The sequence below is a fragment of the Serratia grimesii genome (assembly GCF_900186025.1).
Lineage (GTDB): Bacteria > Pseudomonadota > Gammaproteobacteria > Enterobacterales > Enterobacteriaceae > Serratia > Serratia grimesii.
The window spans coordinates 4,906,892-4,964,562 of record NZ_LT883155.1; the positions used below are offsets into that span (position 1 = coordinate 4,906,892).

The 57,671-nt window shown below is 54.4% G+C and carries 46 protein-coding genes and 1 pseudogene (2 of these 47 running past the window's edge); 22 read left to right on the plus strand and 25 right to left on the minus strand.

What is annotated here, in order from left to right; all coding sequences use genetic code 11:
* Positions 1-68: the 3' portion of an inorganic phosphate transporter PitA gene (gene pitA / locus SGBXF1_RS22920; protein WP_037426237.1), read on the plus strand. 1,435 nt of this gene lie to the left of the window's left edge; the window shows 68 of its 1,503 coding nt (coding positions 1,436-1,503); its start codon lies off the left edge, out of view; the stop codon is at positions 66-68.
* Positions 69-141: 73 nt separating this feature from the next.
* Here pitA and uspB read toward each other — a convergent pair whose 3' ends face one another.
* Positions 142-477: a universal stress protein UspB gene (gene uspB / locus SGBXF1_RS22925; protein ID WP_061808549.1), complete on the minus strand. Its 336-nt coding sequence runs from the start codon at positions 475-477 to the stop codon at positions 142-144.
* A gap of 619 nt (positions 478-1,096) precedes the next feature.
* Here uspB and uspA point away from each other — a divergent pair.
* The 8 genes from uspA to SGBXF1_RS22965 all read left to right on the plus strand — a co-directional run bounded on the left by uspA (position 1,097) and on the right by SGBXF1_RS22965 (position 10,464).
* On the plus strand, positions 1,097-1,543 hold the full coding sequence (uspA, locus tag SGBXF1_RS22930; protein ID WP_061808550.1) for a universal stress protein UspA: 447 nt from the start codon (positions 1,097-1,099) through the stop codon (positions 1,541-1,543).
* Between the two features lie 322 nt (positions 1,544-1,865).
* Entirely contained in the window at positions 1,866-3,209 is a 1,344-nt protein-coding gene (gdhA, locus tag SGBXF1_RS22935) for an NADP-specific glutamate dehydrogenase (RefSeq protein WP_186427594.1), read from the plus strand.
* A gap of 339 nt (positions 3,210-3,548) precedes the next feature.
* Positions 3,549-4,535, plus strand: a complete 987-nt coding sequence (locus SGBXF1_RS22940; RefSeq protein WP_061808552.1) for an autoinducer 2 ABC transporter substrate-binding protein — start codon at positions 3,549-3,551, stop codon at positions 4,533-4,535.
* Positions 4,536-4,774: 239 nt separating this feature from the next.
* Positions 4,775-6,274, plus strand: a complete 1,500-nt coding sequence (locus tag SGBXF1_RS22945; RefSeq protein WP_061808553.1) for a sugar ABC transporter ATP-binding protein — start codon at positions 4,775-4,777, stop codon at positions 6,272-6,274.
* Entirely contained in the window at positions 6,267-7,256 is a 990-nt protein-coding gene (locus SGBXF1_RS22950; RefSeq protein ID WP_012147369.1) for an ABC transporter permease, read from the plus strand. The genes SGBXF1_RS22945 and SGBXF1_RS22950 overlap by 8 nt, the downstream gene beginning before the upstream one ends.
* Before the next feature lies 1 nt (position 7,257).
* Complete coding sequence (locus tag SGBXF1_RS22955) at positions 7,258-8,211, plus strand: ABC transporter permease (RefSeq protein ID WP_186427595.1); 954 nt, start codon at positions 7,258-7,260, stop codon at positions 8,209-8,211.
* A 10-nt stretch (positions 8,212-8,221) separates the two neighbouring features.
* Positions 8,222-9,859: an FGGY-family carbohydrate kinase gene (locus tag SGBXF1_RS22960; RefSeq protein ID WP_186427596.1), complete on the plus strand. Its 1,638-nt coding sequence runs from the start codon at positions 8,222-8,224 to the stop codon at positions 9,857-9,859.
* Positions 9,859-10,464: a KpsF/GutQ family sugar-phosphate isomerase gene (locus SGBXF1_RS22965; protein ID WP_186427597.1), complete on the plus strand. Its 606-nt coding sequence runs from the start codon at positions 9,859-9,861 to the stop codon at positions 10,462-10,464. Before SGBXF1_RS22960 ends, SGBXF1_RS22965 begins: the two co-directional genes overlap by 1 nt.
* 48 nt (positions 10,465-10,512) lie before the next feature.
* Here SGBXF1_RS22965 and SGBXF1_RS22970 read toward each other — a convergent pair whose 3' ends face one another.
* The 6 genes from SGBXF1_RS22970 to SGBXF1_RS22995 all read right to left on the minus strand — a co-directional run bounded on the left by SGBXF1_RS22970 (position 10,513) and on the right by SGBXF1_RS22995 (position 17,921).
* Positions 10,513-12,411 (minus strand): bifunctional metallophosphatase/5'-nucleotidase, encoded by a 1,899-nt coding sequence (locus tag SGBXF1_RS22970; RefSeq protein ID WP_186427598.1) that lies wholly within the window; start codon positions 12,409-12,411, stop codon positions 10,513-10,515.
* Between the two features lie 200 nt (positions 12,412-12,611).
* Positions 12,612-13,364: a 16S rRNA (guanine(1516)-N(2))-methyltransferase RsmJ gene (gene rsmJ, locus SGBXF1_RS22975; protein WP_186427599.1), complete on the minus strand. Its 753-nt coding sequence runs from the start codon at positions 13,362-13,364 to the stop codon at positions 12,612-12,614.
* Positions 13,365-13,372: 8 nt separating this feature from the next.
* Positions 13,373-15,415, minus strand: coding sequence for an oligopeptidase A (gene prlC, locus SGBXF1_RS22980; RefSeq protein ID WP_061808559.1), 2,043 nt, complete (start codon positions 15,413-15,415; stop codon positions 13,373-13,375).
* Between the two features lie 122 nt (positions 15,416-15,537).
* Positions 15,538-15,927, minus strand: coding sequence for a TonB family protein (locus SGBXF1_RS22985; protein WP_061808560.1), 390 nt, complete (start codon positions 15,925-15,927; stop codon positions 15,538-15,540).
* Between the two features lie 4 nt (positions 15,928-15,931).
* On the minus strand, positions 15,932-16,393 hold the full coding sequence (locus tag SGBXF1_RS22990) for an HIT family protein (RefSeq protein ID WP_186427600.1): 462 nt from the start codon (positions 16,391-16,393) through the stop codon (positions 15,932-15,934).
* 91 nt (positions 16,394-16,484) lie between these two features.
* A complete protein-coding gene (locus SGBXF1_RS22995) occupies positions 16,485-17,921 on the minus strand; it encodes an amidase (RefSeq protein ID WP_186427601.1) in 1,437 nt (478 codons plus the stop codon).
* A gap of 110 nt (positions 17,922-18,031) precedes the next feature.
* Here SGBXF1_RS22995 and SGBXF1_RS23000 point away from each other — a divergent pair, with 110 nt between their 5' ends.
* The gene (locus tag SGBXF1_RS23000; protein WP_037424675.1) at positions 18,032-18,931 is read left to right on the plus strand and encodes a LysR family transcriptional regulator; all 900 of its coding nucleotides are present in this window, start codon (positions 18,032-18,034) and stop codon (positions 18,929-18,931) included.
* Between the two features lie 12 nt (positions 18,932-18,943).
* Here SGBXF1_RS23000 and SGBXF1_RS23005 read toward each other — a convergent pair whose 3' ends face one another.
* Positions 18,944-19,348, minus strand: a complete 405-nt coding sequence (locus SGBXF1_RS23005; protein WP_130382345.1) for an ASCH domain-containing protein — start codon at positions 19,346-19,348, stop codon at positions 18,944-18,946.
* Positions 19,349-19,483: 135 nt separating this feature from the next.
* On the opposite strand from SGBXF1_RS23005, the gene SGBXF1_RS23010 reads away from it, so the two are divergent.
* From SGBXF1_RS23010 to SGBXF1_RS23025, 4 genes are all read left to right on the plus strand, one after another.
* The gene (locus SGBXF1_RS23010) at positions 19,484-20,326 is read left to right on the plus strand and encodes a 23S rRNA (adenine(2030)-N(6))-methyltransferase RlmJ (RefSeq protein ID WP_186427602.1); all 843 of its coding nucleotides are present in this window, start codon (positions 19,484-19,486) and stop codon (positions 20,324-20,326) included.
* A gap of 129 nt (positions 20,327-20,455) precedes the next feature.
* A complete protein-coding gene (gene gorA / locus SGBXF1_RS23015; RefSeq protein WP_130382349.1) occupies positions 20,456-21,808 on the plus strand; it encodes a glutathione-disulfide reductase in 1,353 nt (450 codons plus the stop codon).
* Between the two features lie 158 nt (positions 21,809-21,966).
* On the plus strand, positions 21,967-22,461 hold the full coding sequence (locus SGBXF1_RS23020) for a putative pterin-binding protein (protein ID WP_037424670.1): 495 nt from the start codon (positions 21,967-21,969) through the stop codon (positions 22,459-22,461).
* The gene (locus SGBXF1_RS23025) at positions 22,458-24,239 is read left to right on the plus strand and encodes an ATP-binding response regulator (protein ID WP_037424668.1); all 1,782 of its coding nucleotides are present in this window, start codon (positions 22,458-22,460) and stop codon (positions 24,237-24,239) included. The genes SGBXF1_RS23020 and SGBXF1_RS23025 overlap by 4 nt, the downstream gene beginning before the upstream one ends.
* On the opposite strand, the gene SGBXF1_RS23030 is transcribed toward SGBXF1_RS23025, so the two are convergent.
* The 4 genes from SGBXF1_RS23030 to SGBXF1_RS23045 form a co-directional block, all read right to left on the minus strand.
* A complete protein-coding gene (locus tag SGBXF1_RS23030; protein ID WP_186427603.1) occupies positions 24,229-25,080 on the minus strand; it encodes a helix-turn-helix domain-containing protein in 852 nt (283 codons plus the stop codon). The two genes, SGBXF1_RS23025 and SGBXF1_RS23030, sit on opposite strands and share 11 nt — an antisense overlap.
* A 471-nt stretch (positions 25,081-25,551) precedes the next feature.
* Entirely contained in the window at positions 25,552-28,653 is a 3,102-nt protein-coding gene (locus tag SGBXF1_RS23035) for an autotransporter outer membrane beta-barrel domain-containing protein (RefSeq protein WP_186427604.1), read from the minus strand.
* A 68-nt stretch (positions 28,654-28,721) separates the two neighbouring features.
* Positions 28,722-31,736 carry an autotransporter outer membrane beta-barrel domain-containing protein gene (locus SGBXF1_RS23040; protein ID WP_130383097.1) on the minus strand — a complete coding sequence of 1,005 codons (3,015 nt, stop codon included), beginning with the start codon at positions 31,734-31,736 and terminating at the stop codon, positions 28,722-28,724.
* Between the two features lie 495 nt (positions 31,737-32,231).
* On the minus strand, positions 32,232-32,846 hold the full coding sequence (locus tag SGBXF1_RS23045) for a TetR/AcrR family transcriptional regulator (protein ID WP_037424664.1): 615 nt from the start codon (positions 32,844-32,846) through the stop codon (positions 32,232-32,234).
* A 297-nt stretch (positions 32,847-33,143) separates the two neighbouring features.
* Here SGBXF1_RS23045 and SGBXF1_RS23050 point away from each other — a divergent pair, with 297 nt between their 5' ends.
* The gene (locus tag SGBXF1_RS23050) at positions 33,144-34,388 is read left to right on the plus strand and encodes a Tm-1-like ATP-binding domain-containing protein (protein WP_130382353.1); all 1,245 of its coding nucleotides are present in this window, start codon (positions 33,144-33,146) and stop codon (positions 34,386-34,388) included.
* Positions 34,389-34,462: 74 nt separating this feature from the next.
* Here the strand turns inward: SGBXF1_RS23050 and spy are convergent, their stop codons facing one another.
* Entirely contained in the window at positions 34,463-34,963 is a 501-nt protein-coding gene (spy, locus tag SGBXF1_RS23055) for an ATP-independent periplasmic protein-refolding chaperone Spy (RefSeq protein ID WP_061808675.1), read from the minus strand.
* Positions 34,964-35,527: 564 nt separating this feature from the next.
* Between spy and pdeR the strand changes: the two genes are divergently transcribed.
* The gene (pdeR, locus tag SGBXF1_RS23060) at positions 35,528-37,522 is read left to right on the plus strand and encodes a cyclic di-GMP phosphodiesterase (RefSeq protein WP_130382355.1); all 1,995 of its coding nucleotides are present in this window, start codon (positions 35,528-35,530) and stop codon (positions 37,520-37,522) included.
* Positions 37,523-37,538: 16 nt separating this feature from the next.
* Here the strand turns inward: pdeR and SGBXF1_RS23065 are convergent, their stop codons facing one another.
* A complete protein-coding gene (locus SGBXF1_RS23065) occupies positions 37,539-38,405 on the minus strand; it encodes a crotonase/enoyl-CoA hydratase family protein (protein WP_037424647.1) in 867 nt (288 codons plus the stop codon).
* A 464-nt stretch (positions 38,406-38,869) separates the two neighbouring features.
* Between SGBXF1_RS23065 and yhjD the strand changes: the two genes are divergently transcribed.
* The 3 genes and pseudogenes from yhjD to SGBXF1_RS23080 form a co-directional block, all read left to right on the plus strand.
* Positions 38,870-39,889 carry an inner membrane protein YhjD gene (yhjD, locus tag SGBXF1_RS23070; protein ID WP_186427605.1) on the plus strand — a complete coding sequence of 340 codons (1,020 nt, stop codon included), beginning with the start codon at positions 38,870-38,872 and terminating at the stop codon, positions 39,887-39,889.
* A 328-nt stretch (positions 39,890-40,217) separates the two neighbouring features.
* Positions 40,218-41,540: an MFS transporter gene (locus SGBXF1_RS23075; protein ID WP_037424645.1), complete on the plus strand. Its 1,323-nt coding sequence runs from the start codon at positions 40,218-40,220 to the stop codon at positions 41,538-41,540.
* 92 nt (positions 41,541-41,632) lie between these two features.
* Positions 41,633-42,412, plus strand: a pseudogene (locus SGBXF1_RS23080) (CDP-diacylglycerol diphosphatase); the annotation flags it as partial.
* A gap of 33 nt (positions 42,413-42,445) precedes the next feature.
* Here the strand turns inward: SGBXF1_RS23080 and SGBXF1_RS23085 are convergent.
* Entirely contained in the window at positions 42,446-44,479 is a 2,034-nt protein-coding gene (locus SGBXF1_RS23085; protein WP_186428551.1) for an AsmA family protein, read from the minus strand.
* A gap of 102 nt (positions 44,480-44,581) precedes the next feature.
* Complete coding sequence (pdeH, locus tag SGBXF1_RS23090) at positions 44,582-45,367, minus strand: cyclic-guanylate-specific phosphodiesterase (protein WP_037424641.1); 786 nt, start codon at positions 45,365-45,367, stop codon at positions 44,582-44,584.
* A gap of 144 nt (positions 45,368-45,511) precedes the next feature.
* Between pdeH and SGBXF1_RS23095 the strand changes: the two genes are divergently transcribed.
* Together SGBXF1_RS23095 and kdgK are read left to right on the plus strand one after the other, a co-directional pair.
* Positions 45,512-45,715: a 2-hydroxymuconate tautomerase family protein gene (locus tag SGBXF1_RS23095; RefSeq protein WP_061808671.1), complete on the plus strand. Its 204-nt coding sequence runs from the start codon at positions 45,512-45,514 to the stop codon at positions 45,713-45,715.
* Between the two features lie 166 nt (positions 45,716-45,881).
* On the plus strand, positions 45,882-46,814 hold the full coding sequence (gene kdgK / locus SGBXF1_RS23100; RefSeq protein ID WP_186427606.1) for a 2-dehydro-3-deoxygluconokinase: 933 nt from the start codon (positions 45,882-45,884) through the stop codon (positions 46,812-46,814).
* A 172-nt stretch (positions 46,815-46,986) separates the two neighbouring features.
* Here kdgK and ilvC read toward each other — a convergent pair whose 3' ends face one another.
* Positions 46,987-48,462, minus strand: a complete 1,476-nt coding sequence (ilvC, locus tag SGBXF1_RS23105; protein ID WP_037424638.1) for a ketol-acid reductoisomerase — start codon at positions 48,460-48,462, stop codon at positions 46,987-46,989.
* Between the two features lie 237 nt (positions 48,463-48,699).
* Here ilvC and ilvY point away from each other — a divergent pair, with 237 nt between their 5' ends.
* Positions 48,700-49,584 (plus strand): HTH-type transcriptional activator IlvY, encoded by an 885-nt coding sequence (gene ilvY, locus SGBXF1_RS23110; RefSeq protein ID WP_130382361.1) that lies wholly within the window; start codon positions 48,700-48,702, stop codon positions 49,582-49,584.
* Here the strand turns inward: ilvY and SGBXF1_RS23115 are convergent.
* From SGBXF1_RS23115 to SGBXF1_RS23150, 8 genes are all read right to left on the minus strand, one after another.
* Entirely contained in the window at positions 49,579-50,280 is a 702-nt protein-coding gene (locus SGBXF1_RS23115) for a DUF2461 domain-containing protein (RefSeq protein WP_037424637.1), read from the minus strand. The genes ilvY and SGBXF1_RS23115 overlap by 6 nt on opposite strands.
* 21 nt (positions 50,281-50,301) lie before the next feature.
* Positions 50,302-51,846, minus strand: a complete 1,545-nt coding sequence (gene ilvA, locus SGBXF1_RS23120) for a threonine ammonia-lyase, biosynthetic (protein WP_037424636.1) — start codon at positions 51,844-51,846, stop codon at positions 50,302-50,304.
* A gap of 5 nt (positions 51,847-51,851) precedes the next feature.
* Positions 51,852-53,702, minus strand: a complete 1,851-nt coding sequence (gene ilvD / locus SGBXF1_RS23125) for a dihydroxy-acid dehydratase (protein WP_037424635.1) — start codon at positions 53,700-53,702, stop codon at positions 51,852-51,854.
* Positions 53,703-53,902: 200 nt separating this feature from the next.
* The gene (gene ilvE, locus SGBXF1_RS23130) at positions 53,903-54,829 is read right to left on the minus strand and encodes a branched-chain-amino-acid transaminase (RefSeq protein ID WP_037424634.1); all 927 of its coding nucleotides are present in this window, start codon (positions 54,827-54,829) and stop codon (positions 53,903-53,905) included.
* Between the two features lie 22 nt (positions 54,830-54,851).
* Positions 54,852-55,109, minus strand: coding sequence for an acetolactate synthase 2 small subunit (gene ilvM / locus SGBXF1_RS23135; RefSeq protein ID WP_061808667.1), 258 nt, complete (start codon positions 55,107-55,109; stop codon positions 54,852-54,854).
* Positions 55,106-56,752 (minus strand): acetolactate synthase 2 catalytic subunit, encoded by a 1,647-nt coding sequence (ilvG, locus tag SGBXF1_RS23140; RefSeq protein WP_037424631.1) that lies wholly within the window; start codon positions 56,750-56,752, stop codon positions 55,106-55,108. The genes ilvM and ilvG overlap by 4 nt, the downstream gene beginning before the upstream one ends.
* A 142-nt stretch (positions 56,753-56,894) precedes the next feature.
* Positions 56,895-56,993 (minus strand): ilv operon leader peptide, encoded by a 99-nt coding sequence (ilvL, locus tag SGBXF1_RS23145; protein WP_015962288.1) that lies wholly within the window; start codon positions 56,991-56,993, stop codon positions 56,895-56,897.
* Positions 56,994-57,126: 133 nt separating this feature from the next.
* A protein-coding gene (locus SGBXF1_RS23150) for an MFS transporter (RefSeq protein WP_037424630.1) crosses the window boundary here: on the minus strand, positions 57,127-57,671 show its end. It continues 688 nt past the right edge of the window; the window shows 545 of its 1,233 coding nt (coding positions 689-1,233); its start codon lies off the right edge, out of view — the gene reads right to left on this strand; the stop codon is at positions 57,127-57,129.

Below are 57,671 nucleotides of genomic sequence, written 5' to 3' on the forward strand. Positions count from 1 at the left end.
TACTGACCTTGCCGATTTCGATTCTGCTTTCCGGTTCACTGTATTGGTTGGCGCTTAAGCTGATCTAAGCAGTTTACTCCATGAGAAAGGCGGCCCTGGTGGCCGCCTTTTCTTTGTCTGCTACGCGGAAAACAGACGGCCTCAATACCAGATCATCAGTGCGATAAGGCTGATAAACACCAGCCCACTCAGGGCGGACGTCAGCATAAACTGCCCACGCACCCGCTCACAGCGGCGGATAAATTCCGGATCATGATGCTCGACATAACGCTGCGAGAAGATATAGCGCACCAACCTTATCTGTTTGCTCGGCTGGCCATGAGCGGTAAAAAAGCCGCCACCGTCGACATATTGGTACAGCAGCGGGTCGCAGCCGCGCAAAACCACCAGCAGCGCACGCAGAGAAGAGTAATACCGCACCATGTTTAAAACACACACCACACACAGAGCCCAAAACAGCGCGACGGTACTGATCATGATTGCCTCCTCAAGGCGTTGTTATCCACGGCGCTCCGCCGGGTCCAACTGCCCTACCTCTATACACTCATTACTGCGGGAGCCTACCGCTCCGATCCCCTTGGCACCGCACAGGCCGCGCATAACCCACCGCCTCTGGAGACAACCTATCGCCATGCGGGTGCATATCGCGCAGGTTTAGCTCAGAGAAGAGATGATAAGGCCTATAGTCATTATTGTAGGTTAACGAAACACAAACTGGCCTGAGCAGTAGATAAAATTTACCGCAACCCACCATTTTGTCATCCGCCTATTGGTTATAACTGATAACCACCCTAGAGAGCACTGACGGTCTTTTCCTCTGCCCAAAGAGGTATTTGGGGCTATACTCTGTTCAAGAATGCTTATATTTCAATCGGTCAACCTTTACACAACCCTATGGGCGGTAGGATTTCCTGCCTGGTGGGTGTAAAACTGACTGAGCAGAGATAAAGAGATTTTTTGATGCGGTGCAGTGTGATCGCCCCAACATATCATTATGTTATCTGAATGATAAAATGCAGGTAAACCTGAAGCGCCAGGCTGGTACGCTGAATGCCTGCTAACCTTTTAATCGGCATTATATGGAAGGAGTATTCTCATGGCTTACAAACACATTCTGATCGCGGTAGACCTATCCCCAGAGAGTAAAATTCTGGTGGAAAAAGCCGTATCTATGGCGCGCCCGTACAACGCCAAAGTTTCCCTGATCCACGTAGATGTTAACTATTCCGACCTGTATACCGGCCTGATCGACGTTAATCTCGGCGACATGCAGAAACGTATCTCGGAAGAAACGCACCACGCGTTGACCGAATTGTCACAAAATGCCGGCTATCCGATTACTGAAACCCTGAGCGGCAGTGGCGATTTGGCACAGGTGCTGGTCGATGCCATCAAGAAATACGATATGGACCTGGTACTCTGTGGTCACCATCAGGATTTCTGGAGCAAGCTGATGTCCTCCGCACGCCAATTGATCAACACCGTACATATCGACATGTTGATCGTGCCGCTGCGTGACGAAGACGAAAAACCCAAATCCTAAGTAAGCACACACTAACTTAATTGCCCTACGCCCGCTTTTGCGGGCGTTTTTCGTTCCGCAGCTATCATTAATCGCTTGATAATCAACCGCCCTCCAATGATATAGTCGCTAAAGACACAACATCATTCCCCACGCTTTACCCAAACCAATATCTATAAAAATAGTGGGGGAAATTTCATAGTATTACCCTCTGAATTTCGGGCTGTAGCCAGATCGCCAGCTCGTGAATCTTCAGGCGCTTACCTAGGTAAGTAACCAGGGAGTCACGAGCACAGATCACAACGCTACAGCCTGAAAGACAACGGGTATAAAGGAGCTATCCATGGAAAATACCGTATCGGTAGAGTCATTCCTGTCTTCGTTACAGCAGCATAACCCCCATCAGCCGGAATATTTGCAGGCAGTCCGAGAGGTCTTCACTTCGCTGTGGCCATTTATCGAGCGCAACCCACGCTATCGCGAATATGCTCTACTGGAACGCTTAGTGGAACCAGAGCGCACCATCCAGTTTCGTGTCAGTTGGGTGGACGATCGCGGGCAAGTTCAGGTCAACCGGGCCTGGCGCGTGCAGTTCAACTCCGCCATCGGGCCATATAAAGGTGGTATGCGCTTCCACCCATCAGTGAATTTGTCGATTCTTAAATTCCTTGGCTTTGAGCAGACCTTCAAAAATGCGCTGACCACCTTGCCCATGGGCGGGGGTAAAGGCGGTTCTGACTTTGATCCAAAAGGAAAAAGCCAGGCAGAGATCATGCGTTTCTGCCAGTCGCTGATGACCGAGCTGTATCGCCATCTGGGGCCAGATACTGACGTACCTGCAGGTGACATCGGTGTCGGCGGCCGTGAGGTTGGCTTTATGAGCGGTATGATGAAAAAACTGTCCAACAACACTGCCTGCGTGTTTACCGGCAAAGGGCTGTCATTTGGCGGCAGTCTGATTCGCCCAGAGGCCACCGGCTATGGGCTGGTTTACTTCACCGATGCCATGCTGCAACGCCATGGGCTAGGTTTTGAAGGCATGCGAGTTGCCGTTTCCGGTTCAGGCAACGTGGCGCAGTACACTATTGAGAAGGCGCTGGAACTGGATGCACGGGTGATCACCGTTTCTGACTCTGGCGGTACGCTGGTCGATGAAGCCGGTTTCACTACCGAAAAGCTGGCCCATTTGGTGGAGATCAAGAATCAGCGTTATGGTCGTGTAGAAGACTATGCCCGCGAGCGCGGCCTGACCTACCTGGCCGGTCAGCAGCCCTGGAGTGTACCGGTGGATATCGCCCTGCCGTGCGCCACCCAAAATGAGTTGGATCTGGACGCCGCGCAGATGCTGATCCGCAACGGCGTGAAAGCCGTGGCTGAAGGCGCCAATATGCCGACCACCATTCAAGCCACTGATGCATTCCTGGACGCTGGCGTGTTGTTTGCCCCAGGCAAGGCTGCCAACGCCGGCGGCGTGGCGACGTCTGGCTTAGAGATGGCTCAGAATGCCGCACGTATTAGCTGGCGGGCAGAGAAAGTGGATGTACGTTTACAACATATCATGGCGGATATTCATCAAGCCTGCGTGGAATACGGCGGTGAAGGGAAGCAAACTCACTACGTACACGGTGCCAATATCGCGGGATTCGTCAAGGTAGCCGACGCTATGCTGGCACAAGGTGTGCTCTAACATCGCCGTAAAGTGATCCTGTTCACACAACAGTTAAATGCTTCAATGCCGACCATCAGGTCGGCATTTTTACCGCAAAAAATCCCTGCATTGATACTCACATTGTTTTTATTTTGTTAATTTAAATTAAATTAAATGTTAATTTAATGATTTTTTTACGTAGTAAAATTACCACCACGAAATTATTAAACATTTAATTAACATTAAAACCGCCATAATTTTACCTCAATGTGCATGGCTCACAATTTTCCACTTCGGGTTACGTCCCCTCTTCCTTTCCTTTGTAATCTGCTCAGGTGGAAAAACAACCACCCCTACAGATAAAAAAGGTACAGCGAAATGAAATTTAACCTCGCATTATTAAATGCATGTGTGGTTTCTGCGTGCATGTTATCGACAACACCTGCCTTAGCTGCTGAAAAGTTCGAAATTGCCGTGGTTGCCAAAGTGACCGGCATTCCCTGGTTCAACCGTATGGAAGTCGGCGTCAACGACGCGGCAAAAAAACTCGACGTGAATGCCTATCAGACCGGGCCTTCTACGCCAGATCCCGCCGCACAGGTCAAAGTGATTGAAGATCTGATCGCCAAAAACGTTAACGCCATCATCGTAGTACCTAACGACGCCAAGGTACTGGAGCCGGTACTGAAGAAAGCACGTGAGAAAGGCATCGTGGTCCTGACCCATGAATCACCGGATCAGCAGATTGGCCAGTGGGACATTGAAACCATCGACAGTGAGAAGTATGCGCAGGCCAACGTCGATGAACTGGCAAAAGACATGGGCGGCAAAGGCGGCTACGCCATTTATGTTGGCTCGCTGACCGTGCCATTGCATAACGCCTGGGCGGATTCCGCCATCAAATACCAGAAAGCCAAATATCCGGACATGTTCGAAGTGACGTCACGTCTGCCGGTGGCGGAAAGCATCGACAAATCCTACGCCACCACGCTGGATTTGATGAAAACCTACCCGCAGATGAAAGGCATTATCGGTTTCGGCTCCCTCGGCCCGATTGGTGCCGGTCAGGCAGTCGCCAAGAAACGCGCCAAGGACAAGATTGCCGTGGTCGGCATCGCCATGCCGGCGCAGGCCGCCCCTTACCTGATGCGCGGCGACATCAAGAAAGCGCTGCTGTGGGATCCGAAAGACGCCGGTTATGCGCTGGTGACGGTGGCCGATCAACTGTTGCAGGGTAAGGAAGTGACCAAAGACTTGTCGATTGAAGGTTTGGGTAAAGCCGACGTCGATATGGATAAGAAAGTGATTCGGTTTAATAAAATTCTTGAAGTCACCAAAGATAATGCCAAATCGCTGGGCTTCTAACCTTCAGTAATATTGCTCCACACCGGGAAAATCATTAAATAACGTCGGTGCGCAACCTATCGCGCCCCGAGTTTCAATCACTATTATAACAATACCCTATAGCTTCAAATTGCAGCTAGGCGGCCAGCTTGCTCATCCCCAGGCGCTTACAAAAGTTAAGTAACTGGGGTGAGCAAGTGCAGATAACAATGCTGGAACTTGAAAGATGACGGGTATAAGAACCTGCATAGGTTAATGCCATGACCTTATCCACCGCATTTATAAGCCTGGAAAATATCAGTAAAAAGTTTCCGGGCGTACTGGCACTGGACCAGATCAACCTGACGCTGAATATTGGCGAAGTGCACTGCCTGGCCGGGCAAAATGGCTGTGGCAAAAGCACCATAATTAAAATTATTTCCGGCGTTTATCAGCCGGAAAAAGGCGCCAATATTTCACTGGAAGGAAAACTCTTTCATTCCCTGACGCCGCAGCTGTCTGGTTATTATGGTATTCAGGTGATTTATCAAGATCTGTCGTTATTCCCCAATCTGACGGTGGCGGAAAATATTGCCATTCACCGCTACCTGCCCGGCGGCCATTTCTGGGTACGCAAACGGGTGATGCGTCAGACGGCGCTGGATGCTATGGCGCGTGTCGGCGTGCATATCGATCCCGACAAGAAAGTTGAAAAGCTGTCGATTGCCGATCGCCAATTGGTGGCGATTTGCCGTGCCATTGCCGCCGAAGCGCGGCTGGTGATCATGGATGAGCCTACTGCCTCACTGACGCGTCAGGAGGTCGACGGCCTGCTGCGGGTGGTCAACGAGCTGAAAGCGGCGGGCATCTGCGTGGTATTTGTCAGCCACCGGCTGGACGAAGTGATGGAAGTCGCCGACCGTATCAGCGTGATGCGCGACGGCAAGCTGGTCGGAACTTATCCTGCAAGCCAACTGGACAGCCATGAATTGGCGTTCCTGATGACTGGCCAACGCTTCCACTACAGCCAGTTACCCCCACGGCCCACAGCCGAGAGTGCGCCGCTGCTCGAAGTGCGTAACTTGAGCCGACACGGAAAATATCAGAATATCAATCTGTCACTGCACGGCGGCGAGATCGTCTCGATCGTCGGATTGCTTGGCGCGGGCCGTACTGAACTGTGCCTTAGCCTGTTCGGCATGACACGCCCGGACAGCGGTGAAATCAGGATCGACGGCCAGCCGGTGCGGTTGCATAACAACCGTGAAGCGGTGCGACAGGGCATTGGCTATGTGTCTGAGGATCGTCTGACGCAAGGCTTGATCATGGAGCAATCAATCTACGACAACACCATTGTCACGGTGTTTGATCAACTGCATACCCCGATCGGGCTGCTGGATCACGCCAAAGCGACAGAACTGGTTAACCGGCTGATCCGCGATCTGAACATTAAGGTTTCCGACAGCGCACTCCCGGTCAAAACCCTGTCCGGCGGTAACGCCCAGCGTATCGCAATTGCCAAGTGGGTCGCGACACAGCCGAAGATCCTGATCCTCGACTCCCCCACCGTTGGGGTAGATATCGCCAACAAAGAGGGGATCTACCAGATCGCCAAAGATCTGGCCGCGCTCGGCATGGCGGTGTTGATGATCTGCGACGAGATCCCAGAAGCCTATTACAACAGCCATCGGGTGATGGTGATGCGTAAAGGCGAGCTGATCGCCGAGTTTTCGCCGCACCAGAGTACCGAACAACAGATCGCCGAGGTGGTGAATGGATAAGTCATTACTGGCCCGCCTGGCCGGGCGGCACGAATTTTACCTTGGCCTGCTGGTGTTGCTGCTGGCCATCGGCCTAAGCGTTAGCACCAGCGAGTTTCTGACGCTGGGCAACCTGACCGATGTGGCCACCAGCTATGCCATTCTCGGCATTCTCGCCTGCGGCCTGTTCGTGGTGCTGATTGCCGGTGGCATCGACATTTCGTTCCCGGCGATCACCGCTATCGCCCAGTACGTGATGGCCAGTTGGGTGATCCAGCACGGCGGCGGTTTCCCGCTGGCGTTCGCTCTGGCGATAGGCGTCGGCCTGCTGCTCGGGCTGGTGAACGGTTTCCTGGTCTACTGGCTGAAAGTGCCGGCAATTATCATCACCATCGCCACGCTAAACCTGTTCTACGGCCTGCTGGTGTACGCCACCAACGGCACCTGGCTGTACGGTTTCCCCGACTGGTTTATGGACGGCATCAGCTGGTTCTCGTTCCAGGGTGCCGACGGCTATGACTACGGCCTGACGCTGCCGCTTTTGTGCCTGCTGGCGGTGATTATCGTCACCGGCGTATTGATGAACTTCACCCGCCTTGGCCGCCAGATTTTCGCCATGGGCGGCAACCGCGATGCGGCATCGCGTCTGGGGTTGAACCTGCTGCGACTGCACTTCTACGTTTACGGCTACATGGGCATTCTGGCGGGCATTGCCGCCGTGGTGCAGGCGCAGATCACCCAGTCGGTCGCACCCAACTCCTTACTGGGTTTTGAGTTGACGGTGCTGGCGGCGGTGGTGTTGGGCGGTACCAGCATGACCGGCGGTCGCGGCTCGCTGACCGGTACGCTACTGGGCGTGGTGCTGCTGGCGTTCCTGCAGAACGGTCTGACGCTGCTTAGCGTATCGGCCTATTGGCACCAAGTGTTCAGCGGCGCGATCATTTTGATCAGCATCAGCAGCACCGCCTGGAATGAAAAACGTAAGCTGGCCAAGGAGCTATGACATGACCCAGTTAACCCGTCTGATCCCGAATGATCGGATCATCCGTCTGCAAAGCGCGATCATTATCGTCGTGGGGCTGCTGTTCGCCGGGCTGCTAGGATCGCGTTTCTTCAGTCTGGGGAATTTCCAGTCGATCGCCTCACAGTTACCGATCCTCGGCATGCTGGCGCTCGGCATGGGTATTACCATGCTCACCGGCGGCATCAATCTGTCGATTATCGCCGGGGCCAACGCCTGCTCGCTGGTGATGGCGGCAATTATCGTCAGCCACCCGGATCAGCCGCTGTTTCTGGTGCTGGCACTGCTCGCCGGGCTGCTGGTCGCCGTCGCCATTGGGGCGCTTAATGGCGTGCTGGTTGCCTGGGTCGGCGTTTCACCGATCCTCGCCTCACTCGGCACCATGACGCTGATCACCGGGCTGAATATTCTGTTGTCCAACGGCGCGGTGATCTCCGGCTTCCCGGCGGCCATTCAGTATCTCGGTAATGGCAGCCTGCTCGGCATTCCGGTGGCGCTACTGCTATTCCTGCTGGTCGCCGTTGGCCTGTGGCTGTTGCTGGAGCACACCACGCTGGGGCGCAGCCTGTATTTAATCGGTTCCAACGAGCAGGCTACCCGTTTCAGCGGGGTGAACACCGCCCGGGTGCAAATCGCGGTGTATGTGCTGTCCGCGCTGCTCGGCTGGGGTGCGGCGTTGCTGATGATGGCCAAGTTCAACTCGGCCAAGGCCGGCTACGGCGAATCCTATTTGCTGGTGACCATTCTGGCCTCGGTGCTGGGTGGGATTAACCCGGACGGCGGGTTTGGCCGGGTACTTGGCCTGTTGCTGGCACTGATTGTGCTGCAAATGCTGGAGAGCGGCCTCAACCTGCTGGGCGTCAGCAGCTATCTGACCATGGCCCTGTGGGGCGCGGTGCTGATCTTGTTTATCGCGTTACAGAATCGAAAAGCCTAGGAGAAAAATAATGGCGAGCTATTTTATTGGCGTAGATGTCGGCACCGGAAGTGCGCGCGCTGGGGTATTCGATCTCAACGGCCATATGGTTGGGCAGGCCAGCCGGTCTATCGACCTGTATCGGCCGAAGGCCGACTTTGTTGAACAGTCCTCGGACAATATCTGGCAGGCAGTGTGCAACGCGGTGCGTGATGCGGTCAATCAGGCCGACATCAACCCGATTCAGGTTAAAGGGCTGGGTTTCGACGCCACCTGCTCGCTGGTGGTGCTGGACAAAGAGGGGAAGCCGCTGACCATCAGCCCTTCCGGCCGTACCGAACAGAACATTATCGTGTGGATGGATCACCGTGCTATCACCCAGGCCGAACGTATTAACGCCACCAAACACCGGGTGCTGGATTTCGTCGGCGGCATCATCTCGCCGGAAATGCAGACCCCCAAAATGCTGTGGCTGAAGCAGCATATGCCAACCACCTGGGCCAACGCCGGTTACCTGTTTGATCTGCCGGACTTCCTCACCTGGCGCGCCACTCAGGACGCCACCCGTTCGCTGTGTTCGACGGTGTGCAAATGGACTTATCTCGGCCATGAACAGCGCTGGGACAAAAGCTATTTCAAACAGATTGGACTGGAAGACGTACTGGAACACGACGCCGCCAAAATTGGCAGCGACGTCAAAATGATGGGTGAACCGCTGGGCCACGGCCTGACCCAGCGCGCCGCCAGTGAGATGGGGTTGATTGCCGGCACCGCGGTCAGCGTGTCGATCATTGATGCCCACGCAGGTACTCTCGGCACGCTGGGGGCTACCGGGGCTTCCGGTGAAGTGGCAGACTTTAATCGCCGCGTCGCACTGATCGGCGGCACCTCGACCGGTCATATGGCGATGTCGCGTACCGCACGCTTTATCCCCGGCGTATGGGGGCCGTATTACTCGGCCATTCTGCCGGAATACTGGCTGAACGAAGGCGGCCAGTCCGCCACCGGCGCGCTGATTGACCACATCATCCAGTCACATCCTTGTTATCAGGAGCTGCTGGCGCAGGCAAAAACCCAGGGGCAGACCATCTATGAGGTGCTGAACGCCATGCTGCGCCGTATGGCGGGCGAGCCGGAGGATATTGCCTACCTGACCAAAGACATTCATATGCTGCCGTATTTCCATGGCAACCGCTCGCCGCGTGCCAATCCGACGCTAACCGGCACCCTGACCGGGCTGAAGCTGTCACGCACCCCGGAAGACATGGCGTTGCACTATCTGGCCACCATCCAGGCTATAGCGCTTGGTACCCGCCATATTATCGAAACCATGAACCAAAGCGGTTACAGCATCGATACCATCATGGCCAGCGGCGGTGGCACCAAGAACCCGATTTTCGTGCAGGAACATGCCAATGCTACCGGCTGTGCCATGCTGTTGCCGGAGGAGAGCGAAGCGATGCTGTTGGGTGGCGCGATGATGGGCACCGTGGCGGCCGGGGTATTCGACAGCCTGCCGGAAGCGATGAGTGCCATGAGCCGTATCGGTAAAACCGTGACGCCGCAAACCAACAAGATCAAACGCTATTACGATCGTAAATACCGCGTGTTCCATGAGCTGTATAGCGACCATATGAAATACCGCCAACTGATGCAGGAGGACGCCTGATGCAGCAGGAATGGCAACGTGCAACGCAGGCCTGGGCAATCTACAGCCGGGAGCTGGCACAATTGGGCCAGCGCATCGACCCACAGACCTGGCAACGGCTTCTGACTCTACTGGCGGAGTGCCGGGGAAAAATTGTGGTCACCGGCGTCGGTACTTCCGGCATCGCGGCGCGCAAGATTGCCCATATGCTGGCCTGCGTGGAACGACCGGCGATTTACCTGAATGCCACCGACGCGGCGCATGGCGATTTGGGTTTTCTGCGCAATGATGATCTGATGATTTTGATTTCGCGCGGCGGCAATTCCGACGAGTTGACACGACTGTTGCCGACGCTGCAGGCCAAGGGTGTGCCGCTGATTGGCGTGACGGAGAATCCGGATTCGGCTATCGCCCAGGCAGCACAGCTGGTGATCCGCACCGGGGTAGAAAATGAGATAGATCCGCTGAATATGCTGGCAACTACTTCTATCGTGCTGGTTTTGGCGATTTTCGACGCGGCCTGTGCCTGCCTGATGGAACGCAGTGGCTACAACAAAGAAACGCTGCTGGCGGTTCATCCGGGTGGTGATGTCGGCAAGCGTTTACTGCAGGGGCATTCACGTTAGTCGGTGTAGTAAGGGCTCAGCATTCACATGCCGAGCCCGTAATCATTATCAAGCCTTGTTAATCGCCTCGATAATCACCAACTGATCGCTCAAACGCTTTTTAACCAGCGGATCGCTGGCGGCACTCAACTGCGCCTGCAGCGCGGCCTGTTGCTGCTGACGCGCTTTCGGCTCGCTGAACAGCAACCCTTTCACGTTGAATGACGCCACGTTGCCGTAACGCCCATCTTCGCTGGTGGGTACGCTGATTTTGCCGTCGTTCAGCAGTTTTTCGACGATTTTGCGCTCACGATCATAACCTTCCAGCCCGACCAACTGCCAGCGCTGCACCGCCTGCCCCTGATACTGTCCTTTTTTCACCTCGGTCAGATAACGAATGGTCAGATTGCGGATGGTACCGGCCTCTTCACCGTAATCCACCTTGCTGTCTGACAACACCGGGAACTGCATACCTTCCAGTGCGCCGCCTTTTTGCGTCAGGTGCCCCATACGGTAGCTGTTCATCCCCAGACGGATTGGGGTGCTGTCTGTCACCGGTGTGCCATCGGCCATTTGCAGATCACGAATACGCTGCCCGGCCGGTTGGCGCAGGTCAATTTTGTAGGTCACGCCATCGAAGAAATCATTGGTCGAGTATTTCGACGCGCGGCGCTGCGGGTTAAAGCTGTAGGTCACGTCGCCGTCATGCAGTTGGTTGAAGTAACCTGCCGACCATTCCATGTACTTCTTCAGTTCTTTGCCGCTGAGCTGATAAACGGTGATCTCGCCCCCAGCATATTGGTAGTTGAAGGCAATGTCCTTGGCGGTGATGGTACCGACGTTCAGCTTCGGCCGGTCGTTATCAATCTGCAACGCGATCACCTGCGCCTGCGGCGCATAGTAATGCCCGGCTTCCTGATACAGCTTGCTGATGCCGGTATCCTGTACGTGCACCTGTGGAATGCCCTTCACCGCATCCGGCGGCACCAGATCCTGGCCGCTGAGCTGGGCAATCGGCCGGTTGGCGTTTGCCCGCAGGATCTTGTGGTATGGCTGGTAAATCTCTTCCAGCTTTTTATCCGACGTGATGCCTTTGATCGGGTAGGTGTAACTGTCTTTGTTGATCAGCACGTACTTGCCGTTGTGCTGCTCAAACTGCAGATCGATGCGTGACAGCGCACGACCATATTTGTCCGGTTCGGTGACGATCACACCGTTAATCACTTCTTTATCGACTTTTACGTGCATATGCCCGGCGACGATCGCCGCCAGTTCCGGGTTAGCCCGGGCAATATCGCCCACGCCGGTCCCCGGCCGCTGATTCTCGTTGTCGATCCCCATGTGTGCCACCAGCACGATGGCGTCCACCTGCCCCTGGATCTGCTGGATCACCTGCTTCACCGCCTGAACCGGATCGGTAAAGTTCAGCCCTTTCACCCGGTCGGTGCCTTTGGCGAATTCCGCGGTCATCGGCGTATCCATGCCGATAATGCCGATTTTCACCCCCTGGCGTTCGATAATTTTATACGCTGGCAGGTAGGGTTTACCGCTGTCCCATAGAATATTGCCGGCCAGTGCCGTGCCTTTGAATTGATTGAGTGAAGTGGAAAGCGGTTTGAGGCCGAAGTCGAATTCGTGATTGCCCATCACCCAGACGTCATAGTTCAGCGCGTTAAAGCCGAGGATCATCGGGCTGGTTTTGTCGTTTTTAAAGGTCTCAACAAAGTTGCCCTGAATGGTGTCACCGGCATCTACCAGAATCACGTTCGGCTGCTGGGCGCGCACCTGATGCACCTGAGTGGCAATTTGGCTCAGGCTGCCGGCCAGATTGGCGGTGTCGGTAGAATAATCCCAGGGCACAAAGGTGCCGTGCAGATCAGAGGTGCCAAGAATGGTGATATTGACAGGTTCAGAGGCCATCGCAGAGGTACCCAGGCAAAGCAAAACAGCAAGGAGTGTCTTTTTCATTATTTATTTAATTATAGGAAGGGAAACGAAAAGGAATCATGCGATCTGGGACACAAGCTTGCCAGTATCTTTGCAAGGTAAAAAATAAAATTGGGAGGTGGATCAATGAATACGTCCCTATTTCACCCTCTATCTCTATGCCCTAAATAATTGGCGTTGCATCAAGGCGGCTTGCAGGGGCGCAGCATGCTGCGCCCAAATTAACCGGGATAGGGCATGTAGATATCGAAACGGTGACTCTTGGTTGTCGACGCCGCATGTGCCTGTACGTTAGCCAACGGCGGGGCATAATCCGGGCGCTTCACCACCACGCGCTTGGTTGCCAGGTGACGTGCCGGTTCCAGCAGGCCATCGGCGTCATCGTCGCTGCCCACCAGCGACTGGAACACCCGCATCTCCTTTTTCACCAACGCACTTTTCTGCTTGTGCGGGTACATCGGATCGAGATACACCACCTCTGGCCGTGGATCGATATCACCTAGCGCCGTGAGGCTGGAGGCATGCAACAACGTCATGCGTTCGCGCAACCATGGGCCGATCTCTGCGTCCTGATAGCCGCGCTGCAACCCGTCATCCAGCAATGCCGCCACCACCGGGTTACGTTCCAGCATCCGCACCCGGCAGCCCAGAGACGCCAGCACAAAGGCATCGCGCCCCAGACCGGCGGTGGCGTCCACCACGTCAGGCCGGTAACTGCCCTTGATGCCGACCGCCTTCGCCACCGCTTCACCGCGCCCGCCGCCAAATTTGCGTCGATGGGCCATAGTGCCGGAAACGAAATCGACGTAGATCGCCCCGAGTTTAGGTTCGTCACGCTTACGCAGCTCCAGCCGTTCGGGCGTCAATACCAGCGCCATCAGCGCCTCGTCGTCCGAAGTTAACTGCCAGCGCTGCGCCAGAATAGACAAGGCGCCAGGATCGGCGCCTTCTTCACACAATAAACACACGCTCACCGGTGGGGTTATCCTTTAATACCGTAATGGCGCAGCATAGCATCCAGCTGCGGCTCACGGCCACGGAAGCGTTTGAACAGTTCCATCGGCTCTTCCGAACCGCCACGCGACAGGATGTTGTCGAGGAAGGATTTACCGGTTTCGGCGTTGAAAATCCCCTCTTCCTCAAAACGCGAATAGGCATCCGCCGACAGCACTTCCGCCCACAGGTAGCTGTAATAGCCCGCCGCGTAACCGCCAGCGAAGATATGGCTGAAAGCATGTGGGAAACGGCCCCAGCTTGGTGAAGGCACCACCGCCACCATTTTCTTCACTTCCGCCAATGTTGGCAGGATCTGCGCGCCTTTTTCCGGGCTGTATTCAGCATGCATACGGAAGTCGAACAGGCCGAACTCCAACTGACGCAGAATGAACAGCGCCGCCTGGTAGTTTTTGGCAGCCAGCAGCTTGTCGAGCATCTCTTTCGGCAGCGGTTCGCCACTCTGATAATGACCGGAGATAAACGCCAGTGCTTCCGGCTCCCAGCACCAGTTTTCCATAAACTGACTTGGCAGTTCGACTGCATCCCATGGTACACCGCTGATGCCGGAAACGCCTGCGGTGTCGATCTGGGTCAGCATGTGGTGCAAACCGTGGCCGAACTCGTGGAACAGCGTGGTCACTTCGTTATGGGTGAACAGCGCCGGCTTGTCGCCCAGCGGACGGTTGAAGTTACAGGTCAGGTAAGCGACCGGCTTTTGCAGCTCGCCGTTAGCCTTACGCAGGCTGCCGACGCAGTCGTCCATCCACGCCCCGCCGCGCTTGTTTTCACGCGCATACAGGTCAAGGTAGAAGCTGCCGCGCAGTTCACCGTTGGCATCGAACAGGTCAAAGAAGCGCACTTCGGGATGCCAGGTATCGACATCCTTGCGCTCTTTGGCAGTGATGCCGTAGATGCGTTTGACCACTTCGAACAGCCCTTCCACTACGCGCTGTTCCGGGAAGTACGGGCGCAGTTGCTCGTCGCTGATCGAGAACAGGTGTTGTTTCTGTTTTTCGCCGTAATAGGTGATATCCCAGGCTTCCAGCTCATCCACGCCGTAATGCTGTTTGGCAAAGGCGCGTAGCTGAGCCAGCTCTTGCTCTGCCTGCGGACGGGCACGCTTGGCCAGATCGCTGAGGAAGCCGAGCACCTGTTCCGGATTTTCCGCCATTTTTGTCGCCAACGACTTGTCAGCGTAGCTGTCAAAGCCTAACAACTGGGCCAGTTCGTGGCGCAGCGCCAGCGTTTCCGCCATCACTTCGCTATTGTCCCACTTACCGGCATTCGGCCCCTGATCGGAAGCACGCGTAGCAAACGCGCGATACATTTCTTCACGCAGCGCACGGTTGTCGCCGTAGGTCAGTACCGGCAAATAGCTCGGCATATCCAGCGTCAGCAACCAGCCGTCCTGCTCTTTGGCCTGCGCCATCGCCTGAGCCTGGGCCAGCGCGCTTTCCGGCAGGCCGCTCAGCTCGGCTTGATCGGTAATCAGCTTGCTCCAGCCCATGGTGGCATCGAGCACATTGTTGCTGTAAGTGGAACCCAACTCGGACAGACGCGCGACGATCTCGCCGTAGCGACGCTGTTTTTCCGGTGACAGGCCGATACCTGACAGCTCAAAATCACGAAGCGCATTTTCTACCGACTTACGCTGTGGCGCGGTCAGGTCATTGAATGCAGCGCCTTCTTTCAGGCTGCGATAAGCCTGGTACAGCCCTTCGTGCTGCCCCACCCAGGTGCCGTATTCAGACAGCAACGGCAGCGCCTGCTCATAGGCGGCACGCAGTTCCGGGCTGTTTTTTACCGAGTTCAAATGCCCCACCGGCGACCAGATACGCGACAGGCGATCGTCAGACTCCGCCAATGGCTGACACAGGTTATCCCAGGTGAATGGCCCCGGCTGCGCGACAACGCGCTCTACCGCAGCGCGGCAATCGGCCAACGCGGATTGCACCGCAGGCACGATATCTTCAGGGCGAATAGCGGAAAACGGCGGCAGGGAAAACGGGGTCAGCAACGGATTTGTCATAGGGCAGTCCTGATTAGCGTTGGGGCCCGCCGCAGCGGGCAGGCCTTAAAATGCGTATGAATATCTAACATGGAGCCAAGCAGCAGGAAAATCAATGGCTGAGCGTTGATAGATAGTGCCATCTAGCGGAACGGTACCGTGCTCGGCGTCACTTTAGCTTTGTCATCATGCTTAAAACGAAGGGTAATACGGTGGTCCTTGATCGGCTCGTTGGTCGGGTAGCGCCATTTGCTCATTGCGATAAAAACGGCTTTATCAAACATGCGCTCGGGCTGTGCTTCCATCACCCGGATATTTTGCACTTTGCCCGCCTCATCAATGTCGTAACACAGCACCATAAATCCTTGGTTGTTCTCCTCTTGCCGCGTCTTATCGGGGTCGACGGATAATTCCGCAAACAGATTGCGCGGAGGATTGTCCGGCTTATCGGTTGCACAACTCTCGTCCGCCTGGGCCTGAAATGCCGCCAGATAAAGCAGGGCTGCACACAGCCCTTTTATCTCCGTTTTCATCCATTCAGTCCTGATGAGAACGGATCTTCGCCGCCAGCGCGGCCAGATGATCATCATCGGCACGCGCGGCATCATGAGAAGACAGGTAGCCTTCATAGCGGTCGAAAAATTTCACCGATTTCGACTCAATCGGCTGCCACTGCTCCAGTGCGGCGGTACCGTGCATCGGGATCAGTTTGGCATGCAAGTGATCAACGCCAAAACCCTCGAACACCATGCCACAACGGCCTACGTCATCAAACGCCCGGTCAAGCAACTGCGCGACTCGCTTGGTCGCCAGCATCAGTGCGCTCAGCACCTCGTCCGGTACGGCAAAGGCGTAGCTGGAATGATGTGCTTTGGGGATCACTACGCTGAAACCCTCGGTATTCGGGTAGATGGAAAGGAACGCCATATGGCTGTCGTCCTCCCAAATTTTATGGCATGGCACCCTGCCTGCCACCATTTCACAAAATACACAGCTCATCACGCCTCCTGAATGCTGCGGCGAGCCACCCGGCCCACCGCAAAAAGTCTTTCAGCAACATAGCGGATAATTTGCCGTTTGACTGCAATAGCTATGCATTTCCCGCCCAAATCGCGGGGCGGCGCTGCTGCCAGGGCGCAGCCCGCTCCAATTGGCCAGCCAGTTGCAGCAGCAAATCTTCTCGACCAAAACCAGCAACAAATTGCATGCCTATCGGCAGATTGTGTTGCTTCTCGTGCGCCAAGGGCACCGACATCGCCGGTACGCCAGCCACATTAAATACCGGCGTAAACGGCGAGTGATCGAATAAGTGCGCCGTCCATTCCAGGCCGCTCATGTCCGCTGTCCCTGTGCCGTAACGGCCGAGCCGCCATGGCAAGTCGGGCAGGGTCGGGGTCAGCAGCAGGTCGTACTGCTGAAAATAAGCCCCGACGGCACGAGTCACCCGGTTGCGTACCTCAAGGGCTGCAACCATATCCACAGCGCTGGCAGCCAAACCGTAGCGGTAACAGGCCAGCGTTTCCGGCTCCAGCGTTTCGCTTGATATAGGCCGCCCTGTCGCCTGACTCAGGCCATCTACCCAACCGACCAGATTGGCGCACCAGATTTGCGCATTGGCGAACACCAGCTCCTGCCAACTGACGCCTATCGCCATATCCACTTCGCTAACCTGATGACCCAACTCACTCAGCAGCGCGGCAATCTCGGCCGTGGCCTGAGCGATGTGTGGATCGGTTTTCCCGCCGTTCCAGGCCTGAGTCATCATGCCGATGCGCAGTCGGCCAGGTTCAGACGTTACCTGTGACAGCCAACTCTGTGCCGGTGGTGAGGTATAATAGGGTTCTCCGGGATGCGGATGTTGCAGGGCATCCAGTAAGGCCGCGCTGTCGCGCACCGTACGGCTTAGCCCCAGTTGGACACCAAAACCGTTGAAGACTTCATCCATCGCCGGCCCATGTGATACCCGGCCACGTGTCGGCTTAAGGCCGAATAGCCCATTCGACGAGGCAGGCACCCGGATCGATCCAGCGGCGTCAGTGGCATGAGCGATAGGCACGATCCCGGCGGCAACTGCCGCACCAGCACCGCCGCTGGAGCCGCCGGCACTGAAGTCCGGATTCCAGGGATTGCGTGTCGCGCCGTAAAGCACCGCTTCAGTGGTGGTGCTGAATGCCATCTCCGGTGTGGTGGTGCGGCCGAAGGTGACCAGCCCAGCCCGACGAATATTGCTCATCAGATAACTGTCAGTCGCCGCGATATTGCCCTGCGCCAATCGACTACCCAGCTCCAGACGCTTACCGGCCATGCTGATGGCGATGTCCTTAATCAGGAAAGGCACACCTGACAGTGGGCCCTCACCCTCCGGTTGCAGTTGCGACCAATGTTCTATCACCGCATTAATCGTTGGGTTCACCGCCTCAACCGCGGTCTGTGCGGTCTGTTGCAGCTCCTGCGCACTGACTTCGCCGCGCTGTACCAGTTCGGCTAACCCCAATGCATCGTAGTTAACGTACTCGCTCAGTTTCATCGTCTTTTCCTTATCATCCGTAGTCGTTTCGTCGGCTTTCCGACATCCATTCCACGGTAGAAGGATCAGCGCTATAGTTGAAATTGATAGGTTTAATGTGAGGAATAGTTATCAACAATTTAAAGCGAGTCGATCTCAATTTGTTGGTCACACTGGAGGTACTGCTCACGGAACGCAGTGTGACCCGGGCAGCAGAACGCCTTAACCTGAGCCAACCCTCGGTCAGTATTCAGCTCGCCAAACTCCGCGAGATTTACCATGATCCCCTGCTGTTGCCTGGCTCACGCGGTATGTTACCCACAGCTCGCGCACTCGGCCTGTTGACGCCGCTGCGCCAGACGCTGGCCGATCTTGGCCGTTTGGTCGCAGCAGAACAGCCGTTTGATCCCCTGCAGGCCGAAATGACCTGGCAGTTGGCTGCCGCCGACGCGGCCGAATATGCCATTCTGCTACCGATGTTGCCTAAACTGCGGTTGGCAGCACCACAATCCCGTCTGGCGATCCGTGAGGCATCACCCAAAACCATGAGTCGCGATCTGGCCGACGGTGTGATCGATCTGGGTTTTCTGGCCCGCGAAGAAGCACCCGCTGAGCTACGTCATCGCCAGCTGTTTCACGAGAATTACCTGCTGGTAGGCCGTCGTGACCATCCGTTATTGCAGACACCGCCCTCGCTGGAGCAATTTTGCCAACTTGAATTTGTCATGATCTCACAGGACGGTGGCGGTTTTCGTACCCAGATCGATACGTTATTGGAAGCACAGGGATTAACTCGACGCGTCGTGATGTCGTTGCCACATTTCCTGTTTATCCCCACCCTGCTGGCGAGATCCGACATGGTGGCTATGCTGCCTTCACGTATGCTGGGTGAACTGCTGGGCGATCTGCGCACCTGGCCGGTACCGCTTGAACTACCCGGCTATGACATGGTGATGGTCTGGCATGAACGCTCTCACCTCGACCCGGCCCATAGCTGGCTGCGCGATCAGGTGGTTACTTCTCTGGAGTAGTTCACAACATGGCTATAGCACTTCAACCAACTCAAATTCTTCAAACACCAGCCACATCTGTGACGAAAAAGTACCTTCGCGTGTGAAAAATTCCCGATGCCCCTGTCGCCAGAAAGCCAGGCTTTTATCCCCCTCACCTTCCAACGCCGCCATCTCGGCGCTAACATCACAATAACGGATCAGCTTCAGTGAGAGCGTTCTGATAACACAGGCCGGCTCGCCCCGGCCATTAAGGATCACATTGTAATCCCCGATTGCCGGTCCTTTCTCTTGTTGATAGGCAGTATAGGAGCCACAGGTTGCGGTTTTTTGCCCGTCGAGCACCAATTGCAGCAGCTCATCCGCCAACGCCGGGCTATCACCGAATGACCAGCGCGCTGCACCTGAATAGTTAGCCAAAATAGCCTGTTCTGTCATCGTCCTGTTCCCTTATAGAAGGCCTGCGGCAACGCATTTCAGTTTTTCCCGTCCAGACAGTTTATACTGTGCAGAATATAAGCCTTTATTCTGTTCAGCACGCTCCGTCGGGAGCACAAGGAATTACCACAAGCCATGTTAAGTTACCGCCACAGTTTCCACGCCGGCAACCACGCCGACGTGCTCAAGCACACCGTTCAGAGCCTGATCATTGAGTCGCTGAAAGAAAAAGAGAAGCCCTTCCTGTATCTGGATACCCACTCCGGTGCAGGGCGCTATCAGCTCAGCGGTGAGCATGCCGAGCGCACCGGGGAATACCTGGAAGGCATCGGTCTGCTGTGGCAACGTGACGATCTGCCGGAAGAACTGGCGGCCTACATGAGTGTAGTGCACCACTTTAACCGTACCGAAAAGCTGCGCTACTACCCTGGCTCGCCTCTGATTGCCCGCCAGTTGCTGCGCCCGCAAGATAAAATCCACCTGACCGAACTGCATCCGAGCGACTTCCCACTGCTGCGCGGTGAGTTCCAAAAGGACGAACGCGCCAAAGTGCAACGCGCCGATGGCTACCAACAGTTGAAGTCACAGTTGCCACCACTGTCACGCCGCGGACTGATCCTGATGGACCCGCCGTACGAGATGAAAACCGATTACCAGGATGTGATCAAAGGCCTGCAGGAAGGCCACAAGCGCTTTGCCACCGGCACCTACGCGCTGTGGTATCCGGTGGTCATGCGCCAGCAGATCAAACGTATGCTGAAAGAACTGGAAGCCACCGGTATCCGCAATATTCTGCAGATCGAACTGGCGGTAAAACCCGACAGCGACCAACGCGGGATGACGGCCTCCGGCATGATCGTGATTAATCCGCCGTGGAAGTTGGAACAACAGATGAAAAACGTGCTGCCATGGCTGCACAAAATATTGGTGCCGTCGGGCCATGGCCACCATTTGGTGAACTGGGTGGTGCCGGAATAAGCTTCCGGGGCGCGGCCAGCCGCGCCTTTCCCCCACCTATCACAGCCATTGACGCAATCTTTGCGACAAACCTGCATCAGGCGTTAAACTCTTACGCTCTTCGATTCACACAATTCATGGAAATCCCAGATGACCAAACATTACGATTATCTAGCAATTGGCGGCGGCAGCGGCGGCATCGCATCGATCAACCGGGCAGCCATGTATGGCCAGAAATGCGCATTGATTGAAGCCAAAGAACTGGGCGGCACCTGCGTCAACGTGGGTTGTGTACCGAAAAAAGTCATGTGGCACGCGGCACAGATCGCCGAGGCCATTCATATGTACGGCCCAGATTACGGTTTCGATACCACCGTCAACGCGTTTGATTGGAAAAAGCTGGTCGCTAACCGCACCGCTTATATCGACCGTATCCATAATTCTTACGACAACGTGTTGGGCAAAAACAAAGTCGACGTGATCAAGGGCTTTGCACGCTTTATCGACGCCCACACCGTTGAAGTCAACGGTGAGAAAATCACCGCCGATCATATCCTGATCGCTACCGGCGGGCGTCCGAGCCACCCGGACATTCCAGGCGCAGAATACGGTATCGACTCCGATGGTTTCTTCGATTTGGATGCCATGCCAAAACGCGTTGCCATCGTGGGCGCGGGCTATATCGCGGTGGAAATTGCCGGTGTATTGAACGCACTGGGGGCTGAAACGCACCTGTTCGTGCGTAAACACGCACCGCTGCGGACTTTCGATCCGATGATTGTCGAGACGCTGGTGGAAGTCATGAACACCGAAGGACCAACCCTGCACACCGAATCGGTTCCGAAAGCAATCGTCAAAAACACCGACGGTAGTCTGACGCTGCAGTTGGAAAACGGCAAAGAATGCACCGTCGACAGCCTGGTATGGGCGATTGGCCGCGAACCTGCGACCGATAATCTGAACCTGGCCGTTACTGGGGTAAAAACCAACGAAAAAGGCTATATCGACGTCGATAAATACCAGAATACCAACGTTAAAGGCATTTATGCGGTGGGTGATAACACCGGTGCCGTTGAACTGACCCCGGTTGCCGTGGCCGCCGGTCGCCGCCTGTCCGAACGCCTGTTTAACAACAAGCCGGAAGAGCACCTGGATTACAGCAACATCGCTACCGTCGTGTTCAGCCACCCGCCGATCGGCACCATTGGCTTGACCGAGCCGGAAGCCATTGAGAAATTCGGTGCGGACAACGTGAAAGTGTATAAGTCTTCTTTCACCGCCATGTACAGCGCCGTAACGCAGCACCGTCAGCCGTGCCGCATGAAACTGGTGTGCGTGGGTAAAGAAGAGAAAATCGTCGGCCTGCATGGCATCGGCTTCGGTATGGACGAGATCCTTCAGGGCTTCGCCGTGGCGATTAAAATGGGTGCCACCAAGAAAGACTTCGACAACACTGTCGCGATCCACCCGACCGCCGCGGAAGAGTTCGTTACCATGCGCTAAGCGCTAAAATCAGCGCAAACCAAGGCCAGGATAATCCCTGGCCTTTTCTTTTCGTGCTCTTTACCATTCCCTTCAACACAAACTGTTATTTTCTGCCATTATTTTGCCTGATCAATGGGCGGAGCTCATGTAAGCATCCGCGACACTGGAGAACCCCGATGCTGTTCAAGCTATTCAAAAACATCACGTTGGCATTTTTTGCGTTGATGGTCGTCCAATCCAGCGCGCTGAGTTTTACTCTGGAAGTCTCGGGCAACATCCAAAACACCACCGACCCGGTAAAGAAAAGCTATCTGTTTACCGATAAGCAACTGTTGGCAATGCCAGTGCACAGCATCACCACGTCAACCTCCTGGACGCCGCAAAGAAAGTTCGAAGGAATTTCCGTGGCAGACATTTTGGCGCGAGTCGGTGCCAAGGGCAGTACGCTGACATTTTATGCGTTAAACGATTACTACATCGACGTGCCGCTGTCTGACGTCGAGAAATACAATATGATTTTGGCCTACAAGATGGACGGCGAAATGCTGAAGATCAGAAACTTCGGACCGCTGTTTTTGGTTTATCCCAGGGATGCCGCAGGGCCTGAGTTGAATTCCCCGCTCTACAACTCACGCTTTATCTGGCAAGTGGACAGGATCGTGATTAAATGAAACTCACAGGGTTTAAAAACAGCAGCAGGCTGGCAATCCCGGCTATTTTTGCTGCCCTTTTTCTGGTTGCCTCCGCGGTGACGCTGTATTACTACAGCGCAACACTGTCAAAAAAAGGGTTGTATGCTATTGCGGGCACGCAGGAAAATTATTCCTGGTCGATCGCAAAATTCTCTATCAAGCTAGCCGAGTTTGAAACGCTGGTCGAACAGCAGAAAAACGCACCACAAGTAGATAGCGAAGATCTGCGACTTAAATTTGAAATCCTTTATTCCCGTTTTTATGTGTTGGAAACGGTGTCTGAGTCGACCCAACCTCTGTACGCCGAACCGGGTTACCCCGAGGTTGTCGCACATATGCGCCGGAAAATGGATCAGATTGATAATTTGCTGAACAGTCCTAAGATTGATTTCTCACTTATTTCGCAGGCCATGAGGCAAATAAAGCCCTACTCGATTGAAATGGCCAACCTGACCGATCACGCAGAAGTGAAACAGCGCACCGCCGCCTACGAAGACTATATCGAAAAACGACACATCATTTTTTATGGTCTGGTGATCGTGATGTTTTCAGTGATTGCGCTCATTGCTATTACGCTGATTATGTTCCGCCAGCAGCGCCTGACTATCCGGCAACAAGCCAAAGCCATAGAGGCGGAAAAAGCTACCCGCACCAAAAATGCCTTTCTGGGTGCCATTGGCCACGAACTACGGACATCGCTGCAGAGCATTATGTCTGCCATTGATGTGCTGGTGAACACCAAGGTGTCGGCCGAACATGCGGATACTTTCCAACGGTTGGAGATTGCTGCGCAGCAAATTGAAAGCCAGATGAAAGACCTAACCGATTATGCCCATTTGGACAGCGGAATGATGGAGCTGCGTCTCGCACCGTTCGACGCTCAACGGCTGATCGAAGAAACGGCGAATGAAATCAATACGCTGAGTCAGAAAGAACAGGTGACGCTGTTGTGCGAAATTGAATGCGGCCATCTGCAGATTCATTCCGATCCACTGCGCATCAGGCAGATTATCGTTAACCTGCTGACTAACGCGTACAAATATACCGAAAGCGGTACCATCACACTGCATAGTTGCCTACGACGCCAACCCACGGGTAATTCGTTGATTATTGAGGTGACTGATACCGGCATTGGTATCGAAAAGGAGATGCTTGACCAAATATTCAGGCCCTTCACTCAATTGGATCAATCTCATACCCGCCAGTATGGTGGCGTAGGCATGGGATTAGCGATTGTGCATGGGCTGGTGACATTGCTCAATGGTACGATCACTGTCTACAGCGAGATCAAAAAGGGCAGTACCTTTATCGTCAGTATTCCTGTCGACATTAGCGACGACGAAGAGCAAGGCGAAAAACCACGGCACCACCGCAGCCTAAGACAGAATCAGCAACATATTTTAGTGGTGGATGACAATAAATCCGTGGGTGACGCCTTTGCGGCGCTGCTGGACAAACTGGGCTATCAACATGAACTGTGCAACTCACCCGAACGGGCGCTGCAAAAGCTGCTTAGGCGTCCTTATGACGCGTTGCTGTTAGACCTGCAAATGCCGGGTATTGATGGCGCTGCGTTAGCTAAACAACTGCGTAATCAGCGTGGACCCAATCGGCATATTCCGATTGTCGGCATCAGCGCCTATACCCCGGAACAGCTATCTGCCGAGCAGCGGGCGCTGTTCGACAGCTATTTAATGAAGCCAGTACGGCTTGACGCATTGTCAACGACGCTGGCCTCACTGCTGGTTAAAGATTAAAACACCGCAACAGTGCGGCTTCAATAACATGGAGTCGCACTGGCTTTTCATACGGACCCAACACGTCATAGTCACGCATTGCCCTGGCGATTTCCGATTCGCGCTGATCGGTACCCAACTGGCCCGTGAGCACCAGAACCGGCGCATCCGGGTTGTCCGAAGCACGGATGGTTTCGATGCACTGAACCGCAGTTTCCTGACCAATCAACCAGTCGACCACATATCCATCGAACAGGCTTTGTTGCAGTGCCAAACAGAAGCTGCTGACATCGTAAAAAGCGACAGCATGGAAGCCACGCCCGTTAAGGTATTTTGCCAGTTCATCAGCTGCCTGGTGTGAGTCGTCGAGTACCGCAATACTTAACCGCTCGTCTTCTACGGCAGCAGGACGAAGCTCAATCAGTTCCACACAATAACGCTGCCCTTGCGGTGCATCATCTGAACGATAAAGACACCACAGCCCGGCCTGTTGTAACGCGACATATTCCGATGTCCGCCCGCCAACCAACTCATGGCCGATATAACCGACGCAGGCTAATTCCACGCCTCCGACATAAAAGATGGCATCCCGTGCAACAGTTTGTGCAGAGATGTCATTTTCCGTGCCCGTATCTACTATCGCTGCTGGGTTTTCCCCTAATGCCGCCGCGACATTGCTAATTTGTTCCAGCGTCCAAGGGCTTTGCCCTTTCAGCTTACGGTGCGCATGTGAAAAGCTGAGATCCAGAATCCGACTGAGCTCTTTAGCATGCTGACGTTTACCAATCCCATAATGTACAAACAGTTCTCTGACCCGGTTTGCAATCGACTGTGAATCGAATTTCTGGTGATTATTATCCATTTTTTCCTTCGATTTTTTTTGCTGTTTTTTCAGTCGTTTTCATACTTGCCGTGCAAAAAAGCGATCCAAAACTGGTATATCATACAATGTACAATCTAAACATTGCTTGACATACCACATTATATAGTCAAACATGGTACCAGAAGAGACACACAGCAACACCACAATAAAAATATAACAACAGTAAAAATGCACCACTAATAATCATAATGACACCAGGGAAAGCTCGTTTCGGTTGTTATTCTGAGAGAATGTATGCACCAGACTCTCTCCGAAACTTGGGCCGTAAGCGCTAATCTGTTTTACCCAGTTTTGAACCGGGATCCGCAAGGGTCCCGGTTTTTTATTGCCCTTTTAACGGCAACGCGATGCGCCCACCAGCTCTCTCCACGGTCATCACAGAGTACGTGAGTTAATACAAAAAAATGGGGCCAGCAAGCTGACCCCATGTAACCACTCAGACCGATATCTTTAGAAACGCCAGGTGAAACCGGCGTTGACGCTGTTGTCCTGGTAGTTTTGCGACAGCAGACCGCCGTAGCCCAATGACAGCGTGGCATTCTTGTTCACCGCCACTTCCGCACTGGCCTTCAGCACCGCACCGTCACGCGAGGCCGACACACTGTTCACCACAAACGGAGAATTGCCGCCGTTGAAGCGCAACCCGGTACCACGATCCAGATCGCCGTACTGATGCTGCCAGCCCAGTTCGCTGCGCAGCGCCACGGTGGTGGTTTTGCTCGCCTGCCACTCGGTATCCGCACGCAGCCCCAGCGTCGATACGGTGGCGTCGGTGTGCTGTTTGTCACCGTGTAGCGCCGCAGCCCCGCCGTCTTCCGCGATACCGTTGTTCTGGAAGTTGATGTACGCCAGGTTGGCGAACGGCTCCAGATTGGCCCAACCGGCCTTCACGCTGTAACCCGCTTCGGCAAACACCTGCTCGGTGCGCGCACTGTATTTCGCAGTTTCCCGATCTGACTGCATGCCGTAGTTGACCGAACGTGACGTATCGAAGCGGTGCCAGGTGTAGCCACCACCGGCACGCAGCGCCAGTTCACCGAACTGTTTGCCGCCGTACACCGCCAGGTGGTAGTTGTCGCTGTCGGCATTCGAGCCGTAGCCGCCATCCAGTGACGTCCGCGTGTAACCGGTCGCCACGCCCAAGCGCCAGTCATCCGCCAACGCCGAGTCCAGCCCCACCAGCACGCCGTAGGTCGATGCCTGATACCCTGTCGCATTGGCGTCGCCCGACGCATGGTCCCAGGCCCCCAGCAACTGCGCCCAGGCACCGCCGTCGTCGTCCGCCTTGATGTCCGGCGAGGTTGCCAGTCCTTCTGCCTGTCGCAGTCGGCCGTTCAACGCATCACGCAGGTAACGGCTGTCGTTGACCTGTGCCGAGGCGATATCCGCGTGGATCTGCCCGGACAACTGACGGAATGCCTGACGCGCTTCCCCTGCCGAACCGGCATTGAGGATGCTCTCGTACACCGGGTTACCCGCCGCCAGAGCATCCGCCGCCGTCGCCACCGCACGCTCATTCTGGGTCGCTGCCACGCTGGCAAAGGCGGTGTCGTTACGGCCCACGTTCAGCGTCACCTGATTCGGCTGGTAGGTCAGCCCGGTACCCAGGAACAGGTAATTCGGTGCCACCGTATCAAACTGCCCGCTGATACCCTGCTGGGCGGTCAGGATGTTGTACTGCTGGCCGAGCAGGCTGCGAACGTCGCTTTGCGACAGCAGATTGGTGCTGTTCTCCAGCGAGACGGCCACTTCACCGCCGCTGATCGTCGCCGATCCGCTGCTTTGGATCCGATCGCTCTGGCCATTGGGCGCCACTTCTACCGCATAGCGGGAACCCGGCTCGAAGCTGACATTACCTGCTACATTCAACGTCCCGATCGAGTTACCCGGTGCCACGGTCCCACCACTGCGTGCCGTCAATGACCCCAGGGTACCGGAGCCGCCCAACACGCCAGCATTTTGCACCGTCACGTCTGACGTCACTGAACCATTAACCGCCAGCAGACCGGTATTTACCAATGTAGGACCGGAATAGGTATTGTTACCAGTCAACACCAGCGTGCCCTTACCTTCCTTAGTCAGGCCACCATGGCCGTAAATATCATTGGAGTACACTTCCACCGAACAATGATAGTCATCACAAAGGCGAGCTTGCAGCGTGCCTTGATCGATTTGCGCCCCTTGGCCTGGAATATTAGCGATAAACTGTGACGAGCCGTAAGCCACGCCTGTCGGATCCGGAATGCGGAACTCTTCAGGAATATCTTCGACGGTATAGAACATCCCCGGCCCATTAATCGCCTTACCCAGATTGATCATCCCCCAGCCGTACAGCGCATCGATGCCCGGTGCGCCCATATCGGTGGCGGTGGTCTTCAACACGTCGGCAATTTGCGCCGATGTCATGTACGGGAAACGCTGCAGCAACACGGCAACCGCACCGGTCACGTGTGGCGTCGCCATTGAGGTGCCATTTTTATTGCCATAGTCGGAGACCAAATGATTCGGATCGGAACCGTTGGCCACAGTGCTGTAGATTTTACTGCCCGGTGAAGATACGCAGAAACTGGCCGTGTAACCGCAGCGTGAAGAGAAGCTGCTGATGGTATAAGGCACGCTGTTGGTAGAGGCTTCATCCTGTGCGACGCTGGCAACCGACAACCAGTTAGGCGCAATATCCGGCACAAAATAGGCCAGGCCGCTGATCACATCCGGTTGGTTGTAGTTACCGTCGTTACCGGCGGCGAACAGCACCAAAATGTTTTTACGTGCCGCATCAATCGCGCCCTGATAACCCGCCCCTGCCAAACTCCCCAACAAGGGTTTCACCTGATCAAACTGTTCCTGTGCGTCTTTTAACTCAAAATGCAACGCGTCTGGCTTTTTGCCATTATCCGATAAGAAATCGGGAATGCTGACGCCCCAACTGTTATTGATCACCCGCACGCCGTTATTGATCATCGCCTGCCAACCGGCATTGGTCACGCTGCCATCGAGCCCGAGGAACTCGCCGTAGGCCGGGCCGTCATTGTCGTTATCAACACTGATGATCTGTGAGTCAAAGGCCACGCCGTGCATGCCGGTTCCATCACGGTTGGCACCGCTGATGCCGGCAACGTGTACACCGTGATTGCTCAGCAAACCTTGAGCACCACTATAGAAATGGAAGGTGCCGTCGAAGTAAAAACGATCGCCGGCCTTAATCCCCTCACGGTGCGGATCGGTATAGGCGCGGTAACCCTCGGTAACCACATTCACCAGTTTCCCGTCACCAGCAAATTCAGGATGTTTGTTCACTGGGGTATCGAAAATCCCTACCTTTTGCCCTTTACCGGTATAACCCGCAGCATAGGCTTCATCAGCGTGGATCGCACCCAACCCCCAGTTGGCCTTAAATTCATCGCTGCGCCAGCTTGCCGGATCGCCCATCTTACCGCCTTCCGTATAGGGCGCAGCCTGTACGCTACCGGCCGCCAACAGCGCGCACAACAAGGTGTTCAGTTTCCATGTCGGCGCCAATGCCGGTTTATTCTTTCCTGTAGCTTGCTTCATTCCCTTATCCTTTTTGTTTTAGTCAAACCGCCCCCCGACGAGGCGGCTTGTCCCTCAGTTTTTTAAGATCAGAAATTCCAGGTGAAGCCAGCATTGACGCTGTTGTCCTGGTAGTTTTGCGACAGCAGCCCGCCGTAGCCCAATGACAGCGTGGCATTCTTGTTCACCGCCACTTCCGCACTGGCCTTAAGCACCGCACCGTCACGCGAGGCCGACACACTGTTCACCACAAACGGGGAAGTGCCGCCGTTGAAGCGCAACCCGGTACCACGATCCAGATCGCCGTACTGATGCTGCCAGCCCAGTTCGCTGCGCAGCGCCACGGTGGTGGTTTTGCTCGCCTGCCACTCGGTATCCGCACGCAGCCCCAGCGTCGATACGGTGGCGTCGGTGTGCTGTTTGTCGCCGTGTAGCGCCGCAGCCCCGCCGTCTTCCGCGATACCGTTGTTCTGGAAGTTGATGTACGCCAGGTTGGCGAACGGCTCCAGATTGGCCCAACCGGCCTTCACGCTGTAACCCGCTTCGGCAAACACCTGCTCGGTGCGCGCACTGTATTTCGCGGTTTCCCGATCTGACTGCATGCCGTAATTGACCGAACGTGACGTATCGAAGCGGTGCCAGGTGTAGCCACCACCGGCACGCAGCGCCAGTTCACCGAACTGTTTGCCGCCGTACACCGCCAGATGGTAGTTGTCGCTGTCGGCATTCGAGTCGTAGCCGCCATCCAGTGACGTCCGGGTGTAGCCGGTCGCCACGCCCAAGCGCCAGTCATCCGCCAACGCCGAGTCCAGCCCCACCAGCACACCGTAGGTCGATGCCTGATAGCCCGTCGCATTGGCATCGCCCGACGCATGGTCCCAGGCCCCCAGCAACTGCGCCCAGGCACCTCCGTCGTCGTCCGCCTTGATGTCCGGCGAGGTTGCCAGTCCTTCTGCCTGTCGCAGTCGGCCGTTCAACGCATCACGCAGGTAACGGCTGTCGTTGACCTGTGCCGAGGCAATATCCGCGTGGATCTGCCCGGACAACTGACGGAACGCCTGACGGGCCTCCCCTGCCGAACCGGCATTGAGGATGCTCTCGTACACCGGGTTGCCCGCTGCCAGGGCATCCGCCGCGGCTGCTACTGCACGTTCGTTTTGGGTGGCGGCCACGCTGGCAAAGGCGGTGTCGTTACGACCGACGTTCAACGTCACCTGATTGGGCTGGTAGGTCAGCCCGGCGCCGAGGAAGGGAGAAAAAGTTGAAGAAGAAGAAAACTGCCCGCTTATCCCCTGCTGGGCAGTCAGAATGTTGTACTGGCGGCCAAGCAAACTGCTCACGCTACCTTGCGACAGCAGGTTGGTGTTTTGTTCCTGCAACACCACGACTTCACCGCCACCGATCGTTGCCGATCCGCTGCTTTGGATCCGATCGCTCTGGCCGTTTGGCGCCACTTCTACCGCATAGCGGGAACCCGGTTCGAAGCTGACATTACCTGCTACATTCAACGTCCCGATCGAGTTGCCCGGTGCCACGGTCCCACCACTGCGTGCAGTCAATGACCCCAGGGTACCGGAGCCGCCCAGCACACCGGCGTTTTGCACCGTAACGTCCGAGGTGACCGAACCGTTGATTGCCAACAGGCCCTGATTGATCAGCGTCGGCCCTGCGTAACTGTTGTTGCCGGTCAGCACCAAGGTACCGATGCCCTGTTTGGTCAGGCCACCGTGACCGGAAATGTTGTTGCTCCAGACATCCAGCCCACAATGAATATCGTCACACACGCGCTCGGTCGGTTTGCCCTTGTCCAGTACCGCGCCGACACCCGGCAGATTCACGACGAACTGCTCAGGGCCGTAAGCGCCGCTAACCCGAAACTCTTCAGGAATATCCTGCTCGGTAACAAACATGCCCGGCCCGTTAATCGCCTTGCCCAGATTGATCATCCCCCAGCCGTACAGTGCATCGATACCCGGCGCGCCCATATCAGTGGTGGTGGTCTTCAGCACTGAGGCAACCTGCGCGCCGGTCATGTACGGGAAACGTTCCATCAGCACCGCAATGCTTCCGGCCACGTGTGGCGCCGCCATTGAGGTCCCGCTGTATTTGGCATAACCGGTGGTCAGGTTATCTACGCTGTTGCCTTCAATGATTGAGCTGTACACCCTGGTGCCCGGCGCGGCAACGCAGAAGCTGGCGGTATAGCCACAGCGGGAGGAGAAGGTACTGATGCTGTAATCGCCGGTGTTGTTCGGATCCTGCAGACTGGCGACCGACAGCCAGTTGGGGGCTATCTCCGGCACGAAATAGGCCAGACCGGCCATGGCGTCCGGGTTATTGAGGTTGGAGTCGTTACCGGCCGCAAAAATGGTGACGATACCGCTGCGTGCCGCATCGATTGCGCCCTGATAAGCGCCACCGGCTTTGGTGCCAAGGATCTGTTTGATTTGATCGAATTGTTTTTGCGCGTCGGCGAGCGTGAAGTGGGGATAAGCCGGATCCTTGCCACCCTGATCAAACTTCTCAGTGATGCCAATACCCCAGCTGTTATTGATAATGCGTGCGCCGCTGGCGATCAACGCATCCCAGCCAGCCTGGTACACCGCCCCATCGTTACCGAGAATGATGCCGTCTTCCGGCCCCGGGTCGCCGTTTTCCGCGCTGATGATTTGTGCGTTGAACGCCACGCCGTGCATTGCACCGCCATCGCGGTTGCCGGCAGCGATGCCACCCACATGGGTGCCATGTGAACCCAGGGTGCCGTCGGAATCCACGCTCGGCGTGCCGTCATAGCGGAATACGTCGCCTTTTTTCACCGGAATGTAGGGATCGGTGTATTCGCGAATACCAGTAGTGACCAGGTTGATCACTTTGTCTTGGCTGGCGAACTCCGGGTGTTTGGCATATACCGGTTGATCGAAAATGCCGAGCTTTACGCCTTTTCCGCTATAACCGGCGGCGTAGGCTTGATCGGCGTGGATCGCCCCCAGCCCCCATTCTGCGTTGAACTCTTTACTGCGCCAGCTAGCAGGATCGCCCGGTTTACCGCTTTCAACATAAGGGGCAGCCTGCGCCCCACCGATCGCCGCCAGGCAAAAAAGCATCGCACTCCATTGTGCACGATTAACACCAATTTCAGGCCAGCCGAAGGCCGCCTGAACAGGCTTGACTCCTTTACGTCTATTTTCCATCCCAGATACCGTCCATTGTTGTTTGCAAATGTCTTATTGATTTTTTTGTGTAACAGTTTCGTAACACCAAATAAATAAAGCACAACAATCTCAAGCGCGCCTAATGTGTCAAAGGCGCAGGGGCTTAATCGGGGAACACAATAAACGGCTAAATAAGGCGGGGAGACATAAGGATCTTCAATGGCAAAAAAGGGTGAGGAATGATCCGTTTCTCGTGTCGAGAGTCAGAAATAATTATCTGATAAATATAGATAATAAAAACAAAAAAAGCCGGATGGGGCTCCCCCCTTCGGCCTATCTAAAAATGCTTAAAACGCTCTTTTTATCACTTTAAATTATAACAATTGCCAATACTCACTCAGTGAAATCTGCTGGTTTTCGCCGAGAATGACTGTAAAAATTGGACTATCATGCTAGCGGTTTTCTGCTGTTCATCGCATCTTCTTCGGCCTGACGAATAATGGCTTTCGCCATCCATTGCGTCACATCCTGAATGCCGCCGAGATCCAGCCCCCAAATATCTTTCAGTACCAGAAAAACTTCCGAGCCATAAATCAACGAAAAAGAATGAATGACTCGTTGCAACGCCTCAGACGGCAGTTTATCCCGGAGTGGCTCAACCGCCAGATTAAGCAGACGCTTACGGTTACCGCGGACAAATTTCTCACCCGGTGTCGCTTTCGCCCACTGTTGTAATGAAAGCTGCAACGCGGCACGCAGAGCCCCTTCGTGCTGCTCCATTTGGGGATAAGCGAATGTGAGTAGTTGCTGAATGCGTTTCAGTGCGTCCTGATCCTGTGGTTGCCATTCTAGAATCGGCCCCAGACTTTCGGCCACAACAGCGGCAATCAATTCGCTTTGGGTGGGGAAATAACGATAGGCAGTGGCACGAGATACCTGTGCATGCGCGGCAAGCTCGGTGATTGAAGGAAATACCCCTTCGTCATACAACGCCATGGCACTGGTCAACAATAAGCGATGGGTTCTTGCCCGAGTCGATGTCAGAGTTTGGTCCTGTTTCATGGGAAAAGCAGTTATTACCACAGCTACCTCATCATACTTATTCGCTTCCCCCGTCCCGGGACAACACGCGATAACAACAAAACCGACAGTATTCCACTTCGTCGGTAACATTAGATGGTCAAAAATGAGACTAACATCTCATTTTGAACTGACCTTGCCTTGCATAAATGACACTAGCGTCTCATTATGTAGATATATTAATCATTCAGTATTAAATCGCCAACACCAGGGATCCAAAAAAAAACAAATAACATTATAATTTTAATAAATAATTTATAAAATCCGCAGGAATAAGCAGTGACTGATACTTCAACATTTATCTACATTGCTACCACAGCAGATACCAAAGGACAAGAACTGGAGTATGTTCGTCAGACTATCTCCAGCCTAGGTTTATCCACTTTGACCGTCGATCTCTCGACACGTCTCCTTCCAACGGATTCACTTACCGATATTAGCGCAGCGGAAATTGCCCGTTATCACCCTGAGGGAGCTAACGCCGTATTTTGCCATGACCGGGGCCAAGCCATTACCGCCATGGCTGTCGCTTTCGAGCGCTTTATTTTGACTCGCAATGATATCGCGGCCCTGCTTGGTCTGGGCGGTTCCGGCGGCACAGCCATTATCACCCCGGCGATGCAGCAGTTGCCTATTGGTCTGCCAAAATTAATGGTCTCAAGCATGGCGGCAGGTGACGTTTCGGCCTATGTCGGCAACAGCGATATCACCATGCTGTATTCCGTCACTGATATCGCCGGTCTCAACCGTATATCACGACGCGTCCTGAACAATGCAGCGTGCCAGATTGCAGGGGCCGTACGCTTTGCTTCCAACGATGATGTCGGGGGTAAACCCGCGCTCGGTTTGACGATGTTCGGTGTCACCACACCCTGTATACAGAGCGTTGTTGCCACACTGGAGTCCCACTGGGACTGCTTGGTTTTCCACGCAACGGGCAGCGGTGGTAGAGCACTGGAAAAGTTGATCGACAGCCGTTTGCTCAGTGCCGCGCTGGATCTGACCATTACTGAGGTGGCCGATTATCTGTTCGACGGAGTTTTACCCTGCAATGAAGATCGTTTCGGGGCCATCGCCCGTACCGGTATTCCTTGCGTACTGTCTTGTGGGGCAATAGACATGATCAATTTTGGTTCGCCCGACACCGTACCGGCACGCTATGCCGGACGCCAACGCCACCGACATAACCCCCAGGTTACACTGGTGCGTACCACGCCACAGGAGAATGCACAGATAGGACGTTGGATCGGGGAAAAAATGAATGCTTGTACAGGGGAAATACGCTTTGTGATCCCCGGAGGCGGGGTGTCCTCACTGGATGCGCCAGGACAGCCTTTTTGGGATCCGTTGGCGTTAGACGCTTTTGTTCAGGCGCTGGAATGCACGATGCAGCCAACAAACAAACGGCGGTTGGTAAAAACGGATTATCATATTAACGACCCGCGATTTTCGCAGATTATTACCGAACAATTTCAGCACATTGCCGGCGGACTGGATACACGTTACCCATCACACTCGCTGTAAATAAATATTTTTACCCCGAAAAATAAAAAGGGCCAGATAATAATCCGGCCCTTTTTACTTACCTCATGAAATTATTACTGCGCTGTCGTCATTTTCGACTTCATATTATTCATGTGGTCCATCATTTTCTGTTCGCGTTTCTGATAATTCTCATTGTATTGTTTTTTCTGCTCAGGTGTCAGCAGGTTATACATTTTATTTTCAGCTTTGGCGCGTTCCAACATATGTTCAGATTGCGCTTTGCTAATGGCATCAATTTGCGTTTTCGCTTTGGCTTCGTCGAAGCTGTCGGAAGCAACCAGGCTATGCAGTGCCTGACGTTCCTCTTTCATACCTGCGCCGCGCTTCTGGTGCGATTCTTTCATGATGTCGCGCATCTGTTGGCGCTGTTGTTCGGTCAGGTTCAGACCCGCAAATGGCCCACCCTTACCTTCGCCTTTATGGTGCATCATTTTCATCGGTGCAGCAGATGAATCAGTCGCCGCTGGTGCCGTTGTGGTATCCGCAGCGAAAGCCATAGAAGCAGAACCCAGCGCCAGAGTAGAGGCAACAAATAAAGCGGTCAGTTTACGCATAATCATTTCCTTAAAGTTATTCTTCATCAGGAGCGCTGTACGTGAACAGGCTCTTCTTTCGTCGGAGATAATAATAGGCTGATAAACATATAGTAATGCGATGGAGTGTAAATTTATTAAAGCCCAAAACAGTTTTATTCGCCAATAATGAGTGAATTATGAAGATGATGCCTACTATACGGAAATTTTGATTTCACACCGGCATAACATCTACCTCAAGATGGTGTTCAGCTCTATAGGATTATTCCTGCCACCGGCTCGCTTTATTATAATTTAGCCCCCTCTGCTACAACCGTACTGCAACAAGACGATGAAGACATCCGTGCACAAAAATCGTACTAACCTCTCGAATCAGCAGGTTCTCACTTACACTCTAAGACAACGGGTGGCAATGTGTCGTTTACAGGGCAAAACTAATTATTACTTATATAATAGTTTCATCCACCGACAGTGAAAAACGTGTTATATGATGGAGATACGTGCACTACGGCCACTATCAGGCCAGAAACCTGCTGTTGCGCTCATCGCACAGATCTGGCTGTCGTGCCCTTTTGAGGAATCATCATGTTCGCAGACCAAGGCCCTATGCTTCTTAACGCCCACTTTGGCACCAACAGCCCTTATTGGCGGTTGGCGTTTGACAGCAATGCCCTGGCGTTATCGGCAGTCAAAGGCAAAACACATATGGCTGTGGCACTCAGCGCCATGCAGGCTGCAAAAATCCGCCGCCTTAGTGGTATTACCGCCAGCTTAGATATCACTATCACGCTGGGCGGTGAGCCAATACACCTGCACCTGGTCGGTCGTCGGATCAACAATCTGGAATGGGCGGGTACCGCCTCTGCCTTCAGCGATACCCAGTCGGTCGCTCGCGATCTGGTGCACGGCCTCTCCTTTGCCGAGCAAGTGGTGTCAGAAGCCAATTCCGTGATTGTGATCGTCGATCAGCATGGGCGTATCCAGCGCTTCAACCGTCTAAGCGAAGAATACACCGGCCTGCACGAACATGATGTTATCGGCAAAAACGTCTTTCAATTATTTATGAGCCCGGAAGAAGCCACGGCATCGCGACGCAATATCGCCGGTTTTTTCCGCAATGGGTCGTCCTATGAAGTGGAACGCTGGATCAAAACGGTAAAGGGTGAGCGGTTATTTTTGTTCCGTAATAAGTTCGTGCACAGCGGCAGCGGTAAAAATGAAGTCTTTCTGATTTGCTCCGGCACCGACATAACCGAAGAGCGTCGCGCCCAGGAACGCCTGCGAGTGCTAGCCAATACCGATATCATTACCGGCCTGCCAAATCGTAATGCCATCCAGGACAAAATTACCCAGTCGATCGCCACACGTGATGGCAACAACATCGGACTGGTGTATCTCGATCTCGACAACTTTAAGAAGGTCAACGATGCCTACGGCCATATGTTCGGCGATCGTTTACTGGTAGAGGTGTCGCTGGCGGTTCTGGGTTGCCTTGCTCCGGACCAAACCCTGGCTCGCCTCGGAGGAGATGAGTTCCTTGTGCTCGCTCAAGAAGCCGATCGTGAGATGTTACAACGGTTAGCCCAGCGGATTATCGACCGGCTGAAAACACCGTTCCGCATTGGCCTTATTGAAGTTTACACCGGATGTTCCATTGGGATCGCACTGTGCCCTGAACATGGAAACGATCTCGACAGTCTGATCCGTAGCGCCGATACCGCCATGTACGTCGCCAAGGAACATGGTAAACGCACTTACACCGTGTTCTCGCCAGAGATGAACAAACGCGTCGCAGAATATATGTGGCTGGATACCAATCTGCGCAAGGGGTTGGAACAAAATCAATTAGTGGTGTACTACCAGCCCAAAATTGAGGCACTCAGCGGCAAGGTATGCAGCGTGGAAGCCCTGGTGCGCTGGGATTCGCCCGAACGCGGCCTGATTCCGCCCCTGCAATTTATCTCTTACGCCGAAGAATCCGGCCTGATCGGGCCGCTCGGCCGCTGGGTTCTGCAAACCGCCGCCAAACAGGCAGCACACTGGAAACGTCAGGGATTAGAACTGCGGGTCGCGGTCAACCTTTCTGCACGGCAGTTGGTGGATGACTCTATCGTCGAGGATCTCGCGCAGGTGCTGCAACAGAATCAGTTGATACCTTGTCTCTTGGACTTCGAGCTAACAGAAAGCAGCCTGATTGAGGACGAAAAACGGGCACGAGAGGTAATCACCCGGCTACGCGAACTGGGCGCGCAGGTCCATCTGGATGATTTTGGCACGGGTTACTCTTCGCTGGCACAGCTGTCACGTATCCCACTGGATGCCATCAAACTGGATAAAAGTTTTGTTCGTGGCGTGAATTTCAATCCAGTTTCACAATCGCTGGTACGCGCTATCGTTGCAGCAGCAGAAGCCCTCAAATTCCGGGTGATTGCCGAAGGTGTAGAGACCGAGAGCGAGAACCAATTCCTTGATGAAGTCGGTGTTGATGAGAAACAAGGATTTTTGTTTGCGCGGCCAATGCTCCCAGAACAGCTGGAGCATTGGCTGCAGTCTTATCGCCCGCAATCCCCCTCAGCGTGATGCGGGCAGGGTCATATTAGCCTGCACGACGCAGGTTCAGCGTGTGTCGGTCCTGCAGCATAACTAAGCGTTCAATATAGGCGCGATCTTTCTCCTCAATGGTGAAGGCTGAATGCACCCAATCCTCAGTAATATCCATCAATTCAGAACGCGTCAATTGCAGCACCCGCTGGCGGGCGCGCAACATGGCACGCATACCGTTCAATTTAGGCCGGATAGTATCAATGAAGGTACGCGTAGCCACGTAGGCGTCGCCGGGTTGGAATAGCTGATCAACCAGCCCACGGCTTTCAAACCATTCTGCCGTGTGCGACTCACCGCCCCAAATCAGCTCTTCCGCCAGACGCATGCCTGCCTTGCGCGCCACCAGCGAGTAACCGCCCATGCCAGGAAACAGGTTAAAGGCAATTTCTGGGAACCCCATGCGCGCGTTGTTCTGCGCCAAAACAAAATGGTGCGCCAATGCGGCTTCAAAACCACCGCCCAGCGCGCTGCCCTCCACCATGGCAATACTGACTGCTCCGGTGTCAAATCCGCGTGCTGCCGCATGTACACAGTCGATGCAAGCACGCGCGTAAGCCATCATTGCCTCACGCTTGCGGTTTTTAATTGCCTCCGCAAAAAACTGCAGATCGCCGCCGACGTTGAACATATTCGGCACCAGCGAGCCAGTTACCCAAAAATCAAACTGCAATGATGACTCTTTGGCTGCCTGCGCCAACGTCATGATGTCTTCAATTAACGCCTGATTAAAACAAGGACGCGGTTCCGCGCGCAGCAGCATCCACATGATGTGCCGCTCTTCTTCATAGAAGGCGGAAATCTGTGTCAAATTGCCCGCTTCGGTAAACGGACGACAGGTGGGATGATTTAGCAATTTCATATGACCTTCCATTTTATCTATTGATGACAGTTAAAACCGTTCCAGCCCCTACGGCTGCAGTAACGCGACGGTCGATAAACCGCAGCGCCACATCATGAGTAAACGCTTTCTTGGTGATGAAACAGATAAAAATTGGAGGTCGGTGAATGAAAAAAACCGTGCTGGTACGCGGCTGATATAAGAATTTTACCTAACGATGAGCAGTAGCATTTCACTGACGTGGTGAACGCGCTAAGCTCAAAAACTAGTCGGTTGCCGCCCTTGCGGCCAAACCGGCGAGCCTTTTGGCTATAATCAAAGCTGAGAGAGCCTCTACCCTAAATAATTCGAGTTGCAGGACGGTGGCAACTGAGCGAGTCCCGATGAGCTTATTAGAGTAAGTGATTCAGGTAATCCACAGCAGCCAACGCACAGGTAATTTGAAATATGGCGGGTATATTTATCGTTAAGGAAATCATGACGTAATGCCTACAGGATCAGATAAAGACCCCCATCAGCCCAACAATGAAGCGGCACAAAAACCGCTGATCGCCATCAAAACCGGCCACCAGAAAATTGACCGGCGTATTTCAGGTTTTTCACGCCTCGTTGAGCGCATCAAAGCCTGGCCAAGTATCGCCCACCTGTTACGTGCTACCGAGCGCTTTAACGATCGTCTGGGCAGCCAATTCGGCGCCGCCATTACCTATTTCTCATTTCTGTCGCTGATCCCGATACTGATGGTGTCATTCGCCGCTGTTGGTTTTGTGCTGGCGTCCAACCCCGACCTGCTGACCGAGCTCATCAATAAAATTGTCGGTAGCATCAGTGACCCTACTCTGGCCAGCACGCTCAAAAATACCGTTAATACCGCTATTCAGCAGCGTACGACCGTGGGGCTGACCGGCCTGGCACTGGCACTGTATTCGGGGATCAGTTGGATGGGCAACCTGCGTGAGGCTATCCGCGCGCAATCGCGTGACGTATGGGAACGCAATCCGCAGGACCAGGAAAAAATCTATTTCAAATACACCCGAGACTTTATCTCACTGAGCGGTCTGGTGGTGGCACTGATTATTACGTTAACGCTGACGTCCATCGCCGGCTCGGCACAGGCGGCGATCGTCCGTGCTTTGGGCCTGGAAGGTATCGATTGGCTGCGTCCGGCGATGACGCTGATTGCACTGTCGATCTCTATTTTCGCTAACTACCTGCTGTTCCTCTGGATATTTTGGATGCTGCCACGGCATAAACCCAAGAAAAAGGCGCTGTTACGCGGCACGCTGCTTGCTGCTATCGGTTTCGAGGTGATTAAGTTTGTGATGACAATGACGCTACCACAGGTCGCTAAATCCCCTTCGGGCGCCGCCTTTGGTTCAGTCATTGGGCTGATGGCCTTCTTCTATTTCTTCGCGCGTCTGACGCTGTTCTGCGCCGCCTGGATTGCCACTGCCCAGTATAAAGAGGATAAAACGCTACCAACATCGGAGCGAACCGAGCCCTGAAGCAACGCAATCATACCGGCCACACTCTGATGGCCGGTTTTTTATTTCAACAAACAACCAATAAACCAGTACATAAAACTAAAATACAACCACCACACCCACCAAAACCAGCACAACAAACTACCCGCTAACTTTTCTTTCCGGCTTTTACAGGTATTCAGTCTGCAAATCATTCATTTGGCAACGTTAAAATCCACGTAGAAACACGCCAGTGAAACATTAAGCTTTTTAACCGGTTAATCACGGTATTGTGCAAAGTTTCAGCATTGAAAAGGCATATTGCTATGACTAAGATGGATTTTTACAAATTCAAAATATAAGAAATATTATGCAAGCCTCCATCGCACCAACTCTGGACGCCGACGACGCGTCAACACCTGTTAACTCGCGCGGAAAAGTGATTGTCGCCTCGCTGGTCGGGACCGCCATCGAGTTTTTCGATTTCTATATTTACGCTACCGCTGCGGTGATCGTATTCCCGCATATCTTCTTCCCGCAGGGTGATCCCACGACAGCGACGCTACAGTCACTGGCCACTTTCGCCGTCGCCTTTATCGCACGTCCGATTGGTTCGGCACTGTTCGGTCACTTTGGCGATCGTGTAGGCCGCAAGGTGACGCTGGTCGCCTCACTGCTCACCATGGGGATTTCTACCGTACTGATTGGCTTGCTGCCAAGCTACGAAACCATCGGCATCTTCGCCCCCATCCTGCTGGCGCTGGCGCGCTTCGGTCAGGGGCTGGGCCTTGGTGGTGAATGGGGAGGAGCCGCTTTGCTGGCTACCGAGAACGCCCCAGCCAGAAAACGTGCGCTGTACGGCTCGTTCCCTCAACTGGGTGCACCTATCGGCTTCTTCTTCGCCAACGGCACCTTCCTGCTACTCTCCTGGCTGCTGACAGATCAGCAGTTTATGGAATGGGGCTGGCGCGTACCCTTCATCCTGTCCGCCGCACTGGTGCTAATCGGCCTGTATGTTCGTGTATCGCTGCATGAAACCCCGGTATTCGCCAAGGTAGCAAAAGCCGGCAAGCAGGTGAAAATTCCGCTCGGCACCTTGCTGAGCAAACACCTGAAGGTGACCATCCTTGGCACCTTTATCATGCTGGCAACCTATACCCTGTTCTATCTGATGACGGTTTACTCAATGACCTACGGTACGACACCGCAACCGCTGGGGTTGGGATACTCACGCAACAGCTTCCTGTGGATGCTGATGGTGGCGGTGATTGGCTTTGGCGTGATGGTGCCAATTGCCGGCCTGCTGGCAGATGCCTTTGGCCGCCGTAAGACCATGATCGTCATCACCCTGCTGATGATCGCCTTCGCTTTCCTGTTCCCAAGCATGTTGGGTTCCGGTAACCAAACGCTGGTGATGGGCTTCCTGCTGTGCGGTCTGAGCATCATGGGCCTGACTTTCGGTCCGATGGGCGCACTTCTACCCGAGTTGTTCCCGACCGAAGTGCGCTATACCGGTGCGTCGTTCTCCTACAATGTGGCCTCGATCCTCGGCGCAGCTGTGGCGCCTTACATCGCTACCTGGCTGGCGACACATTACGGTTTGTTCTATGTCGGTCTGTATTTGGCAGCGATGGCCAGCCTCACGCTGATCGCCCTGCTGCTGATGAAAGAGACCCGAGACAAGTCACTGTAATCCTGCTTCTGCGGCCCCGTCACACGGGCCGCACTTCCCGCACTGTCACCTGTCATAAAACCAGACTATGCTGAACGCTTCTCTTTTTACGGAAACGGAAATCAATCATGTCTCTGCGCCGCAGGCTATTTTTGTACGTTGCGCCGTTAGTGATGGTCGCCATCGCGATTACTGCCGCGCTCTGGATATGGGTAACTCCTCCCCAATCGAGCGCACTGTGGCGCATCGTCAGCCAACAGTGCCTGCCCAACCAACTGGCGCATAACAATCCGGCACCCTGTGCGCAAGTTGACACACAGGCTGGCTTTGTGGTGTTCAAAGATCGTAACGGGCCGCTGCAATATCTGTTGATGCCAAGCGCAAAAATCACCGGCATTGAAAGCCCCGCGGTACTGGCAGCCTCCACCCCAAACTTCTTTGAGCAAGCCTGGCAAGCACGGCACTTTATGGCTGATAAATATGGTAAAGCGATCGACGACGCCGGTATTTCGCTGGCGATTAATTCAGCCTATGGCCGCACTCAGAATCAGTTGCACATTCACATCTCCTGCCTGCTACCGTCGGTAAAAACGCAGCTGGCGCAATATGCGGCGGATTACAGCGAGCAGTGGGAGCCAATACCTGGCGGCCTGCTGGGCCATGACTATTTAGCGCGTCGGGTAACGCCTGAAGAGCTGAGTAAACAGGGGGCTTTCCGCTTGTTGGCAGAGGGGGTTGCACGCGCAAACGGGCGTATGGGGAGCTTTGGACTGGCAATGACCGCATTACCCAGCGGAGATTTTCTGTTGCTGGCCACCGAACGCAGTCTGCTGCCATTTACTTTGGCTTCATCAGAAGAGATTCAGGATCATGACTGCCAGGTATTGAAGTAAAACAGCCCGCAGGTTATCTGCGGGCTTTTACGATCATTTCTTCTTTTTCATCTGCTGCAAAATTTGCCCGCACTGGTTTTCTTCACCGCCTTCGCTTGGGGAAACCAGTGCCAACAGGGCCGCTGCCGGCGTCAGCACCACGCCCAATGCCACCGCCGCTGCACCGCGCGCAATGAGCGGCCCCGCCTTCACGCCGGCATCCGGGTGTGCAAAGGTACCTTTTACGTAAAGCGGTGAACGCAATGTCAGCACTCGCATACCTTTGCTTTCTGGGTCAATGGACAAGTCCAATCGCTCCGTGGCGAAGTTAGTATTGCCGCTAATATTGATAATGGCGTTCTCCGTGTCGAACACAAACAACCGTGGTGCCGCCACACCGCTACGAATCCCCACATCCGCTGCCGCGCAGTTTATCCCCACGACATCATCACCAAACAGTTGTGCCACCAGATAGTTACCAACGTTCAACCCGAGGATTTCCATCAGGCTCCGGCTGATTACCCCATTGTTGATCACCATACGTAAATCGCCGCTGCTGGTCGCCAGTAGGTCAGCTACCGAATTGCCGCTGCCGGTCAGTTTGGCATCACCGTTCAATTGTCCCAGACTACGCTTCATCGATCCGACATTCGGCAACAATTCCTTCAGTTGGAATTTACGCGCGTGCATATCCACCCGGCCCTGCATCGGGTTTTTGCCACCGTCGAGATGAAGAGTCGCATTGAGGTTACCGCCAGCGACGCCGAACCGTAGCGGATCCATCAAGATGGCGCCGTTATCCAACTGCAAATGGGTATAGAGATCGCTCAGTGGCAGTGAGCTGCCACGTTCAATGCGCTTGGCGGTGAATTTGACGTCTGCATCCATCACCTTCCAGCTTTTGGTATCAAACTTCTCTACTGGCAGCACTTTGCCTGCCGGCTGGCGGCTCTTCTCACCGCGACTGGCTTTTTCAGTATTGGAATCAGCACCAATCAGAGGTGCCAGGTCGGCAAAGCGTAGCTGATTCGACAGCACTTCCCCACTCAATTTCGGTCGGGGTTTGCTAGCGACATATTTCAAATTACCGTGAATATCGCTGTCGCCAATTTTCCCATCAAATTTCTGGTACTGGAACACTGCCCCCCCTTTCTCATGAAGGCGAGCGATCAGGTGACCATCGGTGGAGTACGGTGGGGTATTGGGCAACAACACGCCAGTGAGGGCATACAGGTTGCCCAGACTCTCGCCGGAGAATTTAAGTTGCAGGTCCAAACCACCAAGATTCATCGGATCAGACAGCGTACCGGCCACAACCACGCGGGTAGCACCAGAGCGTACATCGGCTTGCAGTGGGAAAGGCACCTCGGCGTTTTGTAGAGATAACATGCCACCAATCTTGCCACTGCCCGATAGGGGCTCGCCGTTGTATTTGCCTTTCACCCTCCAGCCGAAAACATAATCAGGGGTAACCGTGGTACCCGCCTCTTTTTTGCCTGTCACTTCACTGAACGATAAAGGTTTGCCGAGCGGATCAATCACCGCACGGAAATCGGCCTTCAGCGTGGCATCTTTGAAATCAATCTGCCCACGGTCAAATACAATGTCATGAATATTTACCGACCAGGCTGACGGTGGTTGATTAGGATCACCCGCCAGGTTGAAGGTCCAGTTATTATCGCCATTGGCCAGTCGCTGTAAGTTGGCACTTGGCTGTGTCAGCCAAATCCGCGGGATCAACAGTTCTTTACCCAGCAGCGCCAAGGGTGAAATGCTGGCATCAACGCGCTGCAATTGGGCCATGCTGTCGCCTGGGATATTTTTCGGATTGCCGAGCACTATGTCTTCAGCATGAATTTTTGGCCACGGCAGCCAAGCCCGCCAGCCGCGCTCACCTTTATCGCGCGCCCAGTTAACCCCCAACTCGCCACGGATGGCGAACGGGCGGTGCAGCTCGGCAGACACCTTGTCATTAATCGTTGGTTTGAGGCGGTTCCAGTCGAAGGTCAGCACAAAGATCACCAATGCGGCGATGATCAACAGCACAATGCCACCAACCCAAGTGAACGCTTTACCTGTTCTTGTCATCATGGCTCCCTGAACGCGATAACTTGCTACTCAATTGATAAGCAGCCTTTACCAAGCCTAGCCGAGGATAGGCAAGAGTTCACGCTTTAGGGTGACGGGTGATCAAACAGTAGGCGCAGAAAACAATGTAGGCAGGGTTTGCAGGGTTTCAAAACGGGCCGGGCGTGAAAGGTAATAGCCTTGGGCTGCCAACGCGCCGGAGCGCTGTACCAGCAACCACTCTTGCTCAGTTTCCACCCCTTCGACAATCACCCCTTCACTGTGTTGGTTCATCATTCTGACCAATGTCGCTAGCAGTTGGATGCCGTCTTCCGTTTGCTTAAGCAAGGTAAATAACTCACGCGCCACCTTAATATATTGATAGCGCCAGGTGCTAACGGCGGAGAAGTTCGCCAACCCACTACCAAAATCATCCAACCACAATCGTTCTGCGCCCGCAATTTGATGCAATGGACCATTCAACGCCATTCCCGCATGTTCCACCAGCTCAAAACGCAGATACGGCATGTTGGCAATCTGACGTTGCAACGCACCCTGCCGCTGCAATGCCTCCAGCGCAATCCCGTCAATATTAACCGAGACCATCAACCCGTGGAGAGTCAGCAGCGGTTGCCAGCGTTGGAGCAATTCAAGCTGTTCCTGAATGACCTGCAGCCGTTTACGGACGCTGAGAGCCGCAAAATAGAGTTCCGGTGATAGGGGTTTATCTGGCGCGGACGGATGATATACCGCCGTTAGCAGCTCGAGCGCCAACAAAGTACCGGAGGTACGGTAGATAGGTTGGAAAGTATACTGGCGCCGGCATTGCCGCCAGTAATGCTGCGCTTTTATATGCGTGCATACGGCAAAGAGTGGCGCCAGCAGACCAGAAGTCATCTTGGTTGTCATTGGTACTATCGCCATCGAAGGGGAATGAAAACGCTCAGGCTGCGTGATTGCTTCCCTTGCTTTATCGGCAGTAGGTAATAAAACTTTAAGCGGCAGTGAAAGCCTTCTACATTGAATAGCCGTCTCAAAACCCAAGGAAAAAACATGCCCTACGTAAATATCAAAATTACCCGCGAAGGCGCGACGCCAGAGCAAAAGAAACAGCTTATCGCTGGAGTCACCCAATTGCTGGTGGATACACTGGGGAAAAACCCGGCCACCACCGTAGTGGTCATTGATGAAGTAGATACTGATAATTGGGGCATCGGCGGTCAATGCGTCACCGAGCTACGCGCCGCAGCTAAATAACACCCCAATGTTCGACCTGCATCGGGAAACTTTATGGTTTCCCGATCGCGATCATAAATAAATTAAAACGTTGTTTTATTTTCGTTGACTCCCCCCGCCCCTTGCGCTGAGACTGGATACATCTCGCATCAATTCACCTCACACCTTTAGCCAGGGCTTGTTGACTATGACCACCCAGAATCTTGCCGTGATCGGCGAATGCATGATTGAGCTGTCGCAGAAAGGCTCCGACCTTAGCCGCGGATTTGGCGGCGACACGTTAAACACGGCGGTTTACATCGCCCGCCAAGTGGCAGAAACGGCGCTACAGGTACATTACGTTACCGCACTCGGTACCGACAGTTTCAGCCAGGAAATGCTGCTGGCCTGGCAGCAGGAAAAGGTGAACACCCGTCTGATCCAACGACTGGAAAACAAGCTGCCGGGGTTATACGTGATCGAAACCGATGAGACTGGCGAACGTACCTTCTATTACTGGCGCAACGACGCTGCCGCTCGCTACTGGCTCGCTGGCCCACAGACGGAAAGCCTGTGCGAACAACTGGCCCAATTCGATTATCTGTATCTCAGTGGTATCAGCATTGCGATTCTCGATGCCACCAGCCGTGCTCGACTGCTGACCTTGCTGCGCCAGTGTCGCGCCAACGGGGGTAAGGTGATTTTCGATAACAACTATCGTCCACGGTTGTGGCAAAACAAGGAAGAAGCACAGCAGGCCTATCGCAACGTGCTGGCTTGTACAGACATTGCCTTTCTGACACTGGATGATGAAGACTTGCTGTGGGGCAAACTGCCGCTGGAACAGGTGGTGCAGCGCACCCAACAGCTGGGCGTGACAGAGATAGTGATTAAACGCGGCGCAGATAGCTGTCTGGTATTCAGTGCTGAAGGTACTGAATTTGAGATCCCTGCGGTGCGCCTGCCGAAGGAAAAGGTGGTGGATACCACGGCGGCGGGCGACTCCTTCAGCGCAGGTTATCTGGCGGTCCGTTTAACTGGCGGAGATGCCGTGCAGGCGGCGCAGCGCGGCCATCTGACGGCCAGTACGGTGATCCAGTACCCCGGGGCCATTATTCCGCTAACGGCCATGCCGCAATAAAATGCGAAAGGCCAGCAACGAGGCTGGCCTTTTTATCGGACCCAGAATTTTGAACCCCTAAAAATTTTAAACCCTAAGTATTTCAAGTTGCAGCTAGGTGCCTAAGGGACAAGACCCACGGATGGGTCTTGTAAAGCAGGTAACAACGCTGCGGCTTGAAAGACAACGGGTTTTAGCCTGCCACCGCGATACGTTTCATATCGGTCATATACCCACGCAGTTTACGACCAACAGATTCGATTGGGTGATTACGCACCGCTTCGTTCACGTCACGCAGTTGCGCGTTGTCTACCGAGGTACCGGCTACAGATTTGCCCAGGTCACCCGCCTGCAGGGTGGTCATGAACTCTTTCAGCAACGGCACTGCCGCGTTGGCAAACAGGTAGTTGCCGTATTCTGCGGTATCAGAGATAACCACGTTCATTTCGTACAGACGCTTACGCGCAATGGTGTTGGCGATCAGCGGCAGCTCGTGCAGTGATTCGTAGTAAGCGGATTCTTCGATGATGCCCGCATCAACCATGGTTTCGAACGCCAGTTCAACACCGGCTTTCACCATAGCTACCATCAACACGCCATGGTCAAAGTATTCCTGCTCGCTGATTTTACCTTCGAACTGCGGCGCGTTTTCGAACGCTGATTTGCCGGTCTCTTCACGCCAGTTCAGCAGTTTCACATCGTCTTCTGCCCAGTCAGCCATCATGCCGCCAGAGAAAGCGCCGGAGATGATGTCATCCATGTGTTTCTGGAACAGTGGCGCCATGATCTCTTTCAGCTGCTCAGACAGCGCAAAGGCGCGCAGTTTGGCTGGATTGGACAGGCGGTCCATCATCAGCGTGATACCGCCTTGCTTCAGCGCTTCGGTAATGGTTTCCCAACCGAACTGGATCAGTTTTTCTGCATAAGCCGGGTCAGTGCCTTCAGCAACCAGCTTGTCGAAGCACAGCAGTGAACCCGCCTGCAACATGCCACACAGAATGGTCTGCTCACCCATCAGGTCAGATTTCACTTCGGCAACGAAAGAAGACTCCAGTACGCCAGCACGGTGACCGCCGGTCGCAGCGGCCCAGGCTTTGGCAATCGCCATGCCTTCGCCTTTCGGATCGTTTTCCGGGTGAACCGCAATCAGAGTCGGTACGCCGAAACCACGTTTGTATTCTTCGCGCACTTCGGTGCCCGGACATTTTGGCGCAACCATCACCACGGTGATGTCTTTACGCACTTGCTCACCCACTTCAACGATGTTGAAGCCATGTGAGTAGCCCAGCGCTGCACCGTCTTTCATCAGCGGCTGAACTGCACGCACAACAGAAGTATGCTGCTTGTCTGGAGTCAGGTTAACAACCAAGTCTGCCTGTGGGATCAAATCTTCGTAAGTCCCTACTTTGAAGCCATTTTCGGTCGCCTTACGCCATGAAGGGCGTTTTTCATCAATGGCTTCTTTACGCAGGGCATAGGCAACATCCAGGCCTGAGTCACGCATGTTCAGACCCTGGTTCAGGCCCTGTGCGCCACAGCCGACAATCACCACTTTTTTGCCTTTCAGGTAGCCCGCTTCATCAGCAAATTCTTCACGTGCCATAAAGCGACATTTGCCTAATTGCGCCAACTGCTGACGCAGGTTCAAGGTGTTGAAATAGTTAGCCATGGTGGTACTCCAGTTAGATGTTGTGTCTTGCATATCCGTCGTCTTTCAAATTGCAGCGTTGTTATCTGCATTAGCTGCCAATTGAAATACAGAGGGTGCATGTTATTTTCATTCCCCGCCCTGTCTGTGCGGAGATTCGTTAAACTCAATGTATAACAGGAAACGTGTTGCTTAAATTGATATATTACGAATGTGACATTGCAATTTATGCAACACTCTTGCTGCGAGCGTACTGATATGGATTTGCGTGATTTAAAGCTGTTCCTCCATCTGGCTGAAAGCCATCACTTTGGCCGCACCGCCAAGGCGATGCACGTCAGCCCGTCGACGCTGTCCCGCCAAATCCAACGGCTGGAAGAGATCCTCGGGCAGCCTCTGTTTTTGCGCGATAACCGCACGGTGCAGCTCACCGATGCCGGTGAACAACTAAAAGATTTTGCCCAGCAAACGCTATTGCAATACCAGCAACTCAAGCATTCACTTGGCCAGCATGGTCCATCTTTGAGCGGCGAATTACGGTTGTTTTGCTCGGTGACTGCCGCCTACAGCCATCTGCCACCGATACTCGATCGCTTTCGCGCACAACACCCGCTGGTGGAGATCAAGCTCACCACCGGTGACGCCGCGGATGCCGTCGATAAAGTACAATCCAACGAAGCCGACCTCGGCATCGCCGGGCGCCCAGAAACCCTGCCCACCAGCGTGGCGTTCACCAAAATCGGCGAGATCCCGCTGGTGCTGATTGCTCCGGCGCTGCCTTGTGCTGTACGCAGCCAAGCGTTTGCCGAGCATCCCGACTGGGCCAATATTCCTTTTATCCTGCCGGAGCATGGTCCGTCGCGAAAACGTATCGAACTGTGGTTCCGTCGCCAACGTATTCCCAATCCACTGATTTACGCCACCGTTGGCGGCCACGAGGCCATCGTCTCAATGGTGGCGCTGGGCTGCGGTATTGCGCTGATCCCCGGCGTGGTCGTAGACAACAGCCCAGAACCCGTGCGTAACCGTATATCTCAGTTAGATAATATCTCTATGGTCGAACCGTTCGAATTAGGGGTCTGCGTGCAGAAAAAGCGTCTCAGCGACCCGCTGATCGACGCTTTCTGGCGCTTACTGTCATAAGTCAGAAGGATCGACCTGCTTCATCGCCTCTACCTGCATCAGCCAGTGGTAAAGCGGCTCCAGCTGTAGGAAGCCTTGTGCCAGGGTCTGCACCAAATCGGCATTGAACAGCTTTTCCACCTGACTGTCGGTCGCCATCACTGCAAAGGACTTGCGGTTGTACCAGGCGGCAATTTCTGCCGCCTGCTCTTTCACTAACGGCCGCTTGTAGCTTTCTCCTACCAGCTCGTACGGTGGCCGGCAGCAGGCCGCGACCTCTAAAAAGGGCTGCGGTCGGTGCTGCAGCGTATGGCGAAACAGATCCATGGTCTGCTTGTTGGCGCTGTAATAACCCAGCCCATAGCGCAACATGTCCGGCCCCAGTTCGAAGAAGTAGACCGGCGCGTCCTTCCAGTCTTTGCTCGGTCGTTTAAACGTCAGCCACATGCGGCTGCGGTAGCGCGATTTATCATGCGAAAAACGCGTGTCGCGGTGAATGCGCGACAGCGTTTTGCCGATCGCCGGCCGGATTTCAAACTGTGGGTCAATTGCCAGCATCACCGGGCTAAGTTCAGCCACCAGTGAACGGAACGGCGTCAGCAGTTCGTGATCGTAAACGCTGCGGTTGGCCTCAAACCATTCCTTGTCGTTTTCGATGCGCACCTGCTGGAGAAAATTCAGGCCTTGCTGGCTAAAGCCACTAAATTTGTCAGTCATACGCCGTCCTTGTTAACGCCTTTAGCCCTGCAAAAAGAAGCGGAATGCCGGGTTATCCGTTTCATCGTGGCAGTCGTAGCCCAATGCCTGGAGGTGTTGCTCAAACTCAGGTTCAGTTTGCGACAACTCGAAGCCCGCCAACACACGACCAAAATCGGTACCGTGACTACGATAGTGGAACAGCGAAATATTCCAGTGGGTACCCAACGTCTGCAGGAACTTCAGCAATGCACCTGGCGACTCCGGGAACTCAAAGCTGTACAGACGCTCGCGCAGTGGCTTCGAAGGACGTCCCCCCACCATATAACGCACGTGCAGCTTGGCCATTTCATCGTCGGACAGATCCACCACCTGATAACCATCGGCGTGTAACTCATCAAGAATTTCCAGCCGTTCGGCATGACCGCGTGTCAGACGAACACCGACGAAAATGCAGGCGTTATCCGCATCGGCGTATCGGTAGTTAAATTCCGTCACCGAACGCCCACCCAGCAGTTGGCAAAACTTCAGGAAACTGCCTTTCTGTTCTGGAATGGTCACCGCCAGCAGGGCTTCACGCTGTTCACCTAATTCGCAGCGTTCCGATACATAGCGCAAGCCATGGAAATTCAGGTTGGCACCGGACAAGACGTGCGCCAAACGTTCGCCCTGAATATTGTGCTGTTGTACATACTTTTTCAGTCCGGCCAAGGCCAGCGCACCGGACGGTTCGGCAATGGCGCGCACATCTTCAAACAGATCTTTGACCGCAGCACAAATGGCGTCGCTGTCAACGGTGATCACATCGTCCAGGTATTCACGACACAGGCGGAAGGTTTCATCACCGATGCGTTTCACCGCCACGCCTTCGGCAAACAAGCCGACACGCGCCAGGTCCACCGGATGTCCGGCGTCCAGCGCCGCCCGCAGGCACGCTGAATCTTCCGCTTCCACGCCAATCACTTTGATCTGCGGCATCAGTTGCTTGATCAATACCGCCACACCGGCTGCCAGACCGCCACCACCAACCGGCACAAACACCCGGTCAAGATGCGCGTCTTGCTGCAATAGCTCCATTGCCAGCGTACCTTGCCCAGCGATCACCGTTGGGTGATCAAAGGGTGGGACAAAGGTCATGCCTTGTTTGAGTGAAAGCTCAATCGCTCTGGCCTTGGCTTCATCAAAGTTGGCACCGTGTAACAGCACTTCACCGCCAAAACTACGTACCGCATCCACTTTGATATCTGCGGTGGACACCGGCATCACGATCAACGTTTTGATGCCCAAGCGTTTGCCGGAATACGCTACGCCCTGGGCGTGGTTGCCCGCAGAAGCCGTCACCACACCGCGTGCCTTTTGCTCTTCGTTCAGGCTGGCGATCATGGCGTAAGCCCCGCGCAGCTTGAAACTGTGCACTGGCTGACGATCTTCACGCTTCACCAAAATGGTATTGCCGAGGCGTGAAGAGATTTTGCTCATGGTCTGTAATGGGGTGACCTGAGCCACCTCATAAACCGGCGAGCGGAGTACCGCTCGCAAATACTCCGCGCCGCAGGGAGCGTCGGGTAGGGGTTGCGATACCGCCATGATGCTTAGCCTCCCAGTTTACTCTTGTCGCGTACGGCACCTTTATCGGCACTGGTCGCCAGGGTGGCGTAGGCGCGCAGAGCGAAGGAAACCTGACGCTCACGATTTTTCGGGGTCCAGGCTTGATCACCACGCGCCAATTCAACTTCACGACGAGCTGCCAGTTCGCTGTCCGACACATCCAGTACCATGCTGCGTTTTGGAATGTCGATGTCGATCATGTCGCCATCTTCGATCAGCGCAATCAGGCCACCGCTGCCCGCTTCTGGAGAAACGTGCCCGATAGACAGGCCAGAGGTGCCGCCAGAAAAACGTCCATCGGTAATCAAGGCACAAGCCTTGCCCAGCCCCATGGATTTCAGATAAGTGGTTGGGTACAGCATTTCCTGCATGCCCGGCCCACCTTTCGGCCCTTCATAGCGGATCACGACTACGTCACCGGCAACCACTTTGCCCCCCAAGATTGCTTCTACCGCCGTGTCCTGACTTTCGTACACTTTTGCTGGGCCGCGGAAAGTCAGGTTGTCTTTGTCGACACCGGCGGTTTTCACAATGCTGCCGTCCAGTGCCATGTTGCCGTACAACACAGCCAAGCCACCTTCCAGGCTGAAAGCATTTTCCAGCGAGCGGATACAGCCTTCTGCGCGATCATCATCCAGCGTATCCCAACGACAATCCTGCGAGAACGCCTGAGTCGTACGAATACCTGCCGGGCCCGCACGGAACATTTTCTTCACCGCCTCATCCTGCGTCAGCATGATGTCGTACTGATTCAGTGTTTCCGTCAGTTTCATGCCCAAAATATTGTCGACGTCGCGGTTCATCAGGCCCGCACGATCCAACTCACCCAAGATGGCCAGTACGCCACCGGCACGGTGGACGTCTTCCATATGATATTTCTGGGTGCTTGGCGCCACTTTGCACAGGTGCGGTACCTTGCGTGACAGACGGTCAATATCTTCCATGGTGAAGTCAATTTCACCTTCCTGAGCCGCCGCCAGCAGGTGCAACACGGTGTTGGTCGAACCGCCCATCGCGATGTCCAGCGTCATCGCGTTTTCGAACGCGGCCTTGTTGGCGATGCTGCGTGGCAGTGCGCTTTCGTCGTCCTGTTCGTAGTAACGTTTGGTCAACGCTACGATGCGTTTACCGGCGTTGAGGAACAGATCCTTACGGTCAGCGTGGGTCGCCAGCAGCGAGCCGTTGCCCGGTTGGGACAAGCCCAGGGCTTCAGTCAGGCAGTTCATCGAGTTGGCAGTGAACATACCGGAACAGGAACCGCAGGTCGGACAGGCGGAGCGTTCGATCTGTGCGCTGTCGGCATCGCTGACGTTCGGGTTGGCGCCCTGAATCATGGCGTCGATCAGATCCAGCTTGATGATTTTGTCGGAAAGCTTGGTCTTGCCGGCTTCCATCGGGCCGCCGGAAACGAAAATCACAGGAATGTTCAGGCGCAGTGACGCCATCAGCATCCCTGGAGTGATCTTGTCGCAATTGGAGATACACACCATCGCATCCGCGCAGTGAGCATTTACCATGTATTCAACCGAGTCGGCGATCAGTTCACGCGACGGCAGGGAATAAAGCATGCCGCCGTGCCCCATGGCGATACCGTCATCTACCGCAATGGTGTTGAACTCTTTGGCAACGCCGCCTGAGGCTTCGATCTGTTCTGCAACCAGCTTGCCCAAATCACGCAGATGCACATGGCCCGGAACGAACTGGGTGAATGAGTTGACCACCGCAATAATGGGTTTACCAAAATCGTCGTCGGTCATTCCGGTCGCGCGCCATAATGCGCGGGCACCCGCCATATTACGGCCGTGGGTGGTGGTAGCGGAACGGTACTTAGGCATGCTCTTCACTCCAAATGTATTCATTTACAGGCGGCGAACGAACCGCCCATTTTGTCTTATCTTGTCTGCCATTTTTACCCTATGGATTTCAAACTGCAGTTAGGCGGCCAGCTATCTCATCCCCAGGAACTTACTTCAGTAAGTGACTGGGGTGAGATAGTGCAGGTAACAACGCTGCAGCTTGAAAGACGACGGGTAAATTATGGGTTTACCGGATCCAACCACCCATACTTATCTTCAGTCTTGCCAGTGAACAGGCCAAAGAACGCCTGTTGGATCTGTTTGGTTACCGGCCCACATTTGCCAATACCGACCTGAATGCCATCAACGCTACGCACCGGTGTGATTTCTGCAGCGGTACCGGACATGAACACTTCATCGGCCAGGTAGAGTGACTCACGCGACAAGACCTGCTCACGCACTTCAAAGCCCATGTCTTTCGCCAGCTTGATGATGGCATCGCGGGTGATACCCGGCAGAGCAGAAGAAGTAAACGGTGGGGTAAACAGCACACCGTCTTTCACTTCAAACAAGTTCTCGCCTGCACCTTCGGAAATATAGCCGTGCACATCCAGCGCGATCCCTTCCTGATAACCATGGCGGCGTGCTTCGCTGCCCACCAGCAGAGACGAGAGGTAGTTACCCCCCGCTTTGGCCGCGGTTGGAATGGTATTTGGGGCCACACGGTGCCAGGACGAGACCATTGCATCGATGCCTTGATCCAGCGCCTCTTCACCCAGGTACGCGCCCCAAGGAAACGCCGCGATAATCACGTCTGTTTTGTAACCGGCTGGCGGGTTGACCCCCATACCAACGTCCCCCACAAACACTAACGGACGAATATAAGCACTGCCCAGATTGTTTTTACGCAGCGTGGCACGGCAGGCTTCCATCAGCTCATCAACACTTTGCGATACCGGCATACGGTAGATTTTTGCCGAGTCATGCAGGCGTTGCATATGCTCACGGTGACGGAACACCACCGGCCCTTTATGGGAGTCGTAGCAACGGACCCCTTCAAACACCGAAGTGCCGTAATGCAACGCATGTGACATCACGTGCACTTTGGCGTCAGCCCAAGGAACCATCTCGCCATTGAACCAAATGTAATCGGCTTTCTTCGTCATTGTTATTTATCCTTCTCGCGCGTCAGGCGCGTATTTGTTGTGATGTTTGTTGCTGGATCTCAACGCAGGAGACGTCCATCAGTTTGCTCAACTGAGATGACAGTAGATCCACCGGGCGCTGGCTGGCAACGGTCAATTCAATATTAATCTTGTCGGTATTTGCAGCCGCAGCCATATTCATAGCACAAACCTGAAAGCCACGATGACGCACGACGCGCAATACACGCTCTAACATTTCAGGGCGAAAACGGGCCTGGATCGAGAGTTGATGGTGCATCATGATATTTTCTCCAACATGGTTTCGTTACCGGCACCCGGCGGCACCAGCGGCCAGACGTTTTCGAGTTCATCAATCGACACATGCAGCATGTAAGGCCCTTCGCTGTTGAATAAAGCATCAAGCGCATCTGCTACCTGGTCTTTGCGGGTGATACGTTGGCCTGGGATGCCAAAGGCATTGGCCAACATCAGGAAATCGGGGTTATCGGAAAGATTGGTTTCGCTGTAACGTCCGTCAAAAAACAGTTGCTGCCACTGACGAACCATGCCCAAACGCTGGTTATCCAGCAAAACGATTTTCAGCGGTAACTGTTTGCGTTTGATGGTACCCAGTTCCTGCACGTTCATCATGAAAGAACCGTCGCCAGAAACGCAGATCACCGTATCTTCCGGGCGAGCCATCTGCGCGCCAACTGCTGCCGGCACGCCGAAGCCCATGGTGCCCAAACCGCTGGAAGTGATGAAATTCTCAGGACGTTCAAAGGTCATGTGCTGTGCGGTCCACATCTGGTGCTGGCCCACATCTGTGGTGACCACGCTATTGGCCGGCTTGCGCTCGGACAGCTGCTTCAACAGCAGTGGCGCGTAAATCGGCTGGCCCGGATGATCGTAACGACAGGTATGTGTTTCTTTCAGTTCAACCACACGCTGCTGCCAGGCAGCGATATTCAGCGGCTGTTGCAACGCTGGCAATAAAGCCTTTAAATCGCCCTGCAGCGCGACATGCGCTTGACGTAATTTGCTCATTTCCGCCGGGTCGATATCCATGTGGATCACCTTGGCGTGTGGTGCAAAAGCATTCAGTTTACCGGTCACGCGATCGTCAAAACGTGCACCGACAGCGATCAACAAGTCGCATTCTTGCACCGCCAGATTGGCGGCTTTAGTGCCGTGCATACCCAGCATACCGAGGTAATACGGATGCTCAGCATCCGGTGCACCCAGCCCTTTCAGCGTGACGACGTTAGGCATTTGGGTCGCCGCGATAAACTCGCGTAATTCCGGCACCGCCTGTGCCATGCCTACTCCACCGCCGATGTACAACATCGGCTTATGTGCTTGCACCAGCAGCTCAGCAGCTTGTACCAACTCTGCCGCCGGGTAATTCAGTTCTTCCACTACCGGCATCAAATGTGGGTGCAATTCGCCGTGAGCCAGTTGGATGTCTTTCGGGATGTCGATCAGCACGGGGCCAGGACGACCGCTGCTCGCGATGGCGAAGGCTTCCGCCATGATGCCCGGCAGCGCATCCAGTGATTCCACCAGGAAGCTGTGTTTAGTGCAGGCCAACGACAGGCCGAGAACATCGATCTCCTGAAAAGCATCGGTACCAATCAGCGCAGAACCTACCTGGCCAGTAATCGCCACCACGGGAACAGAATCCAGCAGGGCATCGGCTAAGCCAGTGATCAAGTTGGTGGCTCCGGGGCCGGAGGTAGCGATGCAAACGCCAACCTTGCCGGTTGAGCGAGCGTATCCAATAGCGGCCATTGCGGCACCTTGCTCGTGGCGGCACAGCAGGTGTTCCACCCCGCCGTCATACAATGCATCGTAGACCGGCATGATTGCGCCACCCGGATAGCCGAATACCGTATCAACCCCCTGCGCACGCAACGCTTGTACTACCCACTGAGCCCCGTTCATGGTTATTTCCCCGCCTTACTTCGATAATTGCAGGATTTTGTTCTGTTACTCATATTTTTATCCTCGCTTCACTTTTCTCTTGCCAATAAAAAACCCCCGGACCTTACGGTGCGGGGGTTCTCTTGCGATTCCGGCTTGTTTTCTAAGCCATTCTTCGTCCAAGTGCAGCCCCGCACGGTGGGATAATAATCACCACCACGCTAATCACGACTAGGCTAATCACTTGGGCAAAGGCTTTCATAATAGGTTTGTTCACTGTGCTCGTTTCGAACTAATACCTACAGAGGTACCATAGTCCCGCGCGGCATGACAACACTTTTTTTGCGTTATTATTCGGCGCAATCTGGTCATACCTCGTGCAAAATGCCCGGTTTTCACACGCTGGCATGCGAGCTGGAGGGGTTCACTGCACCCGAGATCGCCTTGCCGCGTGTGTCTTTACCAAAGAACACCAACAGCGCAATGATAATCGCTACCGTGCCGGCGATAATTGCCATCGCCAACCCATAATTCTGGCCATTATGCTCGGCGATCGTTGCCTGCAGTGTGGCATTGACGGAAGCGATCAAGTTACCCAACTGGTAAACAAACCCTGGTAGCACCGCGCGGGTATTCGCCGGGACTAACTCAGTGAGGTAGGTCGGTATTACGCCCCAAGCCCCCTGTACCATGAACTGCATCAGGAATGCGCCAATTCCCAGCATCAGTGAGCCGCTGGAGAACGCCCATAACGGAATCACCGGCAACGCCAGTAATGCGGCAATGATAATCGCTTTCTTACGACCGATTTTTTCTGACAGCGCCCCAAAGAAAACGCCACCAATAATTGACGCGATATTGTAGCTAATGGCGATGATACTGACGGTTTTAGGATCGAAACCATGCTGAACTTTCAAAAATACCGGGTACATATCCTGGG

Excerpts from the sequence above, each read along its gene's own strand:
- uspB (WP_061808549.1), bottom strand. The coding sequence starts at position 477 with ATGATCAGTACCGTCGCGCTGTTTTGGGCTCTGTGTGTGGTGTGTGTT.
- uspA (WP_061808550.1), top strand. The coding sequence starts at position 1,097 with ATGGCTTACAAACACATTCTGATCGCGGTAGACCTATCCCCAGAGAGT.
- gdhA (WP_186427594.1), top strand. The coding sequence starts at position 1,866 with ATGGAAAATACCGTATCGGTAGAGTCATTCCTGTCTTCGTTACAGCAG.
- SGBXF1_RS22940 (WP_061808552.1), top strand. The coding sequence starts at position 3,549 with ATGAAATTTAACCTCGCATTATTAAATGCATGTGTGGTTTCTGCGTGC.
- SGBXF1_RS22945 (WP_061808553.1), top strand. The coding sequence starts at position 4,775 with ATGACCTTATCCACCGCATTTATAAGCCTGGAAAATATCAGTAAAAAG.
- SGBXF1_RS22950 (WP_012147369.1), top strand. The coding sequence starts at position 6,267 with ATGGATAAGTCATTACTGGCCCGCCTGGCCGGGCGGCACGAATTTTAC.
- SGBXF1_RS22955 (WP_186427595.1), top strand. The coding sequence starts at position 7,258 with ATGACCCAGTTAACCCGTCTGATCCCGAATGATCGGATCATCCGTCTG.
- SGBXF1_RS22960 (WP_186427596.1), top strand. The coding sequence starts at position 8,222 with ATGGCGAGCTATTTTATTGGCGTAGATGTCGGCACCGGAAGTGCGCGC.
- SGBXF1_RS22965 (WP_186427597.1), top strand. The coding sequence starts at position 9,859 with ATGCAGCAGGAATGGCAACGTGCAACGCAGGCCTGGGCAATCTACAGC.
- SGBXF1_RS22970 (WP_186427598.1), bottom strand. The coding sequence starts at position 12,411 with ATGAAAAAGACACTCCTTGCTGTTTTGCTTTGCCTGGGTACCTCTGCG.
- prlC (WP_061808559.1), bottom strand. The coding sequence starts at position 15,415 with ATGACAAATCCGTTGCTGACCCCGTTTTCCCTGCCGCCGTTTTCCGCT.
- SGBXF1_RS22985 (WP_061808560.1), bottom strand. The coding sequence starts at position 15,927 with ATGAAAACGGAGATAAAAGGGCTGTGTGCAGCCCTGCTTTATCTGGCG.
- SGBXF1_RS22990 (WP_186427600.1), bottom strand. The coding sequence starts at position 16,393 with ATGAGCTGTGTATTTTGTGAAATGGTGGCAGGCAGGGTGCCATGCCAT.
- SGBXF1_RS22995 (WP_186427601.1), bottom strand. The coding sequence starts at position 17,921 with ATGAAACTGAGCGAGTACGTTAACTACGATGCATTGGGGTTAGCCGAA.
- SGBXF1_RS23005 (WP_130382345.1), bottom strand. The coding sequence starts at position 19,348 with ATGACAGAACAGGCTATTTTGGCTAACTATTCAGGTGCAGCGCGCTGG.
- SGBXF1_RS23010 (WP_186427602.1), top strand. The coding sequence starts at position 19,484 with ATGTTAAGTTACCGCCACAGTTTCCACGCCGGCAACCACGCCGACGTG.
- gorA (WP_130382349.1), top strand. The coding sequence starts at position 20,456 with ATGACCAAACATTACGATTATCTAGCAATTGGCGGCGGCAGCGGCGGC.
- SGBXF1_RS23020 (WP_037424670.1), top strand. The coding sequence starts at position 21,967 with ATGCTGTTCAAGCTATTCAAAAACATCACGTTGGCATTTTTTGCGTTG.
- SGBXF1_RS23025 (WP_037424668.1), top strand. The coding sequence starts at position 22,458 with ATGAAACTCACAGGGTTTAAAAACAGCAGCAGGCTGGCAATCCCGGCT.
- SGBXF1_RS23030 (WP_186427603.1), bottom strand. The coding sequence starts at position 25,080 with ATGGATAATAATCACCAGAAATTCGATTCACAGTCGATTGCAAACCGG.
- SGBXF1_RS23035 (WP_186427604.1), bottom strand. The coding sequence starts at position 28,653 with ATGAAGCAAGCTACAGGAAAGAATAAACCGGCATTGGCGCCGACATGG.
- SGBXF1_RS23040 (WP_130383097.1), bottom strand. The coding sequence starts at position 31,736 with ATGCTTTTTTGCCTGGCGGCGATCGGTGGGGCGCAGGCTGCCCCTTAT.
- SGBXF1_RS23045 (WP_037424664.1), bottom strand. The coding sequence starts at position 32,846 with ATGAAACAGGACCAAACTCTGACATCGACTCGGGCAAGAACCCATCGC.
- spy (WP_061808675.1), bottom strand. The coding sequence starts at position 34,963 with ATGCGTAAACTGACCGCTTTATTTGTTGCCTCTACTCTGGCGCTGGGT.
- pdeR (WP_130382355.1), top strand. The coding sequence starts at position 35,528 with ATGTTCGCAGACCAAGGCCCTATGCTTCTTAACGCCCACTTTGGCACC.
- SGBXF1_RS23065 (WP_037424647.1), bottom strand. The coding sequence starts at position 38,405 with ATGAAATTGCTAAATCATCCCACCTGTCGTCCGTTTACCGAAGCGGGC.
- yhjD (WP_186427605.1), top strand. The coding sequence starts at position 38,870 with ATGCCTACAGGATCAGATAAAGACCCCCATCAGCCCAACAATGAAGCG.
- SGBXF1_RS23075 (WP_037424645.1), top strand. The coding sequence starts at position 40,218 with ATGCAAGCCTCCATCGCACCAACTCTGGACGCCGACGACGCGTCAACA.
- SGBXF1_RS23085 (WP_186428551.1), bottom strand. The coding sequence starts at position 44,479 with ATGACAAGAACAGGTAAAGCGTTCACTTGGGTTGGTGGCATTGTGCTG.
- pdeH (WP_037424641.1), bottom strand. The coding sequence starts at position 45,367 with ATGACAACCAAGATGACTTCTGGTCTGCTGGCGCCACTCTTTGCCGTA.
- SGBXF1_RS23095 (WP_061808671.1), top strand. The coding sequence starts at position 45,512 with ATGCCCTACGTAAATATCAAAATTACCCGCGAAGGCGCGACGCCAGAG.
- kdgK (WP_186427606.1), top strand. The coding sequence starts at position 45,882 with ATGACCACCCAGAATCTTGCCGTGATCGGCGAATGCATGATTGAGCTG.
- ilvC (WP_037424638.1), bottom strand. The coding sequence starts at position 48,462 with ATGGCTAACTATTTCAACACCTTGAACCTGCGTCAGCAGTTGGCGCAA.
- ilvY (WP_130382361.1), top strand. The coding sequence starts at position 48,700 with ATGGATTTGCGTGATTTAAAGCTGTTCCTCCATCTGGCTGAAAGCCAT.
- SGBXF1_RS23115 (WP_037424637.1), bottom strand. The coding sequence starts at position 50,280 with ATGACTGACAAATTTAGTGGCTTTAGCCAGCAAGGCCTGAATTTTCTC.
- ilvA (WP_037424636.1), bottom strand. The coding sequence starts at position 51,846 with ATGGCGGTATCGCAACCCCTACCCGACGCTCCCTGCGGCGCGGAGTAT.
- ilvD (WP_037424635.1), bottom strand. The coding sequence starts at position 53,702 with ATGCCTAAGTACCGTTCCGCTACCACCACCCACGGCCGTAATATGGCG.
- ilvE (WP_037424634.1), bottom strand. The coding sequence starts at position 54,829 with ATGACGAAGAAAGCCGATTACATTTGGTTCAATGGCGAGATGGTTCCT.
- ilvM (WP_061808667.1), bottom strand. The coding sequence starts at position 55,109 with ATGATGCACCATCAACTCTCGATCCAGGCCCGTTTTCGCCCTGAAATG.
- ilvG (WP_037424631.1), bottom strand. The coding sequence starts at position 56,752 with ATGAACGGGGCTCAGTGGGTAGTACAAGCGTTGCGTGCGCAGGGGGTT.
- ilvL (WP_015962288.1), bottom strand. The coding sequence starts at position 56,993 with ATGAAAGCCTTTGCCCAAGTGATTAGCCTAGTCGTGATTAGCGTGGTG.